Source organism: Cytobacillus sp. Hz8 (assembly GCF_042263505.1).
GTDB lineage: Bacteria > Bacillota > Bacilli > Bacillales > Cytobacillaceae > Bacillus_BE.
Map to the genome: position 1 here is coordinate 1 of NZ_JBHKFI010000011.1, position 57,671 is coordinate 57,671.

Genomic DNA, 57,671 nt, shown 5'->3' on the forward strand with positions numbered 1-57,671 from the left:
CCTCCACCAAAAGAATATTACTTTCTGACTATACATGATGAAAACAGTCATATAAAATTTAAAAAACTGAGAAAAACGGAGAAAACGCGAGAAAATCGTTACTTTTATGAGGGAGTATAAATTGGCAGGGGTGATGAAGATCGACGTAGTGGCCAATTTTAGGAGTAAAGTATAAAGGCAACTACGCCTCTGTCTTCTCCTGAAGGCTTGCCAATCGGCGAGTTTTCTTTATCCCTATAGGAGGCTTTATGTTACTTTATTTTGCTGTTTATTTTTTAGCAATCAATATCATTGGCCTAATGGTCATGTTGATTGATAAAAGAAGAGCGATTCACCATCAATATCGAATTCCTGAAAAAAACATTGTGGTTTATTACGATTATAGGAGGGGCAATTGGAACAACTTTAGGGATGTGGTTATTTCGCCATAAAACAAAGCATATATCCTTTAAATGGGGGTTCCCGTTTATTGCTATTTTACAAGTGCTACTGCTTTTTTATTACTTAATAGAATAAAGGGATTCCATTATTTTGTCATAATAGCCATACATGTTATATAGGATAGAATAACAACAAGATAATGAGCAAAAGTAGGTGTAGAAATGGATGAGGAGTTAGCTCTGTTATTTGTCATCGTCAAAGCGGGCGGTATTTTTGCTCCACTAGCCTTTATTGTTTTTCATTTTCTTCGGCAATTTCTATTTATTCCTGTCGCTGTTTTATGTGTGGCAGGTGGTGTGTTATTTGGAACGATTGCAGGGACGATATACTCTTTGATTGGTTTAGTGCTTAGTAGCCTACTATTCTACATTTTGTTGAGGAGGATGCCGAAGACCTATGACAAGCTGTCCAAGGTTAAAAGGAAATGGTTCGGAGAGTATCGAAATTTAACCGTTAGCCAAATTACGATCTTACGATTAATTCCTTTCATTCATTATCATTTACTTAATTTTTGTCTTATCGAACGGAAAAAAAGCTTTCGGGAATATATGAAAGCTTCATGGATCACTAATTTACCGCTAGCCTTCTTCTATACCGTTTTTGGTCAGTTTATTAGCCATTTCACGCCAACCATGATTGTGATCATTCTTTTCGCTCTATCCGTTCTTGTTTATATCCTTCGCGAAAAAGTCGCCGTGATTAAATGGAATGAGTTTTTTAAGGCGGTTGGATAATTGTAAGAAATGGTGGCTCGTTTTAGTCAGTGTTGATTTTTAAAATTGGAAGAAAGTTTGTTTAAAATAGGGAAGAACAATCTTTGTTAAGAGGTTGATAGAGAAGGCGCTGTTCATTTGGGGTTGAATTTAAGTCATCAGGAAGAAAAAAGTCGTTCATAAGGGAAATGAACGACTTTTTTTTGAAAGCTAAAATTTATAAAGTGAAATGGAACGATTTGAGCCCAAGATTCCAAACTGAGCTAATGTAAACATATAGGAATAATCAAAACAAATTTTGTGCATACTCGTTTATTTTTTTTCAGGGTCAACCCTTTTATAAAAGATTATAAAGAGTCACTTTTTCTTCAATGTATACATCATCCATAAACCAATGTCCGTAAAGCCAATTCGCTTATAAATGGCGCCAGCCTCTGGATTATCATAAAAGAGGCATAATTCTTTTCCTTCTTGCAGAAGTTCTCTGCAAAGATGAGTGACGCATTTAGTTGCATACCCTTTTTTAGTAAAGGCTTCAAGTGTGGCAACACCAACGACCATGGCGGAAAGAGAATTTTCAGCTGTTGTGGCAGCAGTTGAGACTATTTGCTGGTGGTCTAGAATATAATAGGTGCGACCAACTTCGTCCTCCAATTTTTTTCGCTCTTTCTCTATGGTAATGAGAGATTCACTAAATTCCGGTATGGAAGTCAGTAGCTTAACTATTGATTCCACGTCTTCGATGGCTGCCTTTTGAACAATGGAGGTATCCATATTAGAAACAATTGAGCTGATCTGAGTACATTTTGCATAATAGGTTTGTCTTTTTCTTTTGATGCGTTGATTTAGGAAGGGTTCAATTTTTTCTGTGATTGGTTTGAGGCCGGACATATTGGTGCTATTTGGTTCATTTAAGATGATTTCAGCAAAACCTTGTGCGTCAAACTCATTTTTTGCATAAGGAATAAAATTCTCATGATATTTTAATAATACTGCGATGAATTCACCGTTATTATTAAATTCTCCCCAGAGCTTTTGAAACGGCTGCTCGAATCCATAGGCTTCAATATCACCGATGATAAACAAATTTTCTGATGGTTGCTGTTTGATGAACTGGAGACAAGCATGTGCGTCTCTTTCTGTTAATCTTCGAATCATTTCTTCTCCTCCCCATAGATAAATATTTACATATTTTACTACAAAAAGATAAGAGAAGACCAGCTATAAATAAGTATTTTTCCAATCAATTTTGCAATTTGGGTAGACTTTATTAAGCTGATGTTCAATATAATTAAGATCTTTTTTGGAAATTTTTGAAATTGCTTCACCTTGGTGGGGCCAAATAAATATGGATACAACTTCTGCCGAATTTTCTCTTGAACTTACATATTTTTCTCCTTCAAAAAGAAAACCTTTGTAGGTAAGCAATAAATTTCTGCGGATATTGTTTGGTTGGTCATTTAGGTAAAATTGTCCCTTTTGCATCGCATTTTGCAGCTTTCTCTTGGGACCGATAAAATATTTCATGCCCCTATACATGTAGAAAAGTAAGAGGGAGACAATTAAAAGACGAAGTAACCAGAGCATAAGCATTTCTCCTTACAAAACAATCTAATCTATATAATTACGATTCAGATAAAATATAGTTTCAAAATCAGGCATTTTTGATAAACTTTTTAAGGAGAAATAAAAAAGGTTGTGATATTTTATGAAGATAAAAAAATTATTTGAGATGCAAAAGGCATTAGATCAGCATATTGAAACGAAGCATCAGCTAATGGAGGAAAATTTATTTGATCGTAAGGTACTGGCTTTGCTCGTTGAAGTTGGGGAGTTAGCGAACGAAACCCGATGCTTTAAATTTTGGAGTGTCAAATCCGCTTCTCCTGATTCTGTGATAATTGAAGAATTTGTTGATGGTATTCATTTTATTTTATCGCTAGGAATTGAATGCGGATTTGATCAAGAAATGGTGCTTGAACCAAATGTCAATCAAGCAGGATCTTTGAGTGAAGAATTTATCAAGGTGTATGAGCTAATAACGAAGTTTCGCTTGGAAAAGTCCTATGATGTATTTCAGCAATTATTTAATCAATATATTTTAATAGCTAGACTTCTTGGATTTACATCTGATCAAATTATTCAGGCATATTTGAAGAAAAATGAAGTAAATTATGAAAGACAAAAAAATGGGTATTGAGTGAATTTTTGTGCATTTATAATAATAACGATATAATAGGGAAGACACTAATTATTAAGGGAGTCGAAACTTATGGCAAAAATGGATGAAACATTATTAATGCTAAAAGATTTAACGGATGCCAAAGGAATTCCTGGCAATGAACGTGAAGTTCGCGAAGTCATGAAAAAATACATAGCTCCACTTGCAGATGAAGTCACAACGGATAACCTCGGCAGTTTAATTGCGAAAAAGGTCGGAAATGCGGATGGACCAAAAATAATGGTGGCAGGGCATTTAGATGAAGTAGGCTTTATGATTACTCATATCGATGAAAAAGGCTTTTTGCGCTTTCAAACCGTTGGTGGCTGGTGGTCACAGGTTATGCTGGCCCAAAGAGTCACGATTGTTACTAAAAAGGGAGAGATTACGGGAATAATTGGTTCAAAGCCACCGCATGTTCTTTCAGCTGAAGCACGTAAAAAACCAGTTGAAATCAAGGATATGTTTATTGATATTGGGGCTTCCAGCAAGGAAGAGGTACTTGAATGGGGAGTTTGCCCAGGAGATATGGTTGTTCCTTACTTTGAATTTACCGTCATGAATAATGAGAAGATGCTTTTAGCGAAAGCATGGGATAACAGAATTGGCTGTGCGATTGCGATTGATGTATTGAAAAATCTTCAAAATACGGAACATCCTAATGTCGTTTACGGCGTTGGAACTGTTCAGGAAGAAGTTGGTCTTCGCGGCGCAAAAACAGCTGCGCAAAAGATTGAACCGGATATTGCCTTTGGTGTTGATGTAGGGATTGCCGGAGATACTCCAGGAATAACGGAAAAAGAAGCATTAAGTAAAATGGGAAAAGGTCCGCAAATTATTTTATATGATGCATCAATGGTTTCCCACAAAGGGCTGCGCGATCTTGTGACAGATACAGCTGATGAATTCAATATTCCTTATCAATTTGATTCTGTTCCTGGTGGGGGTACGGATTCTGGTTCTATTCATTTAACACATAAAGGGGTACCCGCGTTATCCATTACAATCGCCACTCGATATATTCATTCTCATGCGGCGATGCTTCATCGGGATGATTATGAGAATGCCGTGAAGATAATTGTTGAAGTGATTAAACGTTTAGATCGGGAAACAGTAGATAAAATTACATTTGAATAAAGGGAAGGGACTACCATGAATAGGTAGTCCCTCTTGAATTTTTCCCAAATGAAAGTTACGTAATTAAAAGCATAAATAAAAAGCCAAAGACAAAATAAAATGTAGCACTTCGCTGATAACCATGACCGTGGCTCTCTGGTATAAGCTCTTTGTATACTAGGTATAGCATGGCTCCAGCAGCAATTCCTAATCCAACACCAATGGTGCTTTGAAAGGAATAACCGATTAAATACCCGATAATGCCTCCAACAATTTCTACAACTCCTGTTAGCGTTGCTATCAGAACTGCCTTGATACGATTCATTTCACTATTGACTAAATATAAAGCTACAATCAGACCTTCCGGCATATTCTGTAATCCAATCGTTATGGCCATTAAAACCCCTAAATGTTCATTCGTTTGACTGGAATAGGATAAGCCGACACTGGCTCCTTCCGGGAAGTTATGAAGCATTAATGCGATTAAGACTAGGATGGCACTTTGCTTTTTCTTTTCATCTAAATTATGCTCAAGTTCAACATGGGGCAGTGTCTTTTCTAATAAATCTAACATAATGACACCGAGCACAGTTCCGATACATGCCGTAATCGTCCCACTTGCGTCAATGCTTGCAGGTATCAGTCCGAAAGCAGTAGCAGAAACCATGACACCAGCAGACAGTGCAAGTAAATTATCTCTTGTCTTATGTTTAATGGTCTTCATAAATAGGACAGGCAATGCACCCACGCCGGTGGCAAAGGCAGAGCAAAAGCTCCCTAATAGCATGGTTAACATTTTGAGATTTCCTTTCTTGTTTGTCTTAAAAACGGAACGATCTATCGGATTTTTGTTTGCAGCTGGAGTTTTACTTAACGTATTAACATTTTTCTAAGTCTCCAATAATCGTCCCCTTTTTCCATATTTATTGATGAAGTTTTTACTTCATTCACAATATTTCCAATTGCTTTCATTTGCCATGGTGAACGGTAACTATATAGTTCGTTCCCCAAATGATATTCAATTGTTGTGTCAAGACAATTTGATTATTTTCTCCATTATAAGTGACTGCATAAAAAGAATCGTCCATCAAATTAAATAATACATATATGAAAAAAAGGGCTCTAATTGGGAGACATTTTACTCTTATTTAACACCAAGCCCAAGTTATCGTTCTTATTTTATCAATTTTGAATCATAAGCGCATAAAATGATAGGAAAAATTGAAGGAAGAAAGGAAAAAAGCTAGACCATATATTGGTTCTAGCTTTTAACTTTAGGGAAATTTTTTATCACTGTTATTTTAATCCGTCCTCTAATACTTGAAGCATTTCCTTTCTTTCATTCTCGGAGGAATGATTCCAGATGACTTCGAACAGAACACCAAGTCCAGGGAGCATTTTTTCCTCTCCTGTTTGAATTGCATCGACAATGGTTTCTCTGAGCTGTTCTTGAGTATTTCCGGATACGTTATGTATAATCGCATTTCTTAAGTTTAAATTCACTTAGCCAGTCTCCCTTCTCATTTAATTATTAATATCATTTTCTTTTTTTGGATTTATTATGTATTTAAGTTAAGATATAATAAGAAAATTGGAGTAGGAAAGGAGGAGGGCACAGAATGATGCATATCTCTTCTGCCAAAAATCCTCAAGTCAAACAATGGAAAAAGCTTTTAACAAAAAAAGAAAGAGATCGGTCTGGACTATTTCTTGTTGAAGGTTTTCACCTTGTGGAAGAAGCCTTGTTTGCCAATCAAATTGTTGAAATGATTGTGCATGAAGAGGTGGAACTGCCAGTAAAATGGAATTATCGTGATATTCCGGTTACGATGGTAACAGATGAAGTCATTAGAGCCTTAGCGGAAACAGAGACACCGCAAGGAATTGTTGCGATTTGTGAACAACAACAGGTGGAGCCAATTCACACGAAGGGGAAACGCTTCTTATTAGTGGATGCCGTCCAGGATCCCGGAAATCTAGGGACGATGATTCGTACTGCGGATGCTGCTGGAATGGATGCCATAATCGTTGGTGATGGAAGTGTAGATATCTATAATCCAAAAGTGTTACGTTCGGCACAAGGTAGTCATTTTCACTTGCCTGTTGTTAGAGGTCATTTAGAGGAATGGATTCCCCAATTATTGGAGCGGCAAATTCCGGTTTTCGGGACAGCTTTAGAGGGGGCAAGGGAATATAAAGAGATACAGGCAGCTTCCCAGTTTGCCTTGCTTGTTGGAAACGAAGGAAATGGTGTGAAGAAGGACTTTTTAAAGCAGACATCCACCAATTTATATATCCCGATTTATGGAAAAAGTGAATCATTAAATGTTGCAGTTGCGACCGGAATCTTGTTATATTATTTAAGGAATGAAAAATAGGTCTTATTTTTCTTAAATCCGTTTGAAACCTAACGGAAGATATACTATAATAGACGGAAAACTACATATTGAAAAATCACTGACGGAGAAGAGTAGCTTGCTGGTTCTATTTTAAGGGAGAAAATGCCTTGACTGAAAGCATTTTTATAGATAAAGGTAAGGGAAGTTCACCTCCTGAGTGGCATCGGGACCATATGGATTTTTAAATGTAAAGATGCATCGGTGGAAAGCCGTTATCTGAATGAAGAGAACACAAATGATTTTGTACATTGTGTTCATAAGGGTGGTACCGCGATATAAAACCTCGTCCCTTTTTGGGGGATAAGGTTTTTTTTATTGGAAAAATCAAGAAATGAAGGAGGATTCAAAACATGCAGGAGCAATTAAAACAGCTGCAACAAGAGGCGCTTGAAAAAGTAAATCAAGCAAGTGACCTGAAAGAATTAAATGATATTCGTGTCGCTTATTTAGGGAAAAAAGGACCGATTACGGAAGTTCTAAAAGGAATGGGAAAATTATCTGCGGAAGAACGTCCAAAAATGGGAGCTTTAGCAAATGAAGTTCGTGATGTAATTTCTGCAAGCATTTCCGAGAGACAACAGGTCTTAGAAAAAGCAGCGGTTGAAGCGAGGCTTGCTTCTGAAACCATTGATGTAACATTGCCAGGAAGATCAATTCAAGCTGGTAATTCCCATCCATTAACCCGCATTATCGAAGAATTAGAAGATTTATTTGTTGGGATGGGCTTTACGGTAGCGGAGGGCCCTGAAGTAGAGCAGGATTATTATAATTTTGAAGCTTTAAACTTACCAAAGGGACATCCGGCACGAGATATGCAGGATACCTTCTATATTACAGAAGAAACTTTGCTTCGTACGCACACTTCTCCAATGCAAGCAAGAACGATGGAAAAACATAAAGGAAAAGGTCCGGTCAAAATTATTTGTCCTGGAAAAGTGTATCGTCGCGATAATGATGATGCCACACACTCTCATCAATTTATGCAAATTGAAGGGTTGGTAGTAGATGAGAATATTCGTATGAGTGACCTAAAAGGAACACTTGAGGTTTTTGCTAAACAAATGTTCGGTGAAGAGCGCGAAATCCGATTACGCCCAAGCTTTTTCCCATTTACGGAGCCTTCTGTTGAAGTGGATATTTCTTGTAAAATTTGCCATGGTGATGGCTGCCATGTATGTAAAGGTACCGGCTGGATTGAAGTGCTTGGTGCAGGAATGGTGCATCCAAACGTGCTTGAAATGGCAGGCTTTGATTCTAAGAAATATTCAGGCTTTGCCTTTGGCATGGGGGCAGAGCGAATTGCTATGTTAAAGTATGGCATTGACGATATTCGCCACTACTATACAAATGATATTCGTTTCTTAAAACAATTTGCAGTACAAGAGTAAGTAGAAGGGATTGAGAATTCATGTTTGTATCATATAAATGGCTGCAGGAATATGTGGATTTGGCAGGTGTTACTGCTGAAGAACTAGCAGATAAAATTACGAAAAGCGGGATTGAAGTTGAAGGAGTAGAAACTTTAAATGAAGGCATTAAAGGGGTCATAATCGGTCATGTTGTTGAAAAAGAGCAGCATCCAAATGCGGATAAATTAAATAAATGTCTTGTAGACCTCGGTGGAGAAACACCCGTACAAATTATTTGTGGGGCTCCGAATGTTGATAAAGGACAAAAGGTGGCTGTTGCGACAATTGGCGCAGTTCTTCCTGGAAATTTCAAAATTAAAAAGGCGAAGCTTCGCGGGGAGGAATCCAATGGTATGATTTGTTCCTTAAAGGAACTGGGAATTGACCCAAAAGTAGTAGCAAAGGATTTTTCTGAAGGTATTTTTGTTTTCCCAAGCGATGTGCAGGTTGGGGCAGATGCGATTTCATATTTACAACGGGACGATTGTATTTTAGAACTGGGATTAACTCCTAATCGCGCCGATTGCCTAAGCATGATTGGTGTTGCCTATGAAGTAGCAGCCATCTTAGGCAGAGAAGTGAAGCTTCCAAATCCAGAAGTAAGCCCATCAAATGAAAAAGCTGAAGATTATATTCAAGTGACGGTTGATGCTAAAGAAGATAATCCATTATATGTCGCAAAAGTAATCAAGAATGTAAAAATAGGTCCATCCCCATTGTGGATGCAAGGCAGATTAATGGCTGCAGGTATTCGACCACACAATAATGTTGTCGATATCACGAATTATATTTTATTGGAATATGGTCAACCACTACACGCTTTTGATTATGATCGTTTAGGTTCAAAGGAGATCTTGGTCCGTCGTGCAAATGAGGGAGAAAAGCTGACTACTTTAGATGATGCAGAGAGAACTCTTACGGGCGATCATTTAGTTATTACAAATGGCAAAGAACCAGTGGCATTAGCTGGTGTCATGGGTGGAGCAAACTCTGAAGTTCAATCGGATACGACAACCGTACTATTAGAATCTGCCTATTTTAATGGAGCAACAATCCGCAAGGCCTCTAAGGATCATGGCCTAAGAAGTGAAGCCAGTGCACGTTATGAAAAAGGCATTGATCCAAATCGTACTCGCATAGCTGCTTTAAGAGCGGTTGAATTAATGGCCCTTTATGCTGGCGGCGAGGTTTTAGAAGGTTCTGTTGAAGCAGATACCTTATCTGTTGAGCCCGCTGTAGTCACGATAACCTTAGAAAAAATAAATCGCGTGCTTGGAACAACCATTACGGTTTCAGAAGTTGAAGATATTTTCTCTCGTTTGCAGTTCGATGTACGTGTCGATAATGAAACATTCACCGTTACAGTACCAACAAGACGCGGGGATATTACGATTGAAGAAGATTTGATTGAAGAGGTTGCCCGACTTTTCGGATATGATAATCTTCCTACAACCTTACCAATTGGTTCTTCAACTCCGGGACATTTAACAGAGTATCAGAAGAAACGTCGAGTTGTTCGCCGCTTTTTGGAAGGCGCGGGTCTATATCAAGCGGTCTCATATTCTTTAACAAGTCGTGAGAAGTCGACGCAATATGCGTTAGCAAAATGTGAGCCCATCCGCTTGGCTATGCCAATGAGTGAAGATAAAAGCTTCCTTCGTTTAAGCATTCTTCCACAGCTGCTGGAAGTGGTGAAGCATAATAATGCACGTCAAAATGAAAATATGGCCGTGTTCGAGACCGGTGTGGTTTTCTTAGAAAAGGGTAAGGATGTATTGCCTGAAGAACAGGAGCATTTGGCTGGTGCAATTACAGGTCTATGGCATTCTCATTTATGGCAGGGTGAAAAGAAAGCAGTAGATTTTTATGTAGCAAAAGGAATTCTTGAGGGCTTGTTTACTCGCTTAGGCTTACAGGATCAAGTGGAATATCGCGCTCAGACAATTGAAGATATGCATCCTGGACGTACAGCTGAGGTAATCCTTGCAGGAAACAGCATTGGATTTGTCGGACAAATCCATCCAAATGTGCAAAAGGATTTGGATTTAAAAGATACCTATGTGTTTGAACTATCATTAAAGTCTATTTTAGATGCAGAGGTGGAACCTTTACAATATCAAGCCATCCCTCGCTTCCCTTCTATTACAAGAGACATTGCTCTTGTTGTGGATCAAGAAATGACAGCTGGCAAGCTGCAAAGTGTGATCGTGGAAGCAGGAGGAGCTTTATTGAAGGAGGTTCATATCTTTGATCTATACGAAGGAGAACGAATGGAACCAGGTAAAAAATCCATTGCCTTCACACTTAAGTATTTTGATCCAGAAAAAACTCTTACAGATGAAGAAGTAACAAAAGCACATGAACAAGTACTTGCTGCAGTCAAGGATAAAGCAGGAGCAGTGTTAAGAGGTTAATGCATTTTGTATGGGGTCTCACTTTTAGACATGGTCCAAAGGTGAGGCCCCATTTTTTATCCCACTCTTAACGGACAGTAAGACTCCCACTTCAAGATTCTGAGAATACGAAGAAGATAAGTGGGAGATCGACTGTCCGTAAAGGTCCGATAAGTTCAACTAACCATCAGTGGGGGATGAATGGCAGACTAAAAGCGCGATGTCAATCGCAACGTCTGCACTAGCACGTCCTGTGCGTCGAAAACCCCCACTGATGGAAGTTTCACTTTATAATAGCTTAAGCGCTTTGTCTGTATTAGCAAAATGAAGTTTTACAAATTGCGGAAGGATTTCTTTGCCTTTTGCTTTTATTAATTTTGCACAAGCGACATCCACTTGGTGTCCTGCACCTTTTGGTATTTTAAAACCGGCTTTTTCACTTAATTTATCAAAATGCTGAATAAAGGCATAACGAGCCAAGATGGAAGCGGCGGCTACAGCGATGTGAATTCCTTCTGCCTTAGTACTGAAATATACATTTTCACGAACAATCGTAGACTGTCCTTTTAAGTAATTGTAATAAACCCCAACTTGTGCAAATTGGTCGATAAGAATCGCTTCTGGTTTTGCTGGGGCAATTTTATCTAAAACATGTTTTAGCGCTTGGTTATGCAAGAGTGCTTTCAATTTTCCCTGAGACATTCCTGATTTTTGTAATTGATTATATTTTTCGTTATGTAAAGTTAACAAACTATAGGGAATGACCTCCTTAATTTGTTTGGCAATTTCACCAATCTTTTCATCTGTTAAGCTTTTGGAATCCTTGACTCCAAGCTCCTTTAATAGCGGAATATCTTCTCTTTTAACAAAGGCTGCAACGACTGTAATGGGTCCAAAGAAATCTCCTGTTCCCACCTCATCCGACCCTAGAACGGACAGAGTTTCAAAGTGAGCTGGTAAATTTCCATTGCTTCCTTGTGGGGTAGGCTTCTTTTTTGACATTGGTTTAGCAGAAGCCCCATTCAAAGAATCCCATTTTCTTGCCTCAGTTTCACTTCCGGCACCTTGAAAGAGCACCTTCCCAGATTTATAGGCTGTAATTGAACAACTGGAGGTTTTGGCAGCAAAAATTCCCCCTGTGGGGATTTTTGCTGAAAGATTTTCTTTGTAATAATCTTTCATTTCATTAATTTCCTGCAGGCTTTTTATAATAACCGTATTACTCATTTTTTCACTCCTAGAAAAATACTTTAATAGAATACTTTGACACATGAAATTGTCGGAATTTGCCTCACTTCTACTTTCCACTATAATAGGTTCATGTTATGATAAACATTAGGATTCTTTAGAATGGAGGCTTAAAGGCTTGTTTGATACACAAAAGCAGCGTATAACGGTGGATATATTTGGTGATCAGTATACAATTGTTGGAAGTGAAACTTCAAGTCATATCCGTCTTGTTGCATCTTTGGTTGATGAAAAAATGCATGAAATCAGCACAAAGAATCCATCGCTTGATATTAGTCGATTAGCTGTTTTAACTGCGGTAAATGCTGTCAATGATTATGTGAAATTGAAAAACCGTGTTGAGCAGCTAGAACAAGAATTAAAAAGAGTAAAGGACTGAAATAGTCATGCTTGATTTAGCAATTCTATTGATTTTAATTATTGGTTTTTTTGTCGGATTGCGAAGAGGCTTTATCCTCCAGGTCATCCATTTAACTAGTTTCATTATCTCCTTTATTGTCGCAAGTTTATACTATGATGATCTATCCTCCAAATTGACTCTTTGGGTTCCCTATCCATCTATAGGGGAAGATTCAACAATAGCTATGCTGTTTGACAATGGGAATTTAGAAGATGCCTATTATCGCGCCATCGCCTTTGTCGTGATTTTTTTTGCAGTAAAAATAATCCTACATATTATTGGTAGTATGCTAGATTTTCTTTCCAATTTACCTATTTTGAAAACACTAAATGTATGGGGCGGAGGAGTATTAGGCTTCCTTGAAGTATATCTTATCATTTTTATCTTATTATATATAGCAGCACTTGTGCCGATAGATGCGGTGCAAACACCATTAAATCATTCGTTTATCGGAGAAGCGATTGTGAAGCATACCCCGATTTTTTCACAGAAAGTAAAAGAGCTTTGGATTGATTATATCGGTTCTTAAATGGTTTGTGAATCAAGCATTTTGCAAGTGATGGTTGCCAGGAAAAATGAGGGCTGATTTCAATATCAACACGATTCGTTATGTGTCTTTCAGGGCAAAATCGTGTGAAATGAAATCAGTCTTTTTCACATGTTTAGAGCTAGGTAGAATTTAGCACCTGAATCTTGTGAAGTTTCCCTTTATTTATCTCTTTCTGTTATATTATCTTATAGAGTAAAAATCGAGGAGTTATTTCTTTTAGACTTTAATAAAGGATGAAAGTTTTTATATGATAAGCAGGTGAATTCTATGCGTGTAAATAAAAAGGATCTTATTCGTCATCTAGAAACGATATCTATCTATTTAGAATTAAAAGGAGAAAATTCCTTTAAGGTCTCTGCCTATCGTAAGGCAGCAAGTGCATTAGAAGCGATAGATGCAAGTCTTTCAGAAATAGAAGATTTTACTGCATTTCCGGGAATAGGAAAGGGAACAGCTGCTGTCATTGAAGAGTTCTTGAAAGCTTGCGGCTCTTCTGTCTTGAAGGAGTTACAGGAAGAGGTACCTAACGGGTTAATATTACTCCTGCAAATCCCTGGCTTAGGCGGAAAAAAGATTGCCAAACTTTATCAGGAATTAGGCATTGAAAATGTTGAGGATTTACGGCTCGCTTGTCGTAAAGGAGAAGTTCAGAAGCTTTCTGGGTTTGGGAAGAAAACAGAAGAGAAAATTCTTGATGCGATTGAAGGCCTGGGTAATCGGCCAACTCGATTACCATTAGCCTTTATGCTGCCCATTGCAAGGGAAATCGAGTTACTTTTGAAAAACATGCAAGGGATTGAACGCTTTTCACGTGCAGGTAGCTTAAGAAGAATGAGAGAGACGGTAAAGGATTTAGATTTTATTATTTCAACAGTTAACCCCTCCATCGTAAAAGAACAGCTGTTAAAGCTTCCTAATATGAAAGAAATTATTGCTTCCGGTGAGACAAAGGTTTCTGTTACTTTTGCATATGATTATGATGTTTCTGTTGATTTTCGCATCGTTCAACCAAAGGAATTTGCCACAACTCTTCATCATTTCACTGGCTCTAAAGATCATAATGTGCGAATGAGGCAGCTTGCAAAAGAGCGTGGGGAAAAGATAAGTGAATATGGCGTCGAAATCATGGAAACAGGTGAGGTCCTTACCTTTTCATCTGAAGAAGAGTTTTATCATCATTTTGATTTACCGCTAATCCCCCCTGAGCTTCGTGAAGATGGCACTGAAGTGGATCTTTATCGAGAAGACATGGAAATCATCTCCCAATCAGATATTAAGGGGGATCTCCATATGCATACCACTTGGAGTGATGGAGCAAATTCTCTCGAAGAAATGATTGAAGCTTGTCGGGCAAAGGGCTATCAGTATATGGCGATTACCGATCATTCACAGTATTTAAAGGTGGCTTGCGGATTAACACCAGAAAGGCTGAGAAAGCAAAAAGAAGAAATTCGACTTTTGAATGAAAAATTTGAAGATATCACCATTTTTTCTGGAATAGAAATGGATATCTTGCCTGATGGAACGCTTGATTATGATGATGCTCTATTAGCAGAAATGGATTTTGTCATTGCATCCATTCATTCAGCCTTTTCTCAACCCCAGTCAAAAATTATGGAGCGTTTAAAAACGGCATTAAATAACGCAAATGTCCATTTAATTGCTCATCCAACAGGAAGAATCATTGGAAGAAGAGATGGGTACGATGTCGATATAGACATGCTGATCAAGCTAGCAAGTGAAACAAATACAGCATTAGAATTAAATGCCAATCCGAATCGCTTAGATTTAGCACCTGATAGCTTGCGAAAAGCACAAGAAGCAGGAGTGAAAATCTTCATAAATACAGATGCCCATAAAGTCGAAACATTATCTCATATGGAAATAGGAGTATCATCTGCCAAGAAGGGATGGATTAAAAAATCGACCGTATTGAATGCGTTGGATAAAGAAGAGTTTCAACAATATCTTTGCCGGAAAAAAGAGCAAACAGATTGATAAGGAGGATGAATCTCCGTGCAGCAAAGAGTCATGAAAGTATTAGAATTTCATAAAATTAAGGAACAACTGATTGATTTTGCATCTTCTTCATTTGGAAGGGAGAAGGTTTCTAAATTAACGCCTTCAACTGATTTCGAACAGGTTGTCAAGATGCAGGAAGAAACAGATGAGGCAGTAAAGGTTTTACGGATAAAAGGGAATATCCCACTTGGTGGAATATTCGATATTCGCCCGCAAATTAAAAGGGCATCAATTGGTAGCATGCTGAATCCTCAAGAATTAAATCAAGTTTCCACAACGATTCATGCAAGCAGACAAATGAAGAAATTCATTGAGACTCTTGTAGAGGAAGAAATCGAAATCCCGCAATTAAATCGGTATGCTGAGAAAATCATTGTCTTAGCTGAGCTTGAGCAATCGATTAGAGGTGCCGTTGATGAAGGGGGCGAAGTGCTAGATAGTGCAAGCATTACCTTGCGCTCCCTTCGAAATCAGTTGCGAACAAAGGAAGCAAGAGTTCGTGAGCGATTAGAGAGTATGATACGTTCTTCCAGTGCTCAGAAAATGCTATCAGATGCTATTGTGACGATTCGTAATGACCGTTTTGTTATTCCAGTGAAACAGGAATATCGTGGACATTATGGTGGGATTATTCACGATCAAAGCTCATCTGGGCAAACCTTATTCATTGAGCCTCAAGCGATTGTCCAATTAAATAATGAGCTGCAAAATATACGGGTTAAGGAACAGCAGGAAATCGAAAAAATATTGATTGAGCTCTCAAGCATGGTTGGGGAGCATTTTAATGAGCTTGCAACGATTTGTTACGTTCTTGGAGAACTTGATTTTCTTTTTACAAAGGCAAGGTTCGCTCAAAAAATGAAAGCATCCAAACCAAAAATGAATAATAAAGGAATGATTAAGCTATATAAAGCCCGACATCCGCTCATTCCCATCGATGAAGTAGTAGCAAATGATATTTTTATAGGAGAGGATTTTTCCACGATTGTCATTACTGGACCAAATACAGGTGGTAAGACGGTAACTTTAAAAACAGTTGGTCTTTGCACGTTAATGGCCCAAGCCGGCTTACAGGTTCCAGCGTTAGATGGCTCTGAGCTTGCAGTATTTGGTGCAGTCTATGCAGATATAGGGGATGAACAATCTATTGAACAAAGCTTGAGTACTTTTTCTTCTCATATGGTCAATATCGTGGATATATTAAATCATGTTAGCTTCGACAGTCTTGTTTTATTTGATGAGCTAGGAGCTGGAACGGATCCGCAGGAAGGGGCAGCCCTCGCGATTTCCATCTTAGATGAGGTCTATAAATGTGGGGCAAGAGTAATTGCGACCACTCATTATCCTGAATTAAAGGCCTATGGCTATAATCGTGAAGGAGTCATTAATGCTAGTGTTGAATTTAACGTGGAAACATTAACTCCTACTTACAAACTTCTTATTGGGGTGCCAGGACGGAGCAATGCCTTTGAGATTTCCAAACGCCTTGGCTTGAAGGAGAGTGTGATTGAGACCTCTCGAGCTCATGTAAGTGCTGAAAGCAATCAAGTAGATACAATGATTGCGTCAATTGAAGAAAGTAAATGGCAAGCAGAAAAGGAATTGGAAGATGCTCATGATTTATTAAAGCAATCTGAAATGCTTCATCGTGATCTGCAAAAGCAAATGATTGAGTTTTATGAACAAAAGGATAAAATGAAAGAGAAGGCAAAAGAAAAAGCAGCCAAAATTGTCGATCAAGCAAAGATGGAAGCAGAGGAAGTCATCCGTGAACTTCGTAAATTAAGATTAGAAAAAAATGCCGAAGTCAAGGAGCATGAATTGATTGAAGCGCGAAAACGCTTAAATGAGGCTGCACCTAAGCAACATGTTAGCAAAAATCCGCTCACTTCCAAAAGGACTAAACATATGTATCAACCTGGTGATGAGGTGAAGGTACTTACCTTTAACCAAAAAGGATCGTTAGTTGAGAAAGTATCGGAAGATGAGTGGCAAGTGCAAATTGGTATCTTAAAAATGAAGGTTTCTGAAAAAAACCTGGAATATATAAAAAGCCCGAAAGTAACAGAAACCCGACCAATTGCCACTGTGAAAGGAAAGGATTTTCATGTTGGACTCGAACTTGATTTAAGAGGAGAGCGTTATGAGGATGCCTTGTTAAAGGTAGAAAAATATATTGATGATGCCCTACTTGCAGGTTATCCTAGGGTTTCCATAATTCATGGTAAAGGCACAGGTGCTTTAAGACAGGGTGTACAGGAATATTTGCGAAATCATCGTTCTGTAAAAAACATTCGATTTGGAGCAGCTACTGAAGGTGGTACTGGGGTTACCATTGTAGAATTTAAATAATCATCGGGGAGTAAAAAAGATGAACCAATTTTGGGAGAATGAGTATGTCCACTCAGCAGCCAATTTTAGTGTTGTGATATTGTGTATGATTGTGTTTTTGGCTATTTTTGAGCTTGTCACAAAATACAAAAATTGGGAACAAATCAAAAATGGAAATATCGCTGTTGCCTTCGCGACAGGAGGAAAAATATTTGGGATCGCTAATATTTTCCACTATTCGATTAATCAGCATGATAGCTTGTTCACGATGATTGGTTGGGGCATCTTTGGCTTTTTTTTACTACTAGTAGGCTACTTTATTTTTGAATTTCTAACTCCTAAATTTAAAATTGACGAAGAAATTGAGAAAGATAATCGGGCTGTTGGCTTTATTTCAATGGCGATTTCAATTGGATTATCCTTTGTAATCGGAGCAGGGATTTCATAAGGGAGAGATTGAAGTGGAGAAGCTGGCAAAAATATTGCTTGTTTTATGTGGAGTTTTTATAATTATTGGATTCATTTATATGGTTGTTTCATAAAAAAGGAAAATGGTCGTTCGTGAAAGAACGATCATTTTTTTGTATTGCCCAGGTAGTGTAAATATAAATGATATTAAAAAGCTCTTTTTTTGAACTTTGTTGCTCTTAATAGGTTAGACATCTTTGGATAAATTAGCAATTTTCGCGAATAATCAAGTTCAAACCTTCTCTTTTTGAAGAAATGAAGCCTTCTTTTCGCGATTATTTCAATCATATCACGAGAAAAATCAATTATTCGCGAACCATATAAAAAGAATGTTCACGACAAGAATCGGAGCCATTTGATTTCATAGATGAGAATCTATTCTAATTGTCATAAAATCAGCAATATAATATAATCATTTTAAAGAGTTGGAATTTTTAAAATATTTTTTTTTGCGTAGGAGGTTGAAAATGTTTAAACAAAAACCGTGGTTAAAAAACTATCCTAAAGAAATTCCCCCGACCCTTTTCTATTCAGAGATCCCCGTTCAACAATATTTAGAAAATGCTGCTGAAGATAGCCCAAACAAGGTGGCTATTCATTTTATGGGAAGAGAATTAACTTATCAAGAGGTATTTGACTATAGCTATAAATTTGCTGGTTATCTACAGGACTTGGGCCTTGAAAAAGGGGATCGAGTTGCTATTATGCTTCCGAATACTCCTCAATCCGTTATTTGTTACTTTGGCGCTTTAATGGCAGGGGCCGTTGTTGTTCAAACCAATCCTCTATATATGGAACGAGAAATTGAGTACCAAATGAAGGATTCTGGTGCTAGAGTAATTGTGACATTGGAAATTCTTTATCCAAGAGTAATGAAGATTAAATCACAAACAGATTTGCAACACGTGATTGTAACCGCTATCAAAGACTTTTTGCCTTTCCCGAAAAATATTGTGTATCCTTTTATTCAGAAAAAGCAATATGGTTTTGCCGTTCAGGTTGAACACAAGGGGGAGAATCATCTATTAAAAGAGATAATGAAACAGGAACAAAGACCAGTAAAAGAATATGATTATAACTTTGATGAGGATTTAGCCTTGCTTCAATACACGGGAGGTACCACTGGATTTCCTAAAGGAGTGATGTTAACACATAAAAATCTCGTTTCCAATGCCTCCATGTGTGAAGCATGGCTTTATAAATGTAAAAGGGGAGAAGAGGTTGTTTTAGGATTGTTGCCATTTTTTCATGTGTATGGAATGACAACGGTCATGATTCTGACCGTTTTACAGCAAAATAAAATGGTCTTAATACCGAAATTTGATATGGAAACTGTGTTAAAAACCATTCAAAAACAACGGCCGACCATGTTTCCAGGTGCACCAACAATGTATATCGGTTTGCTCAATCATCCGGATCTTAAAAAATATGATTTGTCCTCCATTGATTCCTGTATCTCTGGTTCTGCCCCGCTACCAGTTGAAGTACAACAAAAGTTTGAAGAAGTAACAGGTGGCAAGCTCGTGGAAGGTTATGGATTAACAGAATCATCACCAGTTACCCATGCGAATTTTTTATGGGATCGACCTCGAGTCAAGGGGAGTATTGGTGTTCCTTGGCCGGATACGGATGCTGCAATACTATCATCAGAAGGAGAAATCCTTCCTCAAGGTGAGATTGGAGAAATTGCGGTAAAAGGTCCACAGGTGATGAAAGGCTATTGGAATCGACCAGAAGAGACAGATGAAACATTAAAAGCTGGATGGCTTTTAACCGGAGATATCGGTTATATGGATGAGAACGGTTATTTTTATGTGGTTGACCGGAAGAAGGATATGATTATCGCGGGAGGCTATAATATTTATCCACGGGAAATAGAAGAGGTATTGTATGAACATCCAGCTATTCAGGAGGTTGTTGCAGCAGGAATTCCCGATCCATACCGTGGGGAAACCGTGAAGGCTTACGTCGTACTGAAAGAAGGAGCGAATGTAACAGAAAAGGAATTAAATGAATTTGCGAGAAAGCATCTTGCTGCTTATAAAGTTCCAAGGATTTATGAATTTAGGGTGGAGCTTCCAAAGACAGCAGTTGGGAAAATTTTAAGAAGGGCATTAGTGGATGAAGAAAAGCAAAAACAGGATACAGATGAACCGAAAGAAGCATAATTTTTTAGCCGAATCCCTCGGCTCTTTATTTTGAAAAAGGATGCTTGTCCAAATCTAATTCTCTTTATATTAAGGAAGGATTCTCTTGACAGAAAATAATTGTAAGATTATTATAAAAATATGAATGAATAGTCATTCATTTTATATTTTTCCAAAATAATATGGATCCCAATCCAAACAGTGATATTATATTCTTTGAAAGGGGGAAAAAGAGATTGAAAAAGAATAAGCCCAAATACAAACAAATTATTGATGCTGCAGTAATTGTGATTGCAGAAAATGGCTATCATCAGGCACAAGTTTCTAAAATAGCAAAACAGGCTGGAGTGGCTGATGGAACCATCTATTTATATTTTAAGAATAAGGAAGATATCCTCATTTCTCTCTTTCAAGAAAAAATGGGATCCTTTATTGAAAAAATTGAACAAAATATTGCAGGAAAAGAGACGTCCGCGGAGAAATTATTAATGTTGGTCAAAACTCATTTTCAAAATCTGTCGAATGACAGACATCTTGCAATTGTCACTCAGTTAGAGCTAAGGCAATCAAATAAAGAGCTGCGCTATAAGATAAATGAAGTCTTAAAAGGTTATTTTAAGGTCGTTGATAAGATTTTAATTCAAGGGAAGGAAGCTGGAGAATTTTCTGATACTTTGGATGTCAGAGTGGCCCGACAAATGATTTTTGGTACGCTAGACGAGTTAGTTACAACCTGGGTCATGAATGATCAAAAATATGACTTGACTGCTTTAGCCGATACAGTGCACAAATTGCTGATAAACGGGTTTAGAAAAGAATAATAAAATTATTAGGGGGGCAAATGGGAGATGGAGTATTTAAAATGGTCTTATGAGGATGCGATTGCCACGATTACAATCGAGCGTCCTCCTGCAAATGCTCTTTCACAAGGACTGCTAAAAGAGCTTTCAACAGTATTAGACGAAATCGAACCAAATCAGGATATTCGGGTTATCGTGATTCATGGGGATGGCCGCTTTTTTTCTGCAGGAGCTGATATTAAGGAATTTACGACTCTTGATACCAGCAAAGGTTTTACGAATCTTTCTACTACTGGCCAAAATTTATTTGAAAGATTGGAAACCTTTCCAAAGCCGGTTATTGCAGCGATTCACGGTGCAGCATTAGGTGGAGGCTTGGAGCTTGCAATGTCTTGTCACATTCGGCTTGTGTCAGAGAATGCAAAGCTTGGGTTACCAGAATTATCACTTGGAATCATTCCAGGTTTTGGAGGAACGCAGCGTCTACGCCGCTATGTCGGCAATTCACGTGCAGCGGAAATGATCTTTACCAGTGAACCGATTTCAGGGGTTGATGCGGTTCAATATGGCCTTGCTAATGATGCATATCCAGAAACTGAACTATTAGACAATGCTTATAAGCTAGCGCATATAATTGCGAAGAAGAGCCCATTATCACTAAAGGCAGCGATTGAATTATTGAACTATTCCAAATCTAAAGAATTTTACGAAGGAGTTCATAAGGAAGCAGAGCTATTTGGTGAAGTTTTTACATCTGAAGATGGTAAAGAAGGGGTTAAAGCTTTTATTGAAAAGCGGGAACCTCATTTTACCGGCAAATAATAGTTTGTCATTTTAATAAAATAGATTTTTGTCATGCTTTAAATACTAGGAGGGGAAAAAAATGAACATCTATGTATTAATGAAAAGAACATTTGATACTGAAGAAAAAATAGCGATTTCTGGCGGAAAGATCAATGAAGATGGAGCAGAATTTATCATTAATCCTTATGATGAATATGCGATTGAAGAAGCAATTCAAATCCGCGATGCCAATGGTGGAGAAGTAACGGTCATTTCAGTTGGAAATGAAGAATCTGAGAAACAACTTCGCACAGCTTTAGCAATGGGGGCTGATAAAGCTGTGTTAGTCAATATTGAAGATGATATTGAAGATGGTGATCAGTATACAACAGCGAAAATTTTAGCTGAATATTTAAAAGATAAAGAAGCGGATATTATTCTTGGCGGAAATGTCGCGATTGATGGAGGAACTGGTCAAGTTGGTCCTCGCGTGGCAGAGCAGTTAAATATCCCTTATGTTACAACCATTACGAAGCTTGAAATTGATGGAACAAAAGCAACTGTTACTCGCGATGTTGAAGGAGATTCTGAAATACTTGAAACAAGTCTTCCTCTACTAGTAACAGCTCAACAAGGTTTAAATGAACCTCGTTATCCTTCTCTTCCAGGGATTATGAAGGCTAAAAAGAAACCTTTAGATGAATTGGAGCTAGATGATTTAGATTTAGATGAAGATGATGTGGAAGCAAAAACAAAAACGATTGAAATCTATATACCTGCACAAAAAGAAGCAGGAAAGGTTCTTCAAGGAGATTTGGCTGATCAAGTTAAGGAACTTGTGAATCTTCTACATTCAGAAGCAAAAGTAGTCTGACATTCGAGCATAAATCTTTTGAATAATACAATTGGGGGTAATTCGTAATGGCTAGAAAAGTATTAGTGTTAGGTGAAACACGTGACGGATCGTTACGTAATGTTTCCTTCGAAGCTATTGGAGCTGCTAAAACAGTTGCAGAGGGTGGAGAAGTTGTTGGTGTTTTAATTGGAACTTCTGTAAGCGGTTTAGGAAATGAGTTAATCCAATATGGTGCGGATAAAGTAGTGGTAGTAGAAGATGAAAACCTTTCCCAATATACATCTGATGGTTTTGCGCAAGCATTACTAGCTGTAGTGGATACTGAAAATCCAGAAGGTTTAGTTATCGGACATACTTCTTTAGGGAAAGATTTAGCGCCTAAAATTGCAGCAAAATTAAATTCAGGTTTAATTTCAGATGCGACTGGGGTAGAGGAAGCTGGTGGGAACATTGTATTCACTCGTCCAATCTATTCAGGCAAGGCATTTGAGAAAAAGATAGTAACCGATGGGGTTATAATTGCAACCATTCGTCCAAACAATATCGCTCCTTTAGAAAAAGATGAATCTAGAACTGGAGAAGTATCAGCGATTTCTGTTGATATAAAGGATCTTCGGACGATTATTAAAGAAGTGGTAAGAAAGGCAAGTGAGGGTGTAGACCTTTCAGAAGCAAAAGTAATTGTATCTGGTGGTCGTGGTGTAAAGAGTGCGGAAGGCTTTGAACCATTGAAGGAGTTAGCTCAAGTACTTGGAGGAGCAGTAGGTGCTTCACGTGGAGCTTGTGACGCAGATTATTGCGATTACTCTTTACAGATTGGTCAAACTGGAAAAGTTGTTACCCCAGATCTTTATATTGCGTGTGGAATTTCCGGTGCCATTCAGCATCTAGCTGGAATGTCAAACTCTAAAGTTATTGTAGCAATTAATAAAGATCCTGAAGCAAATATCTTTAAAGTAGCCGATTATGGAATTGTTGGCGACTTATTTGAAGTAGTACCATTATTGACAGAAGAATTTAAAAAACTAAAGGTTAATGCATAAGCAAATAAGGAATTATGAAGCGAGCGGGCATTAACCGCTCGCTTCATCTTTATTATGTGGTTCGAATGGAAACCTTGCATGATACCACATGGTCGATGAATAAGAAATAGGTTATCTGGGGCAAAATGACGAACGAAACATATTATTAGCATAGAACCTTAATCGATGATATACTGACGTTACAAAAAAAGTTATTTAATTTAGGAGGATGTAATACATGGCTATTTCTCACGTAACAGATCAAACATTTTCAGCTGAAACTTCTTCAGGCTTGGTATTAGCTGATTTTTGGGCACCTTGGTGCGGACCTTGTAAAATGATTGCTCCAGTTTTAGAAGAAATCGATGCTGAAATGGGAGATAAGGTGAAAATCGTTAAGCTTGATGTAGACGAAAATCAAGAAACAGCTGCTAAATTTGGGGTAATGAGCATTCCAACTTTACTTGTTTTTAAAGATGGCGAAGTGGTTGACAAAGTTGTTGGATTCCAACCAAAAGAAGCATTAACTGAACGACTTTCTAGTCATGTTTAATGGATGGATAAATTCCTAAAGCCCAAACTTCGATAAGAAGTTTGGGTTTTCTTTTTGCCCCGTTTCAAAATATAATAAAGTGAAACTTCCATCAGTGGGGGTTTTCGACGCACAGGACGTGCTAGTGCAGACGTAGCGCTTTTAGTCTGCCATTCATCCCCCACTGATGGTTAGTCACGCAAAGCCTGATTGATTTTTCTAAGGGCTGAAGCCCAAAGAAAAATCTTATTTCACTTATCGGACCTTTACGGACAGTTGATCTCCCACTTATCTTCTTCGTATTCTCAGAATCTTGAAGTGGGAGTCAAAATGTCCGTTAAGAGTGGGATAAACAAATGGGGGTGAACAATACGTGAATGAACTTATTAAACAAAAATTAACATTATTACCCAATCAACCAGGATGCTACTTAATGAAGGACCGGCAAGGAACAGTTATTTATGTAGGGAAAGCAAAAATTTTAAAAAATAGAGTTCGCTCCTATTTTACCGGCTCACATGATGGAAAAACATTAAGACTGGTGAATGAAATAGAAGATTTTGAATATGTTGTGACGTCCTCCAATATGGAAGCCCTTATTCTCGAATTAAATTTAATTAAAAAATATGATCCAAAATACAATATTATGTTAAAGGATGATAAAAGCTACCCTTTTATTAAACTTACAGCAGAACGTCATCCGCGATTAATCACAACTCGCAATGTCAAAAGGGATAAGGGGAAATATTTTGGTCCTTATCCGAATGTCCAGGCCGCCAATGAAACGAAGAAATTATTAGATCGGATCTATCCATTGCGAAAGTGCACCACCCTGCCAGACAGAGTTTGTCTATATTATCACTTGGGTCAATGCCTTGCTCCTTGTATTAATGATATTAATGAGGAAGAATATAAACAAATAGTGGATGAAATTACAAAATTTCTAAATGGTGGATATAAGGAAATAAAGGATGATCTAACAGAAAAAATGATGGTAGCAGCGGATGAATTGGATTTTGAACGGGCAAAGGAATTTCGCGACAAAATTGCTCATATAGAAGCAACAATGGAAAAGCAAAAAATGCAGACAACCGATTTTATCGATCGCGATGTGTTTGGCTATTCAGTGGATAAAGGTTGGATGTGCGTTCAAGTCTTTTTTATTCGTCAAGGAAAACTGATTGAAAGAGATGTATCGATGTTCCCTGTATACAATGAGCCAGAAGAAGAGATGCTGACTTATTTAGGTCAATTTTATGAAAAAACCAATCATTTTAAACCTAAGGAGGTTTTAATTCCTGAAGCCATCAATGCTGAGTATGCAGAAAATTTATTGCAGGTGAAGGTATTACAGCCTAAAAGAGGGCAGAAAAAAAATCTTATAAACCTTGCTTGCAAAAATGCAAAGATTGCCCTAAAGGAAAAATTTTCATTAATTGAAAGAGATGAGGAGCGAACCATTCGTGCGGTCGAAAAACTTGGGGCGGCTTTAAATATCTATACCCCTCATCGGATTGAGGCATTTGATAATTCGAATATTCAGGGAACCAATCCTGTTTCAGCGATGGTTGTCTTTATTGATGGAAAATCAGAGAAGAAGGAATATCGTAAATACAAAATTAAAACGGTAGAGGGACCGGATGACTATGAATCCATGAGAGAGGTTGTTAGAAGAAGATATTCAAGAGTGCTGAAGGATAACCTGCCACTTCCCGATTTAGTCATAATAGATGGTGGGAAAGGTCATGTGGAAGCAGTAAGAGATGTTATTGAAAATGAATTGGGTCTTGATTTGCCCATATCTGGTCTTGTAAAAGATGAAAAGCATCGTACATCGCAGTTGTTATATGGAGAACCTCTTGAAATCATTCAATTAGAGCGAAATAGTCAGGAATTTTATTTATTGCAAAGAATACAAGATGAGGTGCATCGATTCGCTATCACCTTCCATCGCCAATTACGGGGCAAAAATGCTTTTCAATCTATGTTAGATGACATTCCTGGTATTGGGGAAAAGCGTAAGAAACTTCTATTAAAAACATTTGGCTCGGTAAAAAAAATGAAAGAAGCAAATATGGAAGACTTTACGAATATCGGGATCCCTTCCCAAGTGGCAGAAGAGCTTGTAAAAAAATTACTGGAATAGAATTGCCACAAGAATGGGTCTATGCTATAATGAGTAAACATTTAAATAAACACTTTATCAAATTAAAGTGATGGTAGAGGTGCAAACTTCATCAGTAAAGGTTCGGAGAGGAATAAGCTTCAGTGAGGAACTTTGAAAGGGAATGTTTGCCGAAGTGGGGAAAGGCTTATTTCTTTCTTTGCTGGTCCTGCATTTAAGAAATGTAGGATTGTCAAGATTATTATCTTGGAGCGCTATCTCACTGTGTGCGTATTTTTATTAACTTTATGAACACAGCAATGAGATAGTTCTCATTGCTTTTTTTGTTGAATTTTTTACATAAAAGTTCATTAACTTTGAGCGAAAGAAGGGATATTGTGGGGTTAATTGTTCAGAAATTCGGGGGTACTTCGGTAGGAAGTATTGAAAGAATACAAAATGTTGCAAATCGAGTGATTGAGGAAAAATCAAATGGAAATGAGGTCGTGGTCGTAGTTTCTGCGATGGGAAAAACAACCGATCAGCTTGTCACGATGGCAAATGAAATATCGGCTAACCCTAGCAGAAGGGAAATGGATATGCTTCTTACTACAGGTGAGCAGGTCACTATTTCTTTATTGGCGATTAGCTTGATTGAAAAAGGATTTGATACGCTTTCCTTAACTGGTTGGCAAGCTGGAATTGAAACAGAAGCTGTTCATGGCAATGCGAGAATCTTAAATATTGATGAATCCAAGATTAAAGAGCAACTGGAAAAAGGGAAAATCGTAATCGTTGCTGGGTTTCAAGGAGTAACAAAGGATGGATCGATTACAACACTGGGTAGAGGTGGTTCCGATACAACGGCCGTAGCACTTGCTGCTGCCTTGCAAGCAGATAAATGTGACATCTATACCGATGTAACCGGTGTATTTACAACAGATCCTCGCTATGTAAAGGATGCAAGACAGCTCTTATCAGTTTCATATGATGAAATGCTTGAACTGGCAAATTTAGGTGCGGCTGTGCTTCATCCCCGTGCGGTAGAGTATGCGAAAAATTACAATGTTGCACTTGAAGTTCGGTCAAGCATGGAAAGAATGCGCGGAACAATCATTGAGGAGGAAGCAAAAATGGAGCAAAATTTAGTTGTCAGAGGAATTGCATTTGAAGATCAAATTACAAGAGTATCAATCCTTGGTTTGCCTAATTCCATAACTGGGTTATCGACTATTTTTACAACCTTAGCAAGCAGTCATATTAATGTAGATATCATTATCCAAAGCACAACGGCTGATCAAACAAATAATTTATCGTTTTCCATTAAAACAGCTGATTTACAAGGAACTTTGGATGTATTAGAAAGTAATAAAAAGCTGTTGAAATATAAGAAGGTTGAAACAGAAACAGGACTTGCTAAAGTTTCAATTGTGGGATCTGGGATGGTTTCCAACCCTGGGGTAGCTGCAGAAATGTTTGAAGTATTAGCAAGCAGCGATATTACGGTAAAAATGGTCAGTACATCTGAAATTAAGGTATCAACAGTTATTGATGATATGAAAATGGTGCAAGCGGTTGAAGAACTTCACTCTGCCTTTGAATTATCTCGTGTACCAGTAAATTTATAAAAATAATATTAAGGTAGCAGGGGATAATTTCTCTTAGAATGAAAAAAGCTTTCAATGGAGAAATTCCGATGAAAGCTTTTTTTGGCTACTCAATGACATCTTTTTTGTCCCACTTTATTGTTATTTGAACCTTTCCACCTTTTTTTCGCGGATGTTCAAAGGCTTCGCAGATTACCTTTTTTTGCATTTCATATTGCTGAGCTAGGAATCCAGCTTCTAATTGAAAGGACATTTCTTTTTTCTGTTTTAATTGATGGCTAATAAGTTCGCTTGTAAATTCAAATTCAATTTCATTATTGTTTTCATTTTTAGTTTCTAAAGAACCCCAAGCAGCTTGATGAAAGAAATCAGCAATTTGTTCAAAGGTATCTAAAGGAAATTTTCGTGCAAGACTTTTTCCTGCCCAATATAAAAGGTGTGGCGTGTTCTTACCAAGAAGCTCAGGTATTAGAATTTCCCGAATTAGCTCATAACCAAATGCAGGTACATGATAGTCATTATATGATATTTTTTCTGCGGATGAAATTTCGCTCAAATGATCTCCCCTCTTTCTACTATTCTATTATATACAAATCAACCTAAATTAAGCATCGATTTATCAAAAAAGCAGCGAATTGTTACATGAAATTTTTACTATTTCAATATAATAAAATTGGAAGCGTTTTAGGAAAATATTTTCTCTAATTCGTTAAATATGTTAATTCTGTTAATTTCAAAAATTTTATCTATATATGTCGATTTTGTGTATCCGTTTTCTTGACGCTCTAAATAGATGGGGGTAAAATGAACATGTCACATTATTGTAAAAAGTTAAAGTATTAAAACGATGAGGTGATTTTTTTACTTAAATCTATGGAAACTTAAGTAATGAAAGGATCTCATAAAAATTAGGGGGGGTTAATTTATGGCAGGTAATCGAGAGTTTTTTAATCGCAGATTGCACTCGCTGTTAGGAGTTATTCCTGTTGGGGCATTCTTAACAGTGCACCTAGTGGTAAACCAATTTGCAACAAGAGGAGAGGAATCATTTAATAAAGCTGTAGGCTTTATGGAAAGTCTTCCATTCTTGCTCTTTTTGGAAATTTTTATCATTTTCTTACCATTATTATATCATGCAATTTATGGACTCTATATCGCATTTACTGCTAAAAGTAACGTAGGAAAGTTTGGATTTTCTCGCAACTGGATGTTTTTATTGCAACGGGTAACAGGGGTTATCACATTAATATTTGTCGCATGGCATGTTTGGGAAACAAGAATTGCCTATGCACTTGGAACAGAACTTAACTTTGATATGATGGCTAATATTTTAGATAACTCTTTTATGTTCTGGTTTTATATTGTTGGGGTTGTGTCAGCAATATTCCACTTTGCAAACGGTCTATGGTCTTTCTGTATTAGCTGGGGTCTTACCGTTTCTCCAAAATCCCAACGAATTTCTACATATGTAACGATGGTTTTCTTTATTTTACTATCAATCGTAGCAATTCGCACTTTATTTGCTTTTGTTTAATAGAATAATAGATTGATTGGATTAGGATTTTAAGGAGTGAGTTGGATGGGTAAAGGTAACATTATCGTAGTTGGCGGCGGACTAGCCGGCTTAATGGCAACGATAAAAATTGCAGAAGCAGGAAAATCAGTTGAATTATTTTCATTAGTACCGGTAAAACGTTCTCACTCAGTTTGTGCACAAGGTGGGATTAACGGAGCTGTCAATACAAAAGGTGAAGGAGATTCTACCTGGATTCACTTTGACGACACGATTTATGGCGGGGACTTCTTAGCTAACCAGCCTCCGGTAAAAGCAATGTGTGAAGCGGCACCTGGAATAATTCATTTAATGGACCGTATGGGAGTTATGTTCAACCGTACTCCAGAAGGATTGCTAGATTTCCGTCGTTTTGGTGGAACAGAGTATCACAGGACTGCCTATGCGGGTGCAACAACAGGACAACAGCTTCTTTATGCTCTAGATGAACAGGTTCGTCGTCATGAGGTAGCTGGATTAGTGACAAAATATGAAGGCTGGGAATTTTTAGGCACTGTTCTTGATGATGATGGCGTATGTTGTGGAATTGTCGCTCAAGACTTAAAAACGATGGAAATTAAATCATTTGCTGGAGATGCGGTTATTCTTGCGACAGGCGGCCCTGGTATTATTTTTGGTAAATCAACAAACTCCGTAATTAATACGGGTTCTGCTGCTTCTATTGTTTATCAACAAGGTGCATATTATGCAAATGGGGAAATGATCCAAATTCACCCAACAGCAATTCCTGGGGATGATAAGCTTCGTCTAATGAGTGAATCAGCCCGTGGTGAAGGTGGACGGATATGGACTTATAAAGATGGCAAACCATGGTATTTCTTAGAAGAAAAATATCCTGCATACGGAAATCTTGTTCCTCGTGATATTGCTACACGTGAAATCTTTGATGTCTGTATTAACCAAAAGCTTGGAATCAATGGTGAAAACATGGTATATCTTGATCTTTCCCATAAGGATCCACATGAACTGGATGTTAAACTTGGTGGTATTATCGAGATTTATGAAAAGTTTACTGGAGATGATCCACATAAGGTTCCAATGAAGATTTTCCCTGCTGTTCACTATTCAATGGGTGGATTATGGGTTGATTTTGATCAAATGACGAATATTCCTGGATTATTTGCTGCTGGGGAATGTGATTATTCACAACATGGAGCTAACCGTTTAGGCGCCAATTCATTGCTTTCAGCTATGTATGGTGGAATGGTTGCAGGACCAAATGCTGTACGATATATTGAAGGATTAGAAAAGAGCGCAGATGCTGTATCTTCAAAAGTCTTTGATCGACATGTGAAGGAACAACAGGAAAAATGGGATGGCATTATGTCAATGGATGGAACAGAAAATGCCTATGTCCTTCATAAAGAGCTTGGTGAAATGATGACTGCAAATGTTACAGTTGTTCGCTTCAATGATAAGCTTTTACAAACGGATGAAAAGCTACAAGAGTTGTTAGAACGCTATAAAAATATAAATATTAATGATACTGGAAAATGGAGCAATCAAGGGGCAACATTTACACGTCAATTACAAAACATGCTTCAATTAGCCCGTGTTATTACAATTGGTGCTTATAATCGTAATGAAAGCCGTGGAGCTCACTATAAACCTGAATTTCCAAAACGTAATGATGAGGAATTCTTAAAAACCACTATGGCTAAATTTGTTGATGCACAAACGGCTCCTCAGTTCCATTATGAGGATGTCGATATCTCATTAATTAAGCCACGTGAGCGTGACTATACTAAGAAGCACTAATTTGAAAGGGGAGTAGGAAAAGTATGTCTGAAAAGAAAACCGTGAAGTTTATTATCACTCGTCAGGATAACCCGAGCTCCGCTCCTTACGAGGAAGAATTCGATATTCCATATCGTCCGAATATGAATGTAATTTCTGCATTAATGGAGATTCGCCGAAATCCAGTAAATTCAAAAGGTCAAAAAACAACTCCAATCACATGGGAAATGAACTGCCTTGAAGAAGTATGTGGAGCTTGTTCCATGGTGATTAATGGAAGACCGCGCCAGTCATGTTCTGCGCTAGTTGACCAACTTGAACAACCAATTCGCTTAGCACCAATGAGCACTTTCCCAGTTGTTCGGGACTTACAGGTTGATCGTAGCAGAATGTTTGATTCGCTTAAAAAGGTTAAGGCATGGATTCCAATTGATGGAACCTATAATTTAGGTCCTGGGCCACGTATGCCAGAACAAAAACGTCAATGGGCTTATGAGCTTTCTAAATGTATGACATGTGGTGTGTGCTTGGAGGCTTGTCCAAATGTAAATAGTAAATCGAATTTCATTGGACCACAACCACTATCACAAGTTCGTTTATTTAATGCTCACCCAACTGGTGCGATGAATCGTGCAGAGCGATTAGAGGCCATTATGGGAGATGGGGGACTTGCTAACTGCGGTAACTCTCAAAACTGTGTTCAAGCATGTCCAAAAGGAATTCCTTTGACTACTTCCATTGCTGCACTAAATCGAGATACGGCAATTCAATCCTTCAGAAATTTCTTTGGAAGCGATCAGGTGTAAAAAAGGGGGCTGGCAATTTTGTCAGCCCTTTTCTTTGTCAATAAATTTTAGCTCTTTGAATTATTTTTTCAGAAAATACAAAAAATATATTAAAATAGGTTTTCAATGATAGGAAAAATAATTATAATAGTTAAGAAGAATAGTGAATGAATGTTCATTCAACATCCGTTTAATAATAGAATTCAATATAAATAGAAATTGCCAAGTCAGGGGGATCTTTGTGGGAAAGATTGAGTATATTCGCGATTTTTATCAATGGGAGAAGGAATTTGAATTCTTTTATCCAGTCCAGGTTCGTTTTTCTGAAACAGACATGTTTGGACATTTAAACAATACCGTACCATTTGTATATTTTGAAAGTGCAAGAATTGAGTATTTTCATCAGTTGGGATTTATGCAGGATTGGGTCTTACCTGATAGTGAAACGATTCCGGTAGTCGCAGATTTACAATGTGATTATCTCAAACAAGTCTTTTTTGCGGAAAAGTTAAAGGTGTATGTGAAGGCGGAAAAAGTGGGAAAGACTTCAGTGGACATTCATTATTTAGTTAAGAATGAGAAGGAAGAGCCATGCATTGTTGGGCGCGGGACGGTTGTGCAAATGTCCAAGAAAACTGGTAAAGGTGTTCTATGGACAGAAAAAAACAAGGAACTGTTTTTAAATAGAACGCATATAGAGGTGTAATCATCGGTAAAATACCCATTTCGTGAAATTAAATATTCTCGTTCAATAAATGTAGTCACTCCAATCCTTTGATGAACATATGATATGGTGACTAAATATATACCCACCCCGCTGTTCATAGCTGGCGAAGGCAAGGAGGGTTACAATACTTGAAGGAGAATGAATATACTCACAAGCCGTTACTCACCAAACGAGAAAGAGAAGTGTTCGAACTGTTAGTACAAGACAAAACAACAAAAGAAATCGCTAGTGAATTGTTTATCAGCGAAAAAACGGTTCGAAATCATATTTCGAATGCTATGCAAAAGCTTGGTGTTAAGGGGCGATCACAAGCTGTTGTAGAGCTCCTAAGAATGGGAGAACTAGAACTTTAATCTAGACCGGCTATCCTTTAAGAGGAGGCCGGTTTATTATTGGTAAATTGAAGGGAACATACAATAATTCCTTCTTGATATTTATCGTTAAAAGATAGAAAATAAGCACTAGGATAAACTTTTGAATAGCTTGGTAGGTTCATATTTGAGCTTTGCAAAAATGCAAGCCGATATTAGGAGCTGTGAAATGATGAAAGAGGAATTAGAAAAGCAACTGCATGTAAGTGAATCGGTTGCGGAATTAGAAAAAGACTTAAGATACATATCGGGTATCATTAAGCAAAAGGGGAGAGAAATCTTAAGTGATTTTTCTATTACTCCACCACAATTTGTTGCACTGCAATGGCTGTTTGATGAGGGTGGTATGACCATTGGGGAATTATCGAATAAAATGTATTTGGCATGTAGTACTACTACCGATTTAATTGATAGAATGGAAAAAACCAATCTTGTAAAACGGGTGAAGGATTCGAATGATCGTCGAGTAGTGAGAATTCATTTACTCGAAAAAGGTGAAAAAATTATCAATGAGGTTATTCGTAAACGGCAAAAATATTTACAACAATTACTTGCTAATTATTCAAACGAAGAGGTAAAGATTTTACAAAACAATATGCAAAAATTACATCAAGAAATGAGCAAAGAATGAGGCGAGATTTTTGAAACGACCAATCGGATTAATCGATTCAGGAGTAGGTGGATTAACAGTAGTAAAAGAGGTAATGCGCCAGCTTCCAAATGAACAAATTTTGTATGTTGGAGATACTGCAAGATGCCCTTATGGACCAAGACCTACGAATGAAGTGAAGGCTTATACATGGCAAATGACCCAGTTCTTACTTGAAAAGAATATCAAAATGCTTGTGATTGCTTGTAACACAGCAACGGCAGCTGTATTAGATGAAATTCAAAGCGAACTTAGCATTCCGGTCATTGGGGTTATTCATCCTGGAGCTAGAACAGCTATTAAAGTAACGAAAAATTATCAAATTGGGGTTATTGGGACGATTGGGACGATTCAAAGTCATGCGTATGAAATTGCTCTAAAATCCATTAATAAAAAATCAAAGGTTACTAGTCTTGCTTGCCCTAAATTTGTTCCATTAGTAGAAAGTGGAGAGTATTTCGGTTCAGTAGCCAAAAAAATTGTGGCGGAAACTTTGAGACCTATGAAAAAGAAAGGGCTTGATACGCTTATATTGGGCTGTACTCATTATCCTCTTTTGGAGTCGTTAATTAAAAATGTAATGGGAAAAGGTGTTTCTGTCATTAGTTCAGGTGAAGAAACGGCACGAGAAGTTAGTACGATTTTATATCATAGCGGTAAATTAAATACAACTGGTCATCATGCTGAACATCATTTTTATATAACAGGTTCTAAGACCATTTTTAAAAAAATTGCTGTCCAGTGGCTAGAGGAAGAAAATCTTCAGGTTTCCACTATTCATCTTGGTTAAAATCCCTAATTCCTAGGGATTTTTTTTATCAAGAATGAAAGCGAGATTTGCCAATCACATATCAGAGAAAAATAAATATTTGTCCAATTTTTCGTTCCAAGGCGGTCTAAATATGAAAAAAACTCGTATACATGTAGTACAAACTGTCTTTGGAGGGATAAAAATGCATAAAAATAAAAAAATCACCATCTTATCCTCAATCGTGATATTGTCGGTATGGCTATCCGGTTGTGGTTTGTTTGGACTTGAGGATAAACAAAAAATGGATCCGCCTAATGAAGCGTCTTATACAAGTGATGCTTCGAAAATTAGTACGGAGGAAACAACGAAGGATAACGTTCAGAAAGAACAAAAAGTGGTTGCTGAAAATACGATTGAAACAGAACTTTACTTATTGGACAAAAATGGATACGTGGTACCGCAAACCTTAAATCTTCCAAAAACCAATTCCGTTGCCAAACAAGCCTTAGATTACTTGATTCAGGATGGTAAAGTGACAGATATTCTTCCAAATGGTTTTAAGGCAGTGATTCCAGCAGATACGAATGTTAGTGTGAAGATTGATAAAGATAAAGTAGCGACTGTGAATTTTTCAAAAGAATTCAACCACTACAAAAAAGAGGAAGAGCAAAAGATATTACAATCCGTCACATGGACATTGACGCAATTTGACTCAATTGAGAAAGTTAAAATTCAAGTGAACGGCTTTGCGTTAAAAGAAATGCCAGTCAATAAAACACCAATCGCAGCGGAAGGTCTAACAAGAGCAGACGGAATCAATATTGATACAACGGATGTCCTTGATATTACAAATACAAAGTCGATTACAGTCTATTATCTTGGCGGTGAAGACGAACATTATTATTATGTTCCGGTAACAAAACGTGTCAGCAATAAGGAAGAAGATAATATTCAGGCTGCGGTAGATGAATTAATCAAAGGCCCTAGCTATACATCTTATTTATTGTCGGATTTTTCCGCTGAAGCCAAGCTTTTAGATGAGCCAAAGGTGGAGGATGGAAAGGTAACATTAAACTTTAATAAATCCATTGTTAATAGTTTGAATGGCAAGAAAATTTCTCAACATGTATTAGAAGCATTGGCCTTATCTTTAACGGAACAAAAGGGAATTGAAAGTGTGGCTTTAACAGTAGATGGCAAAACAGATCTACTTAATGAAAAAGGTGAAAAAATAACAAAACCTGTGACAAGACCAGAAAAAGTAAACACAGGTAGTTTTTAAAAAATATTTTTTGATATACTATATAAAAGAACTTCGTAAGAGGTTGGCATCCTGCCCGCCTCTTCTTTATTGTGAGTTAAGTTTTTTTGAAGTTTAGCAAGACGAAGGAGGAAGATTGATGCGTTTTGATGGACGTGAACCACAACAATTAAGACCGATACATATTGAAACAGGATATTTAAAGCACCCAGAGGGGTCCGTACTTATTACAGTAGGAGATACAAAAGTAATCTGTGCAGCAAGTATTGATGAACGTGTACCGCCATTTATGCGTGGGGAAGGGAAGGGCTGGATAACAGCTGAATATTCAATGCTGCCAAGAGCAACAGAACAGCGAAATATTCGTGAGTCCTCAAAAGGAAAAATAACGGGGAGAACGATGGAGATTCAGCGCTTAATTGGACGTGCTTTGCGTTCGGCTGTTAATTTAGACGCGATCGGAGAAAGAACGATTTGGCTTGATTGTGATGTAATCCAAGCAGATGGTGGTACAAGAACCGCCTCTATTACAGGAGCATTTGTTGCCATGGCCATTGCCCTTGATAAATTATATCGTTCAAAAAAATTAACGAAATATCCAATCATCGATTTTTTAGCAGCAACGAGTGTCGGGATTTTAGAAGACAATCAAGCTGTTTTAGATTTAAACTATGTTGAAGATTCTCAAGCAAACGTTGATATGAATGTTGTGATGACAGGCCAAAGCGAATTTGTTGAGCTTCAGGGGACTGGTGAGGAAGCAACATTTTCTTATCAGCAACTTCAGGAGCTATTAGGTTTGGCACAAGAGGGAATAACAAGTCTGATTGATAAGCAAAAGGAAGTACTTGGGGAAGACATTGTTGCTAAAATTGTGAAAAAATAGAGGAGACCTCGGTAAAAATGAAAGAAGTAATTATCGCTACAAAAAATAAAGGAAAAGCTAGAGAATTTGTTCAAATGTTTGAGCCATATGGCTATGAAGTCAAAACACTTCTTGATTTTCAAGATGTAGCAGACGTGGAGGAAACGGGGACGACATTTGAAGAAAATGCGATTTTGAAAGCTGAAACGATCTCGAAGAAAATAGCAAAAATGGTGATTGCAGATGATTCGGGATTAGTTGTTGATGCATTAAACGGAAGACCGGGAGTGTATTCGGCACGATATGCAGGGGAAGAAAAAAACGATGAACATAATATTGATAAAGTACTAGAAGAACTAGATGGGGTGCAAGCTGAAAACCGTTCTGCCCGTTTTTATTGTGCTCTTGCAGTTGCTGTTCCTGGGAAAGAGACATTTACGGTTAACGGATCCTGCGAAGGAACCATTTTAACTGAAAGAAGAGGAACGAATGGATTTGGTTACGATCCTATCTTTTTTGTAAATGAAAAAGAAAAAGCGATGGCAGAGCTTAAACCAGATGAGAAGAATCAAATAAGCCATCGTGCTCATGCATTGAAAAAACTGGAACAAATATTTTTTCAAAGGTAAAAGGGTGAATAATGATGGGGAAGATTCTTATAGTAAGTGATAGTCATGGCTTAACAAATGAATTAAAACAAATAAAGTCGAAGCATCAAGATGAAGTGGATATCATGATTCATTGCGGAGATTCTGAGCTTAATGCAGACAATCCAATAGTGAACGATTTCCTTATGGTTAGAGGGAATTGTGACTATGACACGAATTTTCCATATGATTTGGTCGAAAACTATGGGGGTTCAAACATTTTTGTTACCCATGGACATCGATATTCTGTAAAGTCTTCCCTAATGAATTTGATGTATCGAGCCATAGAACTGGATGCGAAGATTGTCTGCTTTGGTCATTCGCATATTTTGGGAGCTGAAATGTTGAAGGGCATTTTATTTTTGAATCCTGGCAGCATTTGCCTTCCACGTGGAAGAAGAGAAAGAACTTATATAATCCTTGCTGTGAAAGAAAATGCTTATGATATCCAGGTTTTTGATTTCGATCAAGGAGAATTACAGGAATTGAGACAAACCTTTTCGCTTTCAAAATAAATATATTATTACTATAATAAAATGTAAGAGGATTTTCTTTCCTCTTACATTTGTTTTTATAAAAAAGCTCGTTTCTATTGACTTTCAATAGGTAATTTAATATAATAAAAACTGTCCTTGAAATTATATCTGTATGTCTTCTGAAAAATAGGATGCTTCATAAATATTTAAAAGGTCCCAGTAGCTCAGCTGGATAGAGCACGATCGAGTAAGCTTCACTGAAAATGCAACAGCGTACTGATTGAGCCACTGCTTGAATAAGCCTACTGAAATCAGGACGTACCTTTAAATTGTGTAAGAATAATTAAATATTTTATAATAATAAGTCCCAGTAGCTCAGCTGGATAGAGCATACGCCTTCTAAGCGTACGGTCGGGGGTTCGAATCCCTCCTGGGACGCCATCTAAACTACATACCAAAATTTCAACTCACTAATTTAGTGAGTTTTTTTGTGCAATTAAGAATGAGGCGGACTTCCTTTCTATGCCTCAAAGGCTCGCTTTAACCGAATGAAATTAACGGAAAAACCAAAATGTTAAAAATAGTTCAAAATATTTTTTAAAATCATAAAAAGGATAATAGCAACAATGAAAGCGATTGCAACAAGTGCAACTAATCTAAATTATCAAATAATTCGCAAAAATAGTGTTGACTCAAATTTAAAAAGAGCGTAAGATAATCCTCAAATAAAGGAATCAAACCTTTCAATCATGAGATTGAGCCTAATAGAAGTGAATGATTGGTTTATTTTTAAACAATTTGATTAATTAGTCAAAGCGTTGACGAGGATAAGTAGTTTTTTATTAAGATCTTCAGAGAGCCGGGGTTGCTGGAAACCGGTGATCTTAGTATCAAATGAACTCACCTCTGAGCACTAACTTGAACCTTTAGTAGAGTTAGTCGAGTGCCCGCACTCGTTATCAAATCGATCGTATTAATGATCAAAAGTGCGCACGAAAATGTGTGAACAAGGGTGGTACCGTGGAATGGTGTTTTAAGCCTTTTCATCCCTTATGCCTAAGTTTGTAGGTATTTGGAGATGGAAAGGCTTTTTATTTTTATACTTAAACTACATACAAGGAGGTCAATTATTCATGTTGCAGGAAGCCGCCTTTACGGAAAAAAAGGCAGAGAACAAAGCGATTAGTGGTGCAGAACTTTTATTAGAAGCATTAGAAAGGGAAAATGTTGAAGTCATTTTTGGCTATCCAGGTGGGGCAGTCTTACCACTTTATGATAAAATCTATGATTCTAAAATTCTCCACGTCTTACCAAGACATGAACAAGGAGGCATTCATGCAGCTGAAGGCTATGCAAGGATCTCTGGAAAAACTGGAGTAGTGATTGCAACATCGGGTCCAGGTGCAACGAATATTGTTACCGGACTGACGGATGCCATGATTGATTCGCTTCCATTGGTTGTGTTTACTGGACAAGTGGCAACAGGAGTGATTGGAACAGACGCTTTCCAAGAGGCTGATGTTTTAGGTATTACCACTCCAATAACGAAATATAATTATCAGGTTCGTAATCTCGCGGATATCCCACGAATTGTGAAGGAGGCTTTTTATATCGCATCAAGTGGGAGACCTGGTCCGGTCTTAATTGATTTACCAAAGGATGTTGCTTCTGGTGTGATAGAGCGGCCAGAGGAGCAAGAAATTAATCTTCCAGGTTATCAGCCTAATATTCAACCCAATTATCTGCAGATTAGAAAGTTGTCCGAGGCTGTCAGTAGTGCGAAACGTCCAGTAATTTTAGCTGGGGCTGGCGTACTGCATGCAAAAGCAGCAAAAGAATTGAAGGAATACGCAGAGCAGCAACAAATTCCTGTTATTCACACATTACTTGGACTTGGTGGTTTTCCTGCGGATCATGAACTATTTATTGGCATGGCGGGAATGCATGGATGTTACGCGGCGAATATGGCTCTATATGAATGTGATTTACTCATTAATATCGGTGCAAGATTTGATGATCGCCTTACAGGAAACTTGGAGCATTTTGCCCCGAATGCAACGGTAGCACATGTAGATATTGATCCGGCAGAAATCGGAAAAAATGTACCAACGCAAATTCCGGTTGTTGCAGATGCGAAGGAGACGTTAAAGCAGCTTGTTGCCCAAGATGGAAAGCCTCCAGTCCATAAAGAATGGTTAGAAATGATTCGTAGCTGGAAGGAAAAACATCCATACCATTATGAATCAAGTGACTTATTAAGGCCACAAAAGGTCCTTGAAATGCTCTATGAAAAAACAAAAGGAGATGCCATCGTGGTCACAGATGTTGGACAGCATCAAATGTGGGCCGCACAGTATTATAAATTTAAAGAAGCGAATCGATGGGTTACTTCTGGCGGCTTAGGAACGATGGGATTTGGCTTACCTGCAAGCATTGGAGCAAGTTTTGCCAATCGCGAGGCATGTGTACTTTCTATCAACGGAGATGGCGGTTTTCAAATGTGTACACAGGAGCTAGCGGTGATTAAAGAATATAATCTGCCAATTAAAATCATTATTTTGAATAACCAAGCACTTGGAATGGTAAGGCAATGGCAGGAATTATTCTATGATGGTAGATACTCTCATAGTAAAAATCCAGTTCAGCCATCCTTTGTCAAATTGGCAGAAGCTTTTGGTATTAAGGGCTATCAAATCAGTAACGAAGAAGAGGCTGAAACGATTCTGAACGATGTATTAAATAATCGTGAGCCTGTCCTTTTAGATTTTAGAGTAAATCCAGATGAAAATGTGTATCCAATGATTGCACCAGGGAAAGGAATACATGAAATGGTGGGTGTTAAAGAATGAAACGAATCATTACCTTAACTGTGATGAATCGCCCAGGGGTTCTTAATCGAATCACCAATTTGTTTTCCAAACGAAATTACAATATTGAAAGCATTACAGTAGGTCATTCAGAAACCGAAGGAATTTCTCGAATCACTTGCGTGGTGAATGTGGAGAATGATCAGATTATTGAACAAATTACCAAGCAATTAAATAAGCAAATTGATGTGATTAAGGTAACAGATATTACGGAACAATCGATTGTAGCAAGAGAACTTGCTTTGATTAAGGTTTTATCAACCGCAAGTACAAGAAATGAAATCTATTCTTTAATCGAACCATTTAGAGCATCCATCATTGATGTAAGTAAGGATAGCATCAGTATTCAAATTACAGGCGAATCCGATAAAATTGAAGCCTTTATCGAATTAATTAAGCCCTATGGTATTAAAGAACTTGCCCGTACAGGAACAACTGCTTTTCAACGGGGAACTCAAAAGTCCAGTAATAATCAATCAAAAACAATTTCAATTGTTTAATAAATAAACTAAGAGACGAAAGGGAGTAAAAATCATGGCAAAAATGTACTACAACGGAGACGCAAATCAATCTTATTTCAATGGGAAGACTGTAGCAGTTATCGGATATGGATCTCAAGGTCATGCTCATGCACAAAATATGAGAGAAAGCGGCGTAAATGTGGTTATCGGCTTGAGACAGGGTAAATCTTGGGATAAAGCTGTTCAGGATGGCTTTGATGTATATTCAGTTGGAGAAGCAACAGCAAAAGCAGATGTAGTTATGATTTTGTTACCAGATGAACTTCAACCAAAAGTATATAAAGAAGAAATTGAACCAAATCTAACAAATCAGGCATTAATGTTTGCTCATGGCTTTAATATTCATTTCCATCAAATCGTCGCACCTCAAACAAGCGATGTTCTACTTGTCGCACCTAAAGGTCCAGGGCATTTAGTAAGAAGAACTTATCAAGAGGGAGCAGGTGTACCAGCACTATTCGCCATTTATCAAGATGTTTCAGGAGAAGCAAGAGAATTAGCATTAGCTTATGCTTATGCAATTGGTGCATTGCGTGCGGGAGCTCTTGAAACAACCTTCAAGGAAGAAACAGAAACAGATTTATTCGGTGAGCAAGCTGTTTTATGCGGAGGATTAACTTCACTGATTAAGGCAGGCTTTGAAACTTTAACGGAAGCTGGCTATCAACCAGAATTAGCTTATTTTGAATGTTGTCATGAAATGAAGCTAATTGTTGACTTAATTTATGAAGGTGGACTTGAAAGAATGCGTTATTCTATCTCAGACACAGCTCAATGGGGCGACTTTGTTAGCGGACCAAGAGTAGTGAACGCAGCTGTTAAAGAGGAAATGAAGGCTGTTCTTAAGGATATTCAGGAAGGCAAATTTGCAAAAGGCTGGATCTTAGAAAATCAGGCAAACCGACCAGTATTCAATGCTATCAATGAAAGTGAAAAAGAACATCCAATTGAAAAAGTTGGAAAAGAATTACGCGCGATGATGCCTTTTGTTAATAAGGATCGAAAGAAGGAAGTGGTGGGTAGTGCGCAAAATTAAAATATTTGACACTACTCTAAGAGATGGTGAGCAGTCGGCAGGAGTCAACCTTAACTTTTCGGAAAAATTTGAAATTGCTAAGCAGCTGGAAAGATTGCATGTGGATATAATTGAGGCAGGCTTTCCTGCTGCCTCAAAAGGTGACTTCTCCTCCGTACAGCAAATTGCCAACTCAATCAAAAATTGTTCGGTGACTGGGCTTGCACGCTCAGTCTTTTCCGATATTGATGCTGCCTGGGAGGCTCTCAAAAACGGAGCAGAACCGAGACTGCATGTATTTATCGCTACTTCACCGATTCACCGTCAATATAAATTGAAAATGAATAAGGAAGAAGTGCTAGATACAGCAGTGAAAATGGTTCAATATGCAGCAAAAAAATTTCCAATCATCCAGTGGTCAGCTGAAGATGCAACCCGCACAGAGCTCCCCTTTTTAGCTGAAATCGTTGAAGCAGTAATCCGAGCGGGTGCGAATGTAATCAATATTCCAGATACAGTGGGGTATACGACGCCAAAGGAATATGGTGAAATTTTTCAATATTTAAAAAATAATGTTCCATCTATTGATAAGGTTGCTTTATCCACTCATTGTCATGATGATTTAGGCATGTCCATTTCTAATTCTCTTGCTGCTGTTGAAAATGGAGCAACTCAAGTGGAAGGAACGATTAACGGAATCGGGGAAAGAGCTGGGAATGCCGCCCTCGAGGAATTTGCCGTCGCTCTATATACAAGAAAAGACTATTATCAAGCAGAAACTAGATTGAATTTAAAGGAAATTAGCAGAACAAGCACTCTTGTTAGTAGATTGACAGGAATGATTGTACCAGCTAATAAGGCGGTTGTCGGCAAAAATGCTTTTGCCCATGAATCAGGTATTCACCAAGATGGGGTTTTAAAGGAAAAAACAACTTATGAAATCATTTCACCTGATTTGGTTGGATATCAAGAAAATTCTCTCGTACTTGGAAAGCATTCCGGACGACATGCATTTAAAAATCGCCTAGAAGAAATCGGATTAGTGTTGGATGAGAGTGAGGTTAATAAGCTCTTTGCTGTTTTCAAAGATTTAGCAGATCGGAAAAAGGAAATGACTGACGATGATTTAGTAGCAATTGTCCTTGAGGAAAAGCTTTCGAAAGAGGAAAGGTTTTTTGATTTAATTCAAATGCAGGTACAGTATGGAACGAATAATGTACCTACTGCAACCGTCACTTTATCTGGTCGTAATAATGAAGTCATTCAAGAAGCAGGAACGGGATCCGGCAGTATTGAAGCACTTTATAACACGCTTGAAAAATGCATCAATGAAAAGGTTCATCTTTTAGACTATCGAATACAGTCGGTTGGGGCTGGTCGAGATGCCTTAGCTCAAGTATATGTGAAGCTTCAATTTAGAGGGGTAGAAACAAGTGGTAGAGGTTTAGCGCAGGACGTCTTAGAAGCATCAGTTAAAGCCTATTTAAACGCTATTAATCGTGTGTTATATATGAAGGACAAATCTTCAACCGTTTTACAAGGTTAGGCAAACAAATGAGATTCTATCAATCTAAATGTAGGGTAGGACATAGGGAAAGGAACGGAGTGAAAAGCATGAAAAAACAGATTGCCATTTTATCTGGCGATGGAATCGGGAAGGAAGTAACAGAGGGAGCAATCGACGTGCTTCGTGCCATCGGAGAAAGATTTGAACATCAATTTTATTTCTTATATGGAAAAATTGGCGGTTCAGCATATGATGCGGAAGGCACTCCATTACCGGATGAGACGATTCGTCTTTGTAAAGAAAGTGATGCTGTCTTACTTGGGGCAGTTGGTGGAACAAAATGGGATCGGTTGCCCGTCCATCTTCGACCTGAGCAAGGTTTATTAAAGATTCGAAAAGAATTAGAATTGTATGCCAATTTAAGGCCGACCAAATATTATCCTAGCTTAGAAGAGTCTTCTCCGCTTCGAAAGGAATTCATCAAAGATGTTGATATGTTAATGGTTCGTGAATTAACGGGTGGCCTATATTTTGGAAAGCCAAGTGAGCGGACAACGCAGGATGGTAAGGCGGCAGTCGTGGATACCCTATTTTATCAACGATTTGAAATGTATCGAGTGATTGATTTGGCGTTTCAGCTAGCCAGCAATCGCAATAAAAAGGTAACGTCTGTTGATAAGGCAAACGTGTTAGAGTCTAGCCGTATGTGGAGAGAGGTTGCTGAAGAAATTGCTGCTAAATATCCAAATGTCGAGCTTGAACATATGCTCGTTGACAATGCGGCTATGCAAATGATCAAAAACCCGAAGAAGTTTGATGTTGTCGTTACGGAAAATATGTTTGGCGATATATTAAGCGATGAAGCTTCCGTGTTAACTGGTTCACTTGGAATGCTCCCATCAGCAAGTATTTCACAAAGTGGACCATATTTATACGAACCAATTCATGGTTCTGCTCCTGACATTGCAGGACAAAATAAGGCAAATCCGCTTGCAACCATTTTATCAGCAGCCATGATGCTTCGTTTATCTTTTGGATTAGAAAAGGAAGCACAAGCAGTTGAACATGCGGTTAATGAAGTATTGGAAGCTGGATATAGAACAATGGATATTTCATCAAATGGTAAAAAGATTGTGACGACAACAGAGATGATTCAAGAAGTTAAATCTGCTATTTTAGATCAAGGTGAAATTCATAACATCATGAATTGCTATGCGTAATGAACATCATACATGCTGACTCGTCGAACAGTTTTGTCATTTTTATTTCAGCTGCCTTTCATTGTCTATCAGTAGCTGTGATTAAAAATAAGCAATTCTCTAGAAAAGTCAGCTTTTTTTCTTAGAAATTCAAGGATTAGGAGGCTTTGAAATGGGAAAGTCAATTATTGATAAAATTTGGGAAAAGCATATCGTTCATCAAGAAGAAGGGAAACCGGACTTATTATATATCGATCTTCATTTAGTCCATGAAGTCACATCGCCACAGGCTTTTTCAGGTTTACGCATGAAAAATCGTAAAGTGAGAAGACCGGATAAAACCTTTGCAACAATGGATCATAATGTTCCAACATTAAATCGGTACAAAGTTGATGACCCTGTTGCGTTAAATCAAATGACGACATTAGAGAAGAATTGTGTGGAATTCGGTGTACCGCTTGCAGGCTTAGAAAGTCCTGATCAGGGGATTGTTCATGTTATCGGTCCAGAATTAGGATTAACACAACCAGGACAGACCGTTGTTTGTGGAGATAGCCACACGTCTACCCATGGGGCTTTCGGAGCCTTAGCCTTCGGAATTGGGACAAGCGAGGTTGAACATGTGATGGCAACCCAAACACTATGGCAAAGCAAGCCTAAAACATTAAAGCTTGAAATCAATGGAAAGCTCGCAAAAGGGGTGACGGCAAAGGACGTAATTCTTTATATCATCGCTCAAGAAGGAATTAAGTTTGGTACCGGATATTGTATAGAATATTGTGGAGAAGTCATTCGCAATTTGTCCATGGATGAGAGAATGACGATCTGCAATATGTCCATAGAGGGGGGAGCAAGAGCAGGTCTCGTTAGCCCCGATGAAACGACTTTTGATTATATAAAAGGAAGAAAGTATGCACCTAAGGATGAGGTATTTACTAAATATGAGCAAAGATGGAAGAAATTCGCCTCTGATAAAGATGCCCAATATGATAAAGTGATTGAAATTGATGGAAACGATATTTCGCCAATGGTGAGTTGGGGGACGAATCCATCGATGACGGCAAAAATTGAACAAAAGATCCCGACTCTTTCAGATTGTAAATCTGAACTAGAAAGTCAGTCATTACAAAATGCCCTTCAATATATGGGATTAAGGGAAGGACAAAAAATAGAAGATATTAAAGTGCAACATGTATTTATCGGTTCATGTACGAATTCTAGATTGGAAGATTTACGCCAAGCCGCCAAGGTAGTAAAAGGGAAAAAGGTCAATTCTAAGGTAAGGGCATTAGTTGTTCCAGGTTCTCAAAAAATTAAAAAACAAGCCGAAGAAGAAGGCTTGGCACAAATCTTTATGGATGCTGGATTTGAATGGCGGGATTCTGGCTGCAGCATGTGTCTAAGCATGAATAATGATATCGTTCCAAGTGGTGAACATTGTGCTTCAACTTCTAATCGAAATTTTGAAGGTCGCCAAGGAGCTGGAGCAAGAACGCATTTAGTGAGTCCGGCAATGGCTGCAGCGGCTGCTATTAATGGCCATTTTGTTGATGTAAGAAAAATGCTTACCGCAGAAATGGTGTAAAGGAGGATTCATAAATGAGTGGAATTAATGTACTAGAAGGAAAAGCAGCAGCACTAAATCGTGCGAATGTGGATACGGATCAAATTATTCCTAAACAATTTTTAAAAAGGATTGAAAAGACGGGATTTGGACAATATTTATTTTTCGATTGGCGCTACTTGCCTAATGGGGATCCTAATCCAAACTTTGAATTAAATGCTCCGCAAAACGCGGGTGTTAGCATTCTGATAGCCAACGAAAATTTTGGCTGTGGGTCATCGAGAGAACATGCACCATGGGCTCTATTAGATTATGGCTTTAAAGCGATTATTGCCCCGTCTTTTGCAGATATCTTTCATCAAAACTGTTTGAAGAATGGGATACTCCCAATCGTTTTGAATAATGAAGAAGTAGCATTTTTATTAGAAAAAGCGAAGGAACAGCCGATTCATTTACAGATTTCTTTAGAAAATCAAACCGTAGAAGATACAGATGGTTTTTATGCGCAATTCTCTATTCATCCTTATTGGAAGAAATTATTAATGAATGGCTGGGATGAAATTGAAATCACCTTGCAGTTAGATGATAAAATTAAGCAATTTGAAGAGAAAGAAGAGTTTTCTCAAAATTATTAAAATGAGAAGTCTACAAAATAAATTAGGGCCAAGCTCCATAGGACACTATTTACTTGTTTTTTCAACTTTGTCTTATGTTGCTTGGCTCTAAATTTGTGTATTTTTGTTTTTTCTTTTCCTTCGTGCTAAACTTACCTCATTAAGAATGGATAGGAGAGCAATATAATGAAAAGACGGGAACGAAAGACGGAAGGTAATGTGATCCTCTTTCCCGATTTAGAAAAAAGATTATTAATTAAGGGGGTTGAAAGTTTACAGGAAAAAAACTACTCTCAAGCGATTCAATTTCTTGAAGATGCTTTAGAGCTTGATTCTGATAATGAAGAAGTATACATCGGACTTGTTCTATCTTATTACGAAACAGGTAATTATGGAGAGGCTAAAAAGCTTGCTAAAAAGATGCTAGCTGAAGGAATAGGAGATTATTTTCAAACCGTTGATTTGTATTTAATGATTATGATCCAGCTTCATGAGTATGAAGAATTAACTTCATATATTGAGGTGCTAATGGAAGAAAATGAAATTCCTAAAGATAAACGAGCTCATTTATACAATATGCTCCAATTTTACAAGCGAATTCTTGAAGAAAAAAAGGATCAGAGTCATGATGACTATTTAAAGGAAAGCAGTGATATTAATCTTCAATCCTTATTTGAAGAGGAAGATATTTATAAACAAATGCTCCTGCTTTCAGAGCTATCCAATCGGAATATTCAATCGTACATAACTGATATTAAAAACTATTTAAACAGTCACGAGGGCAATCCGTTTATCAAAACGATGCTTCTAAATATTCTCCATGACCAAAAATATGAAAAAGAGGTTGAAGTGGAAAAATTCGGGGAACGGATGAATGTCCGTCCAATCGATCTCTATGCCTTGAATGAGCAGCCACAGTTAATCGAGATTATTGAAGACTTGCAGAAATATCTTGAAAATCAGGATCCTGTTCTATATGAAAATACAAAAAAATTAGTGGAGCGACAGCTTTTTATTATGTATCCATTTGAACTAAAACCACCGCAAGCGCATCTGTGGGCGATTGCCTATCAATCCATTGCAAATGAGTATCTTGGCGAAGAGACTTCGATAGAAGAACTCTGTGAATGGAGCGGAATGGAGAAAGCTGAAATAGAAGAGGCGCTTGAGCTTATTCGGAAGATAGAAAAAATTTCTTATCCGATATTTTAGTCTTGGCTGTTGAAACAAGGAAATCGTATGTTATAATGTAGTGGTTGCAATGTGTAAATTTTTTTACATATTATAAAGAGTGCTTAACATAAACGAACATTTGTCGTTATGAATCGCAAACTGATAATAGATTTTTGGAGGGAAGTACCTAATGTCTGCAAAATGGGAAAAAGTAGAAGAGAATGTTGGTGTTCTCACTGTTGAAGTAGATGCAGAAAAAGTAAACGAAGGCTTAGATGCTGCATTTAAAAAAGTAGTTAAAAAAATAAATGTTCCAGGATTCCGTAAAGGAAAAATGCCTCGTGGTATGTTCGAACAACGCTTTGGCGTAGAATCACTTTACCAAGATGCAATTGATTATTTACTTCAAGATGCATACGAAAATGCAATCAATGAAACAGGAATCGAGCCAGTGGATCGTCCTGAAATCGATGTTGAACAAATCGAAAAAGGCAAATCATTTATTTTCAAAGCAAAAGTTACCGTGAAGCCTGAAGCAAAACTTGGCGAATATAACGGTCTTGAATTAGAAAAGTTCGATACTACCGTTTCTGATGAAGATGTCGAAAATGAATTAAAATCTCTTCAAGAAAAACATGCAGAACTAGTTATTAAAGAAGATGAAGCAGCAGAAATCGGTGATACAGCTGTCCTTGACTTTGAAGGCTATGTTGATGGCGAACCATTTGAGGGTGGACAAGCGGATAACTATACACTTGAGTTAGGTTCAGGTACATTTATTCCAGGTTTCGAAGATCAATTAGTTGGTGTAAAAGCTGGAGAAGAAAAGGATGTTGAAGTAACATTCCCAGAAGAATACCATGCTGCTGAGCTTGCTGGCAAACCAGCTGTATTCAAAGTGAAAGTTCATGAAATCAAAACAAAAGAACTTCCTGAATTAGATGATGAGTTCGCTAAAGATGTTGATGATGAAGTGGAAACACTTGCTGCATTGAAAGATAAAATTAAAGCGCGCTTAGAACATGACAAAAAGCATGAAGAAGAACATTATGTTCGCGATACTCTAGTAGAAAAGGCAGCGGCTAATGCGGAAATTAATCTTCCAGAAGTAATGGTTGAAAATGAAGTAAACCGCATGGTTCAAGAATTTGAACAACGTCTGCAAATGCAAGGTCTAAACAAAGAATTATACTTCCAATTCTCTGGTCAAGATGAAGATGCACTTCGTGAACAAATGAAAGAAGAAGCAGAACAACGTGTTCGCGTAACTCTTACACTTGAAGCAATTGCTAAAGCTGAAGGCATTGAACCAAATGAAGAAGAAGTGAATGAAGAGCTTCAAAAAATGGCAGATATGTATAACATGACTGTTGAAAACATCAAAAACGCTTTAGGAAACCTAGATGGCCTTAAAGGGGATCTTCGAATCAGAAAAGCGATTGATTTACTTGTTGAAAACAGCAAGACAGTTGAATAATATCCTTCATCTAAAAGATGATGTAAAGTTTTTCAGATATGAATAATTTTCAAGGCGCGATTTCATCGTGCCTTGTTTTATACAATAATTACCCTTTAATTTTTGTAATAAAAAAATGGTTCACTTACATATGCTAGTAAAACAAATGATTAATATTTTACTTGAAATAGTAAAATTCAGAAAATAAAATACATATAAGCAATATTGAAAAGTGCAACAATCAGATATACATATAAAAGCTAAGTTTTTCGATTTAAGTGTACGACATTTGGTTAAGCTTAATGAGTACATATGATTTTTTCAATCTCAAGTTTTAGATGATTTTCCTAGTAGTTATTATTTCATCTAAATAATAAAAATGTGATACAATGCATTTACATAATGTACCGTAGAAATATGGATATGCTGATTCATTTTTTTACTTGAGATCTGCATGTTTTTATAGAGGGTATAGAAGTCGCTAAGGGGTGAAAATATGTTTAAGTTTAATGATGAAAAAGGGCAACTGAAGTGTTCTTTTTGTGGTAAAACTCAAGATCAGGTTCGCAAGTTAGTTGCTGGTCCAGGTGTATATATATGTGATGAATGCATTGAGCTATGTACTGAAATAGTGGAAGAAGAGCTTGGTACTGAAGAAGAAATCGAATTTAAAGATGTGCCAAAGCCAATGGAAATCCGTGATATTCTCGATGAGTACGTGATTGGACAGGATGAAGCGAAAAAGACTTTATCTGTTGCAGTTTATAATCACTATAAACGCATTAACTCTAACAGCAAAATTGATGATGTTGAGCTATCTAAAAGTAATATTGCGATGATTGGACCAACAGGTAGTGGAAAAACATTACTTGCTCAAACTTTAGCCAGAATCTTAAATGTGCCTTTTGCAATTGCAGATGCGACATCTTTAACAGAAGCTGGGTATGTTGGTGAGGATGTGGAAAACATTCTCCTTAAACTCATTCAAGCTGCCGATTATGATGTTGAGAAAGCGGAAAAAGGGATTATTTATATCGATGAAATTGATAAGATTGCTCGTAAATCAGAAAATCCATCTATTACAAGAGATGTTTCTGGTGAAGGCGTGCAACAGGCTCTTTTAAAAATATTAGAAGGAACCGTAGCAAGTGTTCCACCACAGGGTGGCCGAAAACATCCTCATCAAGAGTTTATTCAAATTGATACCACCAATATTTTATTTATTTGCGGTGGAGCGTTTGATGGGATTGAACCAATCATTAAACGTCGTTTAGGACAAAAAGTTATTGGTTTCGGTTCTGAATTGAAATCCAAAGAAGTTGAGGAAAAGGATTTACTTTCAAAAGTTCTCCCTGAGGATTTATTGAAATTTGGCTTAATTCCTGAATTTATTGGCCGTCTGCCAGTAATCGCAAATCTATCCTCATTAGACGAGGAAGCTCTAGTAGAAATTTTGACAAAACCAAAAAATGCGCTTGTGAAGCAATATCAAAAAATGCTTGAGCTTGATGATGTAGAGCTTGAGTTTGAAGCTGGGGCATTGGTAGAAATCGCGAAGAAAGCAATCGAACGCAAAACTGGTGCTCGTGGCCTTCGCTCTATCATTGAGGGCATCATGCTAGAAGTGATGTTTGATCTTCCTTCTCGTGAAGATGTTGCGAAATGTATAATTACAGAGGATACCATTACTGAAAATAATAAACCAAGGCTTGTTCTAAAGGATGGAACCGTTCTTGAAAAAGAAGAGCGAAAAACATCTGCATAATTAAAAACAAATCAGCTCAAAAGAATTTTCAGCCAGCAGGTTGATGTTCTTTTGAGCTATTTTTTTGTTTCTCAAAATGTTCCTTCTTCACTCATGAGTCTTCCTGATATTTCTTTGGAAAATTTGTTTATTCAAAGCTTTACGAGGGGATACTATCATTAACAACTGGAAGAAAAGCAGGAGGGATTAAAATGAGTTGGACAGGGATTGCTTTATTTGTTCAGTTATTTTTCGGAATTATTATTGGACTTTACTTTTGGAATTTGCTGAAAAACCAAAGAACTCAGAAGGTATCAATAGATAGAGAATCAAAAAAAGAAATGGATCAGTTGAAAAAAATGCGTTCAATCTCTCTTACAGAGCCTTTATCGGAAAGGGTTCGTCCAGTGAATTTTTCAGATATTGTTGGTCAGGAGGATGGGATTAAATCATTAAAGGCAGCTCTTTGTGGCCCCAATCCGCAACATGTTATTATTTATGGTCCTCCTGGAGTAGGAAAAACAGCTGCTGCCCGTCTTGTATTAGAGGAGGCAAAAAAGAACCCAAAATCACCGTTCCAATTTTCATCTGTTTTTGTTGAGCTTGATGCCACCACAGCAAGATTTGATGAAAGAGGGATTGCGGATCCTCTTATTGGTTCTGTACATGATCCAATTTATCAAGGAGCTGGAGCGATGGGACAAGCGGGGATTCCGCAGCCAAAGCAAGGAGCGGTAACCAATGCTCATGGGGGAGTGCTCTTTATCGATGAAATTGGAGAGTTGCATCCGATACAAATGAATAAATTATTAAAGGTTCTGGAGGATCGAAAGGTTTACCTAGAAAGCGCTTATTATAGTGAAGAAAATACACAAATTCCTACCCATATCCATGATATTTTTAAAAATGGACTTCCTGCAGATTTTCGCTTAATTGGAGCAACAACCAGAACTCCAAGTGAAATCCCACCGGCTATTCGGTCAAGGTGCATGGAGGTATTTTTTCGCGAGTTAACAGAAGAGGAAATCGAAAAAATAGCGCGAAAAGCAGCGTCAAAGGTGAACATGAAAATTAGTGAGGTGGGTCTTCATATCCTTGCGCAATACTCGAGGAATGGTCGTGAGGCCGTAAATATGATTCAGATCTCAGCAGGACTTTCTATCACCGAGGACCGAAATTTTATTAAAGATGAAGATATTGAATGGGTTGTACATTCCAGTCAGTTGACTCCGAGAATGGAACGGAAAATTGGTCAATTTTCTACCATTGGTTTGATTAATGGGTTGGCAGTTTATGGTCCTAATACTGGTGCTTTGCTTGAGATTGAGGTAACGGTTATACCGGCAAAAGGCTCAGGATCTATTAATATTACGGGGATTGTGGAAGAAGAAAGCATAGGAGATAAAAGAAAGTCTATACGGCGAAAGAGCATGGCAAAAGGGTCAATTGAAAATGTCATTACGGTTCTTCGCTCAATGGGGGTACCGGCAGATGAGTATGATATCCACGTTAACTTTCCCGGAGGTGTGCCAATAGATGGACCATCAGCTGGTATTGCTATGGCGACCGGTATTTATTCAGCGATTTATAAGCATCCAATTGATCATACGGTTGCGATGACGGGTGAAATTAGCATTCATGGAAATGTGAAACCTGTAGGTGGTGTCTATGCGAAAGTGAAGGCAGCAAAAAAAGCAGGAGTAAAAACCGTTATCATCCCAGAAGAAAACCTACAAGGGATGTTAAGGGATATAGAGGATATTACCATTATACCGGTTACCCATTTATCTGAAGTTTTTGATATTGCCTTACTCAAGGAATACTCTGAGGAAAATACACTCACAGCTTCAGCTACGGATTTTAAGAAGAAGGAAAGTATTTGAGTCACTTTGTCACTCGTTCTTTTTTCTCATGTTCGAGTATGAGATTAAACGAATCAATATAACCATTTTTGAAAAAGAATTGGTAACTTCGGTTTGTGGGAAAACTCAAACCGAGGTTTTATTTTTGTTTACCGAATGAATGGGGCGATAAGGATGATTATCTTCAACTTGGTGAGAAGAATCAGGTGTTAGAAAATCATTATCAGAGGATTTATGAATTAAGTTGTCCTTTATTCTAATAATTAGACACTTTTTCCTAAATGGGGTAGAATTTGTACAAAGATTATTTTTTATCCCACTCTTAACGGACATTTTGACTCCCACTTCAAGATTCTGAGAATACGAAGAAGATAAGTGGGAGATCAACTGTCCGAAAAGGTCCGACGAGGGATTAAGGTCCTAGTCAGGCGAAGCCACAGGATGTGGCGTTATGAGCGTGATAAGTGAAATAAGATTTTTCTTTGGGCTTCAGCCCTTAGAAAAATCAATCAGGCTTTGCGTGATTAACCATCAGTGGGGGATGAATGGCAGACTAAAAGTGCGACGTCAACACATAAGTCTGCACACTTCACGTCCTGTGCGTCGAAAACCCCCATTGATGGAAGTTTCACTTTATTGCTTAATAGATATTTATGTGGAGGTACATAGTTATGGCGAATAAGGAAGAGATCACCGTTCCCCTCCTGCCGCTTCGGGGTTTGCTTGTTTATCCTACGATGGTTCTGCATTTGGATGTCGGTCGTGATAAATCTGTCCAAGCTCTTGAAAAAGCAATGGTAGATAATAGCTTGATTTTTCTAACTACTCAAATTGATGTTTCCATTGATGAGCCAGCAGAAGAAGATATATATCGAATGGGAACATTAACAAAAGTAAAACAAATGTTAAAGCTACCGAATGGTACGATTCGCGTCTTAGTTGAAGGTTTAAAGAGAGCTGAAATTGTCTCATTTTATGATGAAAGCGACTATTATGCAGTCACTTTAAAAACGCACGAGGATTCAGAAGAAAAAGATGTTGAAGATGAAGCATTAATGAGAACAATGCTTGAATATTTTGAGCAATACATTAAGATGTCAAAAAAAGTGTCTGCTGAAACCTATTCCTCTGTCACTGATATTGAGGAGCCTGGAAGAATGGCAGATATTATCGCCTCTCATTTACCTTTAAAATTAAAGGATAAGCAGGAAATTCTTGAAACCATTGATGTGAAACAAAGGATAACCCATATTATTGAGACGATTCACAATGAAAAGGAAGTTTTAAGCTTAGAAAAGAAAATCGGCCAACGGGTTAAAAAATCAATGGAAAGAACCCAAAAGGAATATTATTTGCGAGAGCAAATGAAGGCCATCCAAAAAGAATTGGGAGATAAGGAAGGAAAAACCGGCGAAATTGGTGAACTCACCGAAAGAATTGAACAAGCCGCTATGCCAGAGCATGTGGAAAAAACCGCCTTCAAGGAATTAGATCGCTATGAAAAGGTGCCAACAAGCTCTGCTGAAAGTGCTGTGATTCGAAATTACTTAGAGTGGCTCATTTCCTTGCCGTGGTCCCATGCAACAGAGGATGATTTAGATATTCATAAAGCAGAACGAATTTTAAATGAAGATCATTATGGACTGGAAAAAGTAAAAGAAAGAGTCCTTGAATATTTAGCCGTGCAAAAAATGACTAACTCTTTAAAGGGACCTATTCTTTGCTTAGCCGGACCTCCAGGAGTTGGGAAAACGAGCTTAGCGCGTTCGATTGCGACCTCTTTAAATCGCAAATTTGTCCGGGTTTCACTCGGAGGAATTCGGGATGAATCTGAAGTTAGAGGACATCGCAGAACCTATGTTGGAGCGATGCCTGGTCGAATCATCCAAGGAATGAAAAAAGCAGGTACCATTAATCCTGTGTTCTTATTGGATGAAATTGATAAAATGTCCAATGATTTTCGCGGTGATCCGTCTTCTGCCATGTTAGAAGTATTAGATCCTGAACAAAATCAAAATTTTAGCGATCATTATATAGAAGAAACGTATGATTTATCTAAAGTCATGTTTATTGCAACAGCTAATAATCTTGCAACAATTCCAGGACCATTAAGAGATCGAATGGAGATTATTACGATTGCGGGCTATACAGAGATGGAAAAGATACATATCGCGAAAGATCATTTATTGCCAAAACAATTGAAGGAGCATGGTCTTTCTAAAAGCATGCTGCAAATTCGCGATGAGGCGATTCAGAAAATTGTTCGTTATTATACAAGAGAAGCAGGTGTCCGCAGCTTAGAACGACAATTAGCCGCGATTTGCCGAAAAACGGCTAAAATTATCGTCTCCGGTGAAAAGAAACGTGTGATTGTAACGGAAAAAAGTCTTGAAGAGTTTTTAGGAAAAACCATTTTCCGATACGGTCAAGCAGAGCTAGAGGATCAGGTTGGCGTTGCTACTGGACTTGCTTATACAACAGTGGGAGGAGATACCCTCCAAATTGAAGTATCCCTTTCCCCAGGAAAAGGAAAGCTAGTTTTGACAGGAAAACTTGGAGATGTCATGAAGGAGTCCGCTCAGGCTGCTTTTAGCTATGTTCGTTCAAAAGCAAGAGAACTTGGGATTGAAGAGGACTTCCATGAAAAATATGATGTTCATATTCATGTGCCAGAAGGAGCAGTACCAAAGGACGGACCATCAGCAGGAATTACGATCGCCACTGCACTTGTGTCCGCTTTAACCGGAAAGCCGATTCGAAAAGAAGTAGGAATGACTGGGGAAATTACACTACGTGGTCGTGTTCTTCCCATTGGTGGCTTAAAGGAAAAAACATTAAGTGCCCATCGTGCTGGTTTAACCAAGATTATATGTCCAAAGGATAATGAGAAAGATATTGATGATATTCCCGAAAGTGTTCGAAAGGAATTACAATTTGTATTAGTCTCACATGTGGACGAGGTTTTAAATGAAGCCTTGATAGGTGGTGCCAAAGAATGAAGGTAACAAGCTCAGAAATTATCATCAGTGCTGTCAAGCCAGATCAATATCCAGAAGGGACGTTACCGGAAATTGCATTAGCAGGGCGCTCTAATGTTGGAAAATCATCATTTATTAATAAAATGCTTAATCGAAAAGGTTTAGCTCGTATTTCATCGAAACCAGGAAAAACCCAAACCCTTAATTTTTATTTGATTAATGAGATATTACATTTTGTCGATGTTCCAGGATACGGCTATGCTAAGGTTTCTAAGAAAGAGCGGGAAGCTTGGGGGAAAATGATCGAAACGTATTTAACCTCGAGAGATCAGTTAAAAGCTGTTGTGCTTATCACAGACTTGCGTCATCCTCCGACAAATGATGATGTGATGATGTACGATTTTCTTAAATATTATGATATTCCATGTATTGTGATCGCGACCAAAGCGGATAAAATTCCTAAGGGAAAATGGCAGAAACATTTAAAAGTGACGGAGCAAACATTAGATGTTGACCCAGAGGATACTATGATTATCTTTTCATCTGAAACAGGTGAAGGAAAAGACAAAGCTTGGTCTGTGATTGAAAGCTATATGTAAGAAAAAGCCCTGCAAATTCCTCATGTTTGCAGGGCTTTTTTAAGTATGATCCTCACGAAAGGACTAGTTATTTTTTTCGGATAAAAAGAAGATAGCCCCCGATACAAACGAGGATGATGGGCCAGAATTTCCAAATCAATGAAACTTGACCCTCGACTAACCCAAACCAGCCTCCAATTTTGTCATAGAATAGTAGCCCAATGGCTATAATGAAGAAAAGCAGTCCTTGAAATAGTCCAGCTCCAACCTTTTGATACCGCAACAAAAAGGCAAGAGCAATAATAAGGATAAATGTGCCAATATGATTTGGCCAAATCTCAAGACGGTTGACAACATGGAAATGCACTCCAAACCCTGTTAAAATAACACCAGGGAAAATCGCTTCATAATCCTTTGCTCCATATCCTTGAAAAAGGAAGGCAATGCCAACAATTAATAGGAGAGTTGGCCATGTATAAAATTCTTTAAATATCAGGATATGAGATTGTTGCAAAAAGAAATATATCCCAAAGCCAATCAAAATAATTCCTGGGAATATACGCTGATTTTTCATCATTTCTCACCTTCCAATAAGGTTTACTTGAATCTTATGTGATTTTTTGATAAGGTACATAGGGAAGAATGTCGATATATGTATATAATTTTAATGGGCTACAGTTATTTTCAATTCCTAATCATATCATAGGATTTCATTTTCTGTTCACATTTTTTTTTAAAAGTGAAGAATTAAGCGTGATATAATTACTATTAGTGAATTGTGGCAATTATTATAATTTATAATTAATTTCTTTATAGTATTTTACAATACGAACAGTATGTAGATTTTTTGGGATGTTTTAATTTTTGGGGGGTTCATAAAAAATGCATATTTTGGTCGTGGGTCTTAATCACAAAACTGCCCCTGTTGAAATCAGAGAACGGCTGACCTTCAATCAATCGCATATAGGGGATGCGATGCATGCGCTAAATCAGAAAAAAAGTATTTTAGAAAATGTGATTGTTTCAACCTGTAACAGAACAGAAATTTATGCGGTTGTGGATCAACTTCATACGGGCCGATATTATGTGAAAGAATTTTTATCTCAATGGTTTAATATGGAGATTGATGAATTTTCACCATATCTGTTTATTTATGAACAGGATGGAGCCATTGAACATTTATTTAAGG

53 protein-coding genes, 1 tRNA gene, 1 riboswitch and 2 other annotated features (1 of these 57 running past the window's edge) are annotated in these 57,671 nt (G+C 37.6%); of the genes, 47 read left to right on the top strand and 7 right to left on the bottom strand.

The window, feature by feature from the left end:
* Positions 1-248: 248 nt before the first annotated feature.
* From ACE38V_RS14040 to ACE38V_RS14050, 3 genes are all read left to right on the top strand, one after another.
* A complete protein-coding gene (locus ACE38V_RS14040; protein WP_375842080.1) occupies positions 249-431 on the top strand; it encodes a DUF1294 domain-containing protein in 183 nt (60 codons plus the stop codon).
* A complete protein-coding gene (locus tag ACE38V_RS14045) occupies positions 364-516 on the top strand; it encodes a DUF1294 domain-containing protein (protein WP_375842305.1) in 153 nt (50 codons plus the stop codon). Before ACE38V_RS14040 ends, ACE38V_RS14045 begins: the two co-directional genes overlap by 68 nt.
* Positions 517-602: 86 nt before the next feature.
* A complete protein-coding gene (locus ACE38V_RS14050) occupies positions 603-1,175 on the top strand; it encodes a TVP38/TMEM64 family protein (protein WP_375842082.1) in 573 nt (190 codons plus the stop codon).
* Between the two features lie 336 nt (positions 1,176-1,511).
* Here ACE38V_RS14050 and ACE38V_RS14055 read toward each other — a convergent pair whose 3' ends face one another.
* The gene (locus tag ACE38V_RS14055; protein ID WP_375842084.1) at positions 1,512-2,312 is read right to left on the bottom strand and encodes a GNAT family N-acetyltransferase; all 801 of its coding nucleotides are present in this window, start codon (positions 2,310-2,312) and stop codon (positions 1,512-1,514) included.
* A gap of 63 nt (positions 2,313-2,375) precedes the next feature.
* Positions 2,376-2,741, bottom strand: a complete 366-nt coding sequence (locus ACE38V_RS14060; RefSeq protein WP_375842086.1) for a sigma-w pathway protein ysdB — start codon at positions 2,739-2,741, stop codon at positions 2,376-2,378.
* A gap of 121 nt (positions 2,742-2,862) precedes the next feature.
* On the opposite strand from ACE38V_RS14060, the gene ACE38V_RS14065 reads away from it, so the two are divergent.
* Positions 2,863-3,354: a dUTP diphosphatase gene (locus ACE38V_RS14065; RefSeq protein WP_375842088.1), complete on the top strand. Its 492-nt coding sequence runs from the start codon at positions 2,863-2,865 to the stop codon at positions 3,352-3,354.
* Between the two features lie 72 nt (positions 3,355-3,426).
* Positions 3,427-4,512, top strand: coding sequence for a M42 family metallopeptidase (locus ACE38V_RS14070; RefSeq protein WP_375842090.1), 1,086 nt, complete (start codon positions 3,427-3,429; stop codon positions 4,510-4,512).
* Between the two features lie 55 nt (positions 4,513-4,567).
* Here ACE38V_RS14070 and ACE38V_RS14075 read toward each other — a convergent pair whose 3' ends face one another.
* Both ACE38V_RS14075 and sspI read right to left on the bottom strand, forming a co-directional pair.
* Positions 4,568-5,287, bottom strand: a complete 720-nt coding sequence (locus ACE38V_RS14075) for a ZIP family metal transporter (protein WP_375842092.1) — start codon at positions 5,285-5,287, stop codon at positions 4,568-4,570.
* 500 nt (positions 5,288-5,787) lie between these two features.
* Complete coding sequence (gene sspI / locus ACE38V_RS14080) at positions 5,788-5,994, bottom strand: small acid-soluble spore protein SspI (RefSeq protein WP_375842094.1); 207 nt, start codon at positions 5,992-5,994, stop codon at positions 5,788-5,790.
* A 116-nt stretch (positions 5,995-6,110) separates the two neighbouring features.
* On the opposite strand from sspI, the gene ACE38V_RS14085 reads away from it, so the two are divergent.
* The 3 genes from ACE38V_RS14085 (at position 6,111) to pheT (ending at position 10,713) form a co-directional block, all read left to right on the top strand.
* Positions 6,111-6,869: a TrmH family RNA methyltransferase gene (locus ACE38V_RS14085; RefSeq protein WP_375842096.1), complete on the top strand. Its 759-nt coding sequence runs from the start codon at positions 6,111-6,113 to the stop codon at positions 6,867-6,869.
* A gap of 70 nt (positions 6,870-6,939) precedes the next feature.
* Positions 6,940-7,184: a binding site (T-box leader), on the top strand.
* A 56-nt stretch (positions 7,185-7,240) separates the two neighbouring features.
* Entirely contained in the window at positions 7,241-8,278 is a 1,038-nt protein-coding gene (gene pheS / locus ACE38V_RS14090) for a phenylalanine--tRNA ligase subunit alpha (protein ID WP_375842098.1), read from the top strand.
* A 20-nt stretch (positions 8,279-8,298) separates the two neighbouring features.
* Positions 8,299-10,713 (top strand): phenylalanine--tRNA ligase subunit beta, encoded by a 2,415-nt coding sequence (gene pheT / locus ACE38V_RS14095; protein ID WP_375842099.1) that lies wholly within the window; start codon positions 8,299-8,301, stop codon positions 10,711-10,713.
* 267 nt (positions 10,714-10,980) lie between these two features.
* Here the strand turns inward: pheT and rnhC are convergent, their stop codons facing one another.
* Complete coding sequence (rnhC, locus tag ACE38V_RS14100; protein WP_375842101.1) at positions 10,981-11,919, bottom strand: ribonuclease HIII; 939 nt, start codon at positions 11,917-11,919, stop codon at positions 10,981-10,983.
* A gap of 139 nt (positions 11,920-12,058) precedes the next feature.
* On the opposite strand from rnhC, the gene zapA reads away from it, so the two are divergent.
* The 13 genes from zapA (at position 12,059) to ACE38V_RS14165 (ending at position 27,583) form a co-directional block, all read left to right on the top strand.
* Complete coding sequence (gene zapA / locus ACE38V_RS14105) at positions 12,059-12,319, top strand: cell division protein ZapA (RefSeq protein ID WP_375842104.1); 261 nt, start codon at positions 12,059-12,061, stop codon at positions 12,317-12,319.
* A 7-nt stretch (positions 12,320-12,326) separates the two neighbouring features.
* A complete protein-coding gene (locus ACE38V_RS14110) occupies positions 12,327-12,869 on the top strand; it encodes a CvpA family protein (RefSeq protein ID WP_375842106.1) in 543 nt (180 codons plus the stop codon).
* Positions 12,870-13,157: 288 nt separating this feature from the next.
* Positions 13,158-14,888 carry a DNA polymerase/3'-5' exonuclease PolX gene (gene polX / locus ACE38V_RS14115; RefSeq protein WP_375842108.1) on the top strand — a complete coding sequence of 577 codons (1,731 nt, stop codon included), beginning with the start codon at positions 13,158-13,160 and terminating at the stop codon, positions 14,886-14,888.
* 18 nt (positions 14,889-14,906) lie between these two features.
* Entirely contained in the window at positions 14,907-17,264 is a 2,358-nt protein-coding gene (locus ACE38V_RS14120; protein ID WP_375842110.1) for an endonuclease MutS2, read from the top strand.
* 19 nt (positions 17,265-17,283) lie between these two features.
* Positions 17,284-17,691 (top strand): DUF350 domain-containing protein, encoded by a 408-nt coding sequence (locus ACE38V_RS14125; RefSeq protein WP_375842112.1) that lies wholly within the window; start codon positions 17,284-17,286, stop codon positions 17,689-17,691.
* A 487-nt stretch (positions 17,692-18,178) separates the two neighbouring features.
* Positions 18,179-19,879, top strand: a complete 1,701-nt coding sequence (locus tag ACE38V_RS14130; protein WP_375842114.1) for a long-chain-fatty-acid--CoA ligase — start codon at positions 18,179-18,181, stop codon at positions 19,877-19,879.
* 215 nt (positions 19,880-20,094) lie between these two features.
* Entirely contained in the window at positions 20,095-20,679 is a 585-nt protein-coding gene (locus ACE38V_RS14135) for a fatty acid metabolism transcriptional regulator FadR (RefSeq protein ID WP_375842116.1), read from the top strand.
* A gap of 27 nt (positions 20,680-20,706) precedes the next feature.
* Entirely contained in the window at positions 20,707-21,480 is a 774-nt protein-coding gene (locus ACE38V_RS14140; protein ID WP_375842118.1) for an enoyl-CoA hydratase, read from the top strand.
* 61 nt (positions 21,481-21,541) lie between these two features.
* Positions 21,542-22,315 carry an electron transfer flavoprotein subunit beta/FixA family protein gene (locus ACE38V_RS14145; protein ID WP_375842120.1) on the top strand — a complete coding sequence of 258 codons (774 nt, stop codon included), beginning with the start codon at positions 21,542-21,544 and terminating at the stop codon, positions 22,313-22,315.
* A gap of 47 nt (positions 22,316-22,362) precedes the next feature.
* Positions 22,363-23,340 carry an electron transfer flavoprotein subunit alpha/FixB family protein gene (locus ACE38V_RS14150; RefSeq protein ID WP_375842122.1) on the top strand — a complete coding sequence of 326 codons (978 nt, stop codon included), beginning with the start codon at positions 22,363-22,365 and terminating at the stop codon, positions 23,338-23,340.
* 217 nt (positions 23,341-23,557) lie between these two features.
* On the top strand, positions 23,558-23,872 hold the full coding sequence (gene trxA, locus ACE38V_RS14155; RefSeq protein WP_375842124.1) for a thioredoxin: 315 nt from the start codon (positions 23,558-23,560) through the stop codon (positions 23,870-23,872).
* A 352-nt stretch (positions 23,873-24,224) separates the two neighbouring features.
* Positions 24,225-25,997, top strand: coding sequence for an excinuclease ABC subunit UvrC (gene uvrC, locus ACE38V_RS14160; protein WP_375842126.1), 1,773 nt, complete (start codon positions 24,225-24,227; stop codon positions 25,995-25,997).
* Positions 25,998-26,063: 66 nt separating this feature from the next.
* A riboswitch (Lysine riboswitch) is annotated at positions 26,064-26,241 on the top strand.
* Positions 26,242-26,353: 112 nt separating this feature from the next.
* A complete protein-coding gene (locus tag ACE38V_RS14165; RefSeq protein WP_375842128.1) occupies positions 26,354-27,583 on the top strand; it encodes an aspartate kinase in 1,230 nt (409 codons plus the stop codon).
* An 85-nt stretch (positions 27,584-27,668) separates the two neighbouring features.
* Here ACE38V_RS14165 and ACE38V_RS14170 read toward each other — a convergent pair whose 3' ends face one another.
* Positions 27,669-28,118 carry a YslB family protein gene (locus ACE38V_RS14170; protein ID WP_375842130.1) on the bottom strand — a complete coding sequence of 150 codons (450 nt, stop codon included), beginning with the start codon at positions 28,116-28,118 and terminating at the stop codon, positions 27,669-27,671.
* 369 nt (positions 28,119-28,487) lie between these two features.
* Between ACE38V_RS14170 and ACE38V_RS14175 the strand changes: the two genes are divergently transcribed.
* From ACE38V_RS14175 to yihA, 25 genes are all read left to right on the top strand, one after another.
* Complete coding sequence (locus ACE38V_RS14175; RefSeq protein ID WP_375842131.1) at positions 28,488-29,096, top strand: succinate dehydrogenase cytochrome b558 subunit; 609 nt, start codon at positions 28,488-28,490, stop codon at positions 29,094-29,096.
* A gap of 45 nt (positions 29,097-29,141) precedes the next feature.
* The gene (gene sdhA / locus ACE38V_RS14180; protein ID WP_375842133.1) at positions 29,142-30,893 is read left to right on the top strand and encodes a succinate dehydrogenase flavoprotein subunit; all 1,752 of its coding nucleotides are present in this window, start codon (positions 29,142-29,144) and stop codon (positions 30,891-30,893) included.
* A 23-nt stretch (positions 30,894-30,916) separates the two neighbouring features.
* Positions 30,917-31,678 (top strand): succinate dehydrogenase iron-sulfur subunit, encoded by a 762-nt coding sequence (gene sdhB, locus ACE38V_RS14185; protein WP_375842135.1) that lies wholly within the window; start codon positions 30,917-30,919, stop codon positions 31,676-31,678.
* A gap of 220 nt (positions 31,679-31,898) precedes the next feature.
* The gene (locus ACE38V_RS14190) at positions 31,899-32,363 is read left to right on the top strand and encodes an acyl-CoA thioesterase (protein WP_375842137.1); all 465 of its coding nucleotides are present in this window, start codon (positions 31,899-31,901) and stop codon (positions 32,361-32,363) included.
* A gap of 149 nt (positions 32,364-32,512) precedes the next feature.
* Positions 32,513-32,737, top strand: a complete 225-nt coding sequence (gene gerE / locus ACE38V_RS14195; protein WP_019154738.1) for a spore germination transcription factor GerE — start codon at positions 32,513-32,515, stop codon at positions 32,735-32,737.
* A gap of 190 nt (positions 32,738-32,927) precedes the next feature.
* Entirely contained in the window at positions 32,928-33,386 is a 459-nt protein-coding gene (locus tag ACE38V_RS14200; RefSeq protein ID WP_375842139.1) for a MarR family winged helix-turn-helix transcriptional regulator, read from the top strand.
* Positions 33,387-33,396: 10 nt separating this feature from the next.
* The gene (racE, locus tag ACE38V_RS14205; RefSeq protein ID WP_375842141.1) at positions 33,397-34,194 is read left to right on the top strand and encodes a glutamate racemase; all 798 of its coding nucleotides are present in this window, start codon (positions 33,397-33,399) and stop codon (positions 34,192-34,194) included.
* 163 nt (positions 34,195-34,357) lie between these two features.
* On the top strand, positions 34,358-35,437 hold the full coding sequence (locus tag ACE38V_RS14210; protein ID WP_375842143.1) for a GerMN domain-containing protein: 1,080 nt from the start codon (positions 34,358-34,360) through the stop codon (positions 35,435-35,437).
* A gap of 118 nt (positions 35,438-35,555) precedes the next feature.
* Positions 35,556-36,302: a ribonuclease PH gene (rph, locus tag ACE38V_RS14215; protein ID WP_375842145.1), complete on the top strand. Its 747-nt coding sequence runs from the start codon at positions 35,556-35,558 to the stop codon at positions 36,300-36,302.
* 17 nt (positions 36,303-36,319) lie between these two features.
* The gene (locus tag ACE38V_RS14220; RefSeq protein ID WP_375842146.1) at positions 36,320-36,910 is read left to right on the top strand and encodes an XTP/dITP diphosphatase; all 591 of its coding nucleotides are present in this window, start codon (positions 36,320-36,322) and stop codon (positions 36,908-36,910) included.
* Positions 36,911-36,924: 14 nt separating this feature from the next.
* Positions 36,925-37,443 carry a metallophosphoesterase family protein gene (locus ACE38V_RS14225; RefSeq protein ID WP_375842148.1) on the top strand — a complete coding sequence of 173 codons (519 nt, stop codon included), beginning with the start codon at positions 36,925-36,927 and terminating at the stop codon, positions 37,441-37,443.
* 325 nt (positions 37,444-37,768) lie between these two features.
* Positions 37,769-37,845, top strand: a tRNA-Arg gene (locus ACE38V_RS14230).
* 368 nt (positions 37,846-38,213) lie between these two features.
* Positions 38,214-38,458, top strand: a binding site (T-box leader).
* A 79-nt stretch (positions 38,459-38,537) separates the two neighbouring features.
* A complete protein-coding gene (gene ilvB / locus ACE38V_RS14235; RefSeq protein WP_375842150.1) occupies positions 38,538-40,253 on the top strand; it encodes an acetolactate synthase large subunit in 1,716 nt (571 codons plus the stop codon).
* Entirely contained in the window at positions 40,250-40,771 is a 522-nt protein-coding gene (gene ilvN / locus ACE38V_RS14240) for an acetolactate synthase small subunit (RefSeq protein WP_375842151.1), read from the top strand. Before ilvB ends, ilvN begins: the two co-directional genes overlap by 4 nt.
* Before the next feature lie 34 nt (positions 40,772-40,805).
* Positions 40,806-41,828 carry a ketol-acid reductoisomerase gene (gene ilvC / locus ACE38V_RS14245; protein WP_375842152.1) on the top strand — a complete coding sequence of 341 codons (1,023 nt, stop codon included), beginning with the start codon at positions 40,806-40,808 and terminating at the stop codon, positions 41,826-41,828.
* On the top strand, positions 41,815-43,353 hold the full coding sequence (locus ACE38V_RS14250) for a 2-isopropylmalate synthase (protein ID WP_375842154.1): 1,539 nt from the start codon (positions 41,815-41,817) through the stop codon (positions 43,351-43,353). The genes ilvC and ACE38V_RS14250 overlap by 14 nt, the downstream gene beginning before the upstream one ends.
* Positions 43,354-43,421: 68 nt before the next feature.
* The gene (leuB, locus tag ACE38V_RS14255; protein ID WP_375842156.1) at positions 43,422-44,534 is read left to right on the top strand and encodes a 3-isopropylmalate dehydrogenase; all 1,113 of its coding nucleotides are present in this window, start codon (positions 43,422-43,424) and stop codon (positions 44,532-44,534) included.
* Positions 44,535-44,685: 151 nt separating this feature from the next.
* Positions 44,686-46,098 (top strand): 3-isopropylmalate dehydratase large subunit, encoded by a 1,413-nt coding sequence (gene leuC, locus ACE38V_RS14260; protein WP_375842158.1) that lies wholly within the window; start codon positions 44,686-44,688, stop codon positions 46,096-46,098.
* Between the two features lie 14 nt (positions 46,099-46,112).
* The gene (gene leuD, locus ACE38V_RS14265) at positions 46,113-46,712 is read left to right on the top strand and encodes a 3-isopropylmalate dehydratase small subunit (RefSeq protein ID WP_375842160.1); all 600 of its coding nucleotides are present in this window, start codon (positions 46,113-46,115) and stop codon (positions 46,710-46,712) included.
* Between the two features lie 165 nt (positions 46,713-46,877).
* Positions 46,878-47,903: a tetratricopeptide repeat protein gene (locus ACE38V_RS14270; protein WP_375842162.1), complete on the top strand. Its 1,026-nt coding sequence runs from the start codon at positions 46,878-46,880 to the stop codon at positions 47,901-47,903.
* A gap of 151 nt (positions 47,904-48,054) precedes the next feature.
* On the top strand, positions 48,055-49,341 hold the full coding sequence (gene tig / locus ACE38V_RS14275; protein WP_375842164.1) for a trigger factor: 1,287 nt from the start codon (positions 48,055-48,057) through the stop codon (positions 49,339-49,341).
* Between the two features lie 475 nt (positions 49,342-49,816).
* On the top strand, positions 49,817-51,085 hold the full coding sequence (gene clpX, locus ACE38V_RS14280; protein WP_375842166.1) for an ATP-dependent protease ATP-binding subunit ClpX: 1,269 nt from the start codon (positions 49,817-49,819) through the stop codon (positions 51,083-51,085).
* A gap of 191 nt (positions 51,086-51,276) precedes the next feature.
* Positions 51,277-52,947 carry an ATP-dependent protease LonB gene (gene lonB / locus ACE38V_RS14285; RefSeq protein WP_375842168.1) on the top strand — a complete coding sequence of 557 codons (1,671 nt, stop codon included), beginning with the start codon at positions 51,277-51,279 and terminating at the stop codon, positions 52,945-52,947.
* 650 nt (positions 52,948-53,597) lie between these two features.
* Positions 53,598-55,925 carry an endopeptidase La gene (lon, locus tag ACE38V_RS14290; protein ID WP_375842170.1) on the top strand — a complete coding sequence of 776 codons (2,328 nt, stop codon included), beginning with the start codon at positions 53,598-53,600 and terminating at the stop codon, positions 55,923-55,925.
* Positions 55,922-56,503 carry a ribosome biogenesis GTP-binding protein YihA/YsxC gene (yihA, locus tag ACE38V_RS14295; RefSeq protein WP_375842172.1) on the top strand — a complete coding sequence of 194 codons (582 nt, stop codon included), beginning with the start codon at positions 55,922-55,924 and terminating at the stop codon, positions 56,501-56,503. The genes lon and yihA overlap by 4 nt, the downstream gene beginning before the upstream one ends.
* Positions 56,504-56,570: 67 nt before the next feature.
* Here yihA and ACE38V_RS14300 read toward each other — a convergent pair whose 3' ends face one another.
* Positions 56,571-57,056 carry a LiaI-LiaF-like domain-containing protein gene (locus tag ACE38V_RS14300; protein ID WP_375842173.1) on the bottom strand — a complete coding sequence of 162 codons (486 nt, stop codon included), beginning with the start codon at positions 57,054-57,056 and terminating at the stop codon, positions 56,571-56,573.
* 308 nt (positions 57,057-57,364) lie between these two features.
* On the opposite strand from ACE38V_RS14300, the gene hemA reads away from it, so the two are divergent.
* Positions 57,365-57,671 carry the 5' portion of a glutamyl-tRNA reductase gene (gene hemA, locus ACE38V_RS14305; RefSeq protein WP_375842175.1) on the top strand. Its footprint extends 1,043 nt past the window's final position, so the window shows 307 of its 1,350 coding nt (coding positions 1-307); it begins with the start codon at positions 57,365-57,367; its stop codon lies beyond the right edge, outside the window.

Coding starts and splice junctions, on each gene's coding strand:
- ACE38V_RS14130 (WP_375842114.1), top strand. CDS start 18,179: ATGTTTAAACAAAAACCGTGGTTAAAAAACTATCCTAAAGAAATTCCC.
- pheT (WP_375842099.1), top strand. CDS start 8,299: ATGTTTGTATCATATAAATGGCTGCAGGAATATGTGGATTTGGCAGGT.
- ACE38V_RS14055 (WP_375842084.1), bottom strand. CDS start 2,312: ATGATTCGAAGATTAACAGAAAGAGACGCACATGCTTGTCTCCAGTTC.
- lon (WP_375842170.1), top strand. CDS start 53,598: ATGGCGAATAAGGAAGAGATCACCGTTCCCCTCCTGCCGCTTCGGGGT.
- ACE38V_RS14220 (WP_375842146.1), top strand. CDS start 36,320: ATGAAAGAAGTAATTATCGCTACAAAAAATAAAGGAAAAGCTAGAGAA.
- ACE38V_RS14150 (WP_375842122.1), top strand. CDS start 22,363: ATGGCTAGAAAAGTATTAGTGTTAGGTGAAACACGTGACGGATCGTTA.
- ilvN (WP_375842151.1), top strand. CDS start 40,250: ATGAAACGAATCATTACCTTAACTGTGATGAATCGCCCAGGGGTTCTT.
- ACE38V_RS14085 (WP_375842096.1), top strand. CDS start 6,111: ATGATGCATATCTCTTCTGCCAAAAATCCTCAAGTCAAACAATGGAAA.
- yihA (WP_375842172.1), top strand. CDS start 55,922: ATGAAGGTAACAAGCTCAGAAATTATCATCAGTGCTGTCAAGCCAGAT.
- pheS (WP_375842098.1), top strand. CDS start 7,241: ATGCAGGAGCAATTAAAACAGCTGCAACAAGAGGCGCTTGAAAAAGTA.
- ACE38V_RS14040 (WP_375842080.1), top strand. CDS start 249: ATGTTACTTTATTTTGCTGTTTATTTTTTAGCAATCAATATCATTGGC.
- clpX (WP_375842166.1), top strand. CDS start 49,817: ATGTTTAAGTTTAATGATGAAAAAGGGCAACTGAAGTGTTCTTTTTGT.
- ACE38V_RS14050 (WP_375842082.1), top strand. CDS start 603: ATGGATGAGGAGTTAGCTCTGTTATTTGTCATCGTCAAAGCGGGCGGT.
- ACE38V_RS14125 (WP_375842112.1), top strand. CDS start 17,284: ATGAACCAATTTTGGGAGAATGAGTATGTCCACTCAGCAGCCAATTTT.
- ACE38V_RS14270 (WP_375842162.1), top strand. CDS start 46,878: ATGAAAAGACGGGAACGAAAGACGGAAGGTAATGTGATCCTCTTTCCC.
- ACE38V_RS14175 (WP_375842131.1), top strand. CDS start 28,488: ATGGCAGGTAATCGAGAGTTTTTTAATCGCAGATTGCACTCGCTGTTA.
- ACE38V_RS14065 (WP_375842088.1), top strand. CDS start 2,863: ATGAAGATAAAAAAATTATTTGAGATGCAAAAGGCATTAGATCAGCAT.
- rnhC (WP_375842101.1), bottom strand. CDS start 11,919: ATGAGTAATACGGTTATTATAAAAAGCCTGCAGGAAATTAATGAAATG.
- leuD (WP_375842160.1), top strand. CDS start 46,113: ATGAGTGGAATTAATGTACTAGAAGGAAAAGCAGCAGCACTAAATCGT.
- ACE38V_RS14140 (WP_375842118.1), top strand. CDS start 20,707: ATGGAGTATTTAAAATGGTCTTATGAGGATGCGATTGCCACGATTACA.
- ACE38V_RS14210 (WP_375842143.1), top strand. CDS start 34,358: ATGCATAAAAATAAAAAAATCACCATCTTATCCTCAATCGTGATATTG.
- ACE38V_RS14075 (WP_375842092.1), bottom strand. CDS start 5,287: ATGTTAACCATGCTATTAGGGAGCTTTTGCTCTGCCTTTGCCACCGGC.
- sdhA (WP_375842133.1), top strand. CDS start 29,142: ATGGGTAAAGGTAACATTATCGTAGTTGGCGGCGGACTAGCCGGCTTA.
- sdhB (WP_375842135.1), top strand. CDS start 30,917: ATGTCTGAAAAGAAAACCGTGAAGTTTATTATCACTCGTCAGGATAAC.
- tig (WP_375842164.1), top strand. CDS start 48,055: ATGTCTGCAAAATGGGAAAAAGTAGAAGAGAATGTTGGTGTTCTCACT.
- lonB (WP_375842168.1), top strand. CDS start 51,277: ATGAGTTGGACAGGGATTGCTTTATTTGTTCAGTTATTTTTCGGAATT.
- ACE38V_RS14070 (WP_375842090.1), top strand. CDS start 3,427: ATGGCAAAAATGGATGAAACATTATTAATGCTAAAAGATTTAACGGAT.
- ACE38V_RS14225 (WP_375842148.1), top strand. CDS start 36,925: ATGGGGAAGATTCTTATAGTAAGTGATAGTCATGGCTTAACAAATGAA.
- ACE38V_RS14060 (WP_375842086.1), bottom strand. CDS start 2,741: ATGCTCTGGTTACTTCGTCTTTTAATTGTCTCCCTCTTACTTTTCTAC.
- ilvC (WP_375842152.1), top strand. CDS start 40,806: ATGGCAAAAATGTACTACAACGGAGACGCAAATCAATCTTATTTCAAT.
- polX (WP_375842108.1), top strand. CDS start 13,158: ATGCGTGTAAATAAAAAGGATCTTATTCGTCATCTAGAAACGATATCT.
- trxA (WP_375842124.1), top strand. CDS start 23,558: ATGGCTATTTCTCACGTAACAGATCAAACATTTTCAGCTGAAACTTCT.
- ACE38V_RS14145 (WP_375842120.1), top strand. CDS start 21,542: ATGAACATCTATGTATTAATGAAAAGAACATTTGATACTGAAGAAAAA.
- ACE38V_RS14110 (WP_375842106.1), top strand. CDS start 12,327: ATGCTTGATTTAGCAATTCTATTGATTTTAATTATTGGTTTTTTTGTC.
- leuC (WP_375842158.1), top strand. CDS start 44,686: ATGGGAAAGTCAATTATTGATAAAATTTGGGAAAAGCATATCGTTCAT.
- ACE38V_RS14300 (WP_375842173.1), bottom strand. CDS start 57,056: ATGAAAAATCAGCGTATATTCCCAGGAATTATTTTGATTGGCTTTGGG.
- rph (WP_375842145.1), top strand. CDS start 35,556: ATGCGTTTTGATGGACGTGAACCACAACAATTAAGACCGATACATATT.
- ACE38V_RS14200 (WP_375842139.1), top strand. CDS start 32,928: ATGAAAGAGGAATTAGAAAAGCAACTGCATGTAAGTGAATCGGTTGCG.
- ilvB (WP_375842150.1), top strand. CDS start 38,538: ATGTTGCAGGAAGCCGCCTTTACGGAAAAAAAGGCAGAGAACAAAGCG.
- leuB (WP_375842156.1), top strand. CDS start 43,422: ATGAAAAAACAGATTGCCATTTTATCTGGCGATGGAATCGGGAAGGAA.